Raw genomic sequence first — 57,166 nt, 5'->3', positions numbered from 1 at the left:
GCACCATCCGAGCGGGATTATCCGGACTACGCAGAGCGCCTGGCTGCGAGCGTTTCAGAGGTGGTGAAGGCGGTGGACCAGGGCCATATTCCGGCGGAGCAGTACGACGCCGTCCTGATCGACGAGGCACACGACTTCGAGCCGCAATGGCTCGCGCTCGCGGCCAAGATGGTGAACCCGCGCACCAGGGCGCTGATGGTCGTCTACGACGATATTCAGGCCATCTATAAGGGGCGTGAGCGCCCGGTCTGGAGCCAGCTCGGCATTGAAGCCAAGGGCCGAACGACCGTGCTGAAGGTCAATTATCGCAACACCGCCCAAATCGTTGCCTTCGCAAGACGCTTCGCCGCGGACGTCATCGGCGCTCCCGGCATCACGGCCGACGACGAGCACGCCATTCTGCTGCCCGAAGATGCGGGCCGGCAGGGATTGGAGCCGGAGGTGCGGCGATGCGTGAGCATCGACGCAGAGGCTCACTGCGTCGCCGAGTGGTTTCTCGACCGGAAGAAAGCCGGCTACGAGTGGGCGCAGATGGCGTGTCTCTACCCGGAGCACTGGATCGGCGGCCGGGTCGCGCAGATCCTCGCCGGGCATGGCGTGCCGGTCGACATCGCCAAGGACAATCGCAACCGGGTTTCGGTCAAGCGGGTGGCCGTGCGGTTCTTGAGCATGCACAGCGCGAAAGGGCTGGAGTTTCCCTGCGTCGCCATCGCCGGCTTGGGCCTGCTCGGCCGCCACGGCGAGACCGTCGAGGAATGTGTCCGGCTGACCTATGTCGGGGTGACCCGGGCAACTCACGAGGCGCTCCTGACGTATTCGAGCGAGTCGGCATTGGTGCAGCGCTTGATCGCGTAGTCTAGAGCGGAATCGCTTCAGCTCGAATCGATCGCCGCGGGCTCGGTGCAACCTCTCCCGCTTGAGGTCGCGCCGAAGGCGCGGGTGAGGGCTTTCTCCTCTAGGGGGCTATCCCATTGCGGAACACCCTCTCCCCAGCCCTCTCCCGCAAGCGGGAGAGGGAGTGCACTTAATCAAACCTGATCTCATCACGCTCTAGGTCGCGCGCCGCCGCGTCACCGATGATGACGGTGATCGAGTGAACGTGCCTTGCATCCATTCCGGCGCAACTTGCATTCACTCCGGCGCAAAATGAGTCCTCTCGCGACGTTGCTTTTGCGCCGCGCGATGGTTGCAAGACGAGCGTAGCTCGGGCTCCCCTCACCGCCTGTTCGCGCGGCGATCGCGAGAGGAGCCCTGGCCATATGTCCTGGCCGTAAGTTCAGTGATGCGCCGAAACGCTTCTGACGGTCTCGGTGAGCATGTCACCCGATGAGGAATGGCTGACGTCACCCAGGCTGATGATGCCGACCATTCGCTTGCTCTTGTTGATCACCGGCAGCCTGCGGACCTGCAGCTTCTCCATATGATGCATCGCCTTGGCAAGGTCGTCGTCCTCGCGGCAGCAATGGATGCCCTCGGTCATCACGTCACGTGCCTTCGCGCGGCCGGCATCGAAGCTGTGGCTTGCGAGTCCTTTGCAGACGATGTCGCGGTCGGTCACCATTCCGACCAGCTTGTCATCCTCGCCGATCGGAATGCAGCCGATGTCATGCGCCCGCATCAATTTGGCAATTTCGGTGATTGGCGTGTCGGGGCTGACCCAGTCGACACCCTTGTGCATCACGTCCTTGACTTTCATGGCGAGCCTCCGTTCGTGGGCGTGGTAGAGGATCCTCAGTCATGCGCGCTGAAGCGCCCGTGCGGTGCGTTGGCCGTCAGGCGCGCGAACTGCGCGTGCCCCATATGAAGCAGCGTCTCGTGATCGCCGGCTTCCATATAGACGTCCGGCTGTGCCTCGATGCTGTCGTCGACGATGATATCCAATCCGTAGCATTTGCCGACGGCAGGAACTGCGCCGTGTGCACAGTCGCGGAACAGCCGGTTGATCTCGGTTTCATCGGCCATGTGGACATTGTCGCCGAGGCTTGTCCTCAGGTCCGACAGGCAGAGGTGATGCGATGCGGGCAAGACGGCCAGCATGTATCCGCCGTCGCGCCGCAACACGATGCCCTTGGCGAGGCGGTCGCCCGAGATATGGCATGCCTGCGCCGTTCGGGCGGACGTCATGCTGAGCTCGTGCGGGATCACCTCGTACTGGATGTTCTCAGCGGCGAGGTATTTCTGGAGGGTGGGAGCAATGGCCATGGCATCACCTCCGATGCTGAATGGAAACCATCCACCGTGAGGTCGACCCTGCAGTCTCTCGCCATACGATGGGCGGCTGCCTGACTAGAAGCCTAACATAGGTCTTCCATCCGCAAGCTGCAATTCAATTCCCCTCGGAGCCGGAACGGGCGTGGGCAGGAGCAGGCTTTTCGCGTGGCTCGGCGCAGGCGCTTTCCCTACGCCGTCGTGCCGTCGATCGAGCGGCGGATCACCCGCTGCACTTCCGTATTCGACAGGAACAGATCGTGATTGATGATGCCCCAGCCTTCCTGGGAGGCATCGACCACGCGCACACCGAGCGCGGCGATGGTGGCCTTCTCGGCCGCGCCGACCCGGGTCATGCCGCCGGCGAGCTGCCCCGACAGCGCCAGTGCACGATCGTTGGTCGAGGCGATCACCGTGATCTTGCCGGCGAGCGGGCCGATGCGCTGGACCGCCGATGAGAACACGTCCATGTCGATGTCGGGCGCGGCAAACACCACTGCGCCGATCTTGCTCGTCACCGTGTCGCCGTATCGCCCATGGAGCTGGCGCAGGCTTTCGAGCGTCAGCATGGTTCCCATGCTGTGGGCGACGATGTGCACGCGCCCCGCCCCCGGTGCCGAGACCAGCGCGGAGAGCACGCGCTCGAAGTTATCGCGCGACCACATCGCGCTGTCGCGGTCATAGGCGTAGTCGAACAGTCCTGCCTTGGAAGGCCAGGAGAACGCCATGGTTCGGCCGCGGAACTTGATCCCATCGGAGAGGTGGGCTGCATCCAGCACCGCCGTCTCGAATGTCTGCTTGAAGCCGTGCACATAGATCAGCACGTCCCCGCCGCCGGCCTGCGCAGCGAGATCGCCGGCGTCCGCCGGCACCGGTTCGATCCGGTCGAGACGCCAATCCTCGAGTCCAACCGAGGCGAGGGAAAGTCGGCTCTCGTCCGGCGCCGCCAGCTTCGCCCGCGCGACCGTCATGTTCGTCGCGCGCTCCGGCCCGAACCAGGGTTTCGCGCGGCCGCCGTTCACGGGCTTGCGCGTCGTGACGACAAGCAATGTCGGGTCGACGGAGAGCGAGGAGGCGTCGTAGCGCGCGCCGGTCGCACCGAGGCCAGCGCATCCGCCGAGCGCCAGCGCGCTCCCCGTCGACAGGAGACCGCCGAGGAGAGCGCGGCGCGACATGGAATGATTTGTTTGGAGAAGACGTCGGCCTATCACTGGGAACCCATGGGAACTTTGCCCCCGACAGCCGCCCCATCTGCTCCCTGAAGGACAATGGGGGCGAGAAGACGGCAGAGCCGCTCGCGCACCTCCCAGCGCTCAAGCGAATGCCAGGTCAGTCAGTGATCTCGATCGCCTGGATCTCGCACCAATCGCGCAATGCCCGCTCTGTCGCCTTGTTCCGGTAGTCACGCCAGACATCGATCGCTACCCGTCGGGAGAGCAGGGCCTTGAACTTCTGATAGCCGCCGCGCTTGCTGAAAACGGTACGAACGTCGTCCAGATCGTTCGGCAAGAACTCGCGGGCAAAAGCAATCCCTGCGCCCTTCCTTCAAAGGGTGTGAAGCGGAGCAGAGCTCGGACAGACCATCCCGCGAGGACGCGAGAGCATGCGGGCTGCAATGCACTTCCGTTGGTGCCATTTGAACTCATAGCGCTTCGAGTGCCTCGCGCGACGGCGCCATCGGCAGCCAGTCCGGGATGCGGCGCTTGGCGAGCCAGTATGGCCGCCACAGCGACACCCAGCTGTTGCGATCGAGCGGCGCGGTTTCCCAGGCATGTTGCGTCATGTCGATCTGCGACAGATCGTGCTTGTGCAGCCATTGGCGTGCCGCCCACCACAGCTCGCGCGAGACATCGACATTGCCGGGCCCTTTGAGCTCGACGAGGCTCGGCAGCGGATCGCGAAAGCGGCAGGCGATCCGCAGCGTCGCGACCCGTTCGCCGTCCTTTCGAACGCTCCAGAGGCGTGATCGATTATGTGCCAGATTGTAGCCATAGGATCTGAGGCAATTCCGCATCGCCTTCGCTTCTGCGGTGATGGCGGAAGTCGAATCCAGCGGCACGAATTCGTAACCTGCCATCCGGCCAGGCCGCAGCCACATGTCGGTGATCGGCAAGCGGCCGAGATCCGCATGCAACGCCACCATTGTTCGCCAATCCTCCGCGGCCGAACGCGCGGCATCGATCCGCAGGTCCGGCGCCCACGGCCGCTCGATCACATCGTGCCCAAACGTCACCGGTTGAGACGAAAACCACGCCCAGAGACAGATGAGTCGCAGCCGGGCAGTCTGCACCCGTCGCGGCGAACGCACATATTCGCGGGCGATCCAGGCGGCCATCGGCTCATGCGCGAGCTCGGCGGTCTCGGCAACGAGCTGAAGCCAGATCGGCGCCAGCTTGGGAGAACGCGGAAGATGGTTCGCAATCTGCCGGCGAAACAGCTCGCCATCGGGCAATCGCGGGATTGGACGCACGAATGCCTCCGGCGGCAGCTTGCGCAGCCACAGGGGCAGACCGGCAAGTGCGGCGACTTGCGCGAGGGGAGCGCCGTCGACCACGCATGCTGTCGCGCGTGCTGGATCGAGCCGTGTCCGCGGAACAGCCAGCGCGAAGAGGAGCGCGGGAAAGCTCGCGGCGAGGTCGGCCAAGCGCGGGTGCCGCGCGGCCAGGGCACGTACGGCGTCCTCGAAACGCTGATGATATCGCCGAAGCCGCCGTTCGAGCAGGTCGGAACGTCCGGCCACCTGACAAGGGGCCGGCAGGACATTGAGTGTCATGACACAAGTTCGCAATCGCGCGCCGACAGGCCGCGGCAAATTCGATCTGATATGGGGTCTTGTGATCTCACCCGGGAATCGATCCCGGGGGACGCGCTAAGTATCGCGCGGCGAACCCGGGAAGCGTACAGTCGTAGACACGGTCGCCTCCTGACATTGGAATTGCGCGCATCCCATAGCTTGGCAGCGGCGAAGTTGCAACCCGAGACTGCATCCTGCCTGCACGTTCCGGCGATCGCCGGGCGGCAATACGCATGCAGGACCGGCATCCGCGGCGGTGGTCGTTCGCTCCAGAATCTGCATCATGCGCGCCGGGACGGTCCCGCGACGTGGCCGGTTTCGTCCTCCGAAGCTGCCGGGACTTCGGGGGCTTTTGGCTTTCAGCTTTTCGGAGTGACGAGATGAGTGGTTTGGTGATCTCTGGCGGCAGGGTGGTGGATCCCGCGAGCGGGATGGACGCCGTCGGTGATGTGGCGGTGGTGGATGGCAAAATCGCCGCCGTCGGCACCGGCCTCGGCGGCGCAGAGCGGGTTGTCGATGCCACAGGCCTCGTCGTGGCGCCTGGCTTCATCGACCTGCACGCCCATGGCCAGTCGCTTCCGGCCGACCGCATGCAGGCCTTCGACGGTGTCACGACGACGCTCGATCTCGAGGCCGGCGTGCTGCCGGTCGGGTCCTGGTATGAGCGCCAGGCGCGGAAGGGCCGCGTGCTGAACTATGGCGCAGCCACCAACTGGGCGTTCGCGCGCATCGGCGCGATGACGGGCTCCAATGCGGAGAGCTCGCTGGAGGCGTTCGGCAACGCCATGCGCGACCGCCGCTGGATGGACAATGTCGCAACCGATGCGGAGGTCTCAGGTATCCTCGAGCGTCTGGCCCGCGGCCTCAACGAAGGCGGCATCGGCATCGGCATTTTGAACGCCTATGCGCCCGGAGCCGGCGTGCAGGAGCTGACCGCTGTCTGCCAGCTCGCGGCCGCCAAGGACGTGCCCACCTTCACCCATGTCGCCTTCATGTCGCGCATCGACCCCGAGAGCGCGGTGGAAGCCTATATCCGCCTGATCGGCTATGCCGGCGCCACCGGCGCGCACATGCACATCTGCCATTTCAACTCGTCGAGCAAGACCGACGTCGAGCGCTGCCGCGTGCTGATCGAGAAGGCGCAGGCGCAGGGACTGCCCATCACGGTCGAAGCTTATCCCTACGGCACCGGCTCGACCGTGCTGGCGGCGGCCTTCTTCAGCGACCCGGCGTTCGTGGAGCGCAACGGCACCGGTTACGATTCGGTGCAGCGCGTCACCGACGGCTACCGTTTCCGCGACCGCGAGGAGCTCTTGAAGGCGCAGGCCCAAGAGCCGTCCTCACTGGTGCTCTGGCACATTCTCGACACCGAGAACAATGCGCATCACCGCGACCTGCTCGACATGTCCGTGCTCTATCCCGGCGGCGCGATTGCCTCCGACGCGATGCCCTGGACGCTGTCGGACGGCTCAACCTACACCGGCGACGCCTGGCCGCTGCCGGATGATGCCACCTCGCATCCGCGCTCGGCCGGCTGTTTCACGAAATTCATCCGCGAATGGGTGCGCGAGCGCAAGGCGGTGTCGCTGCTGGAAGGCGTGCGCAAATGCGCGCTGATCCCGGCGGAGATCCTCTCGCAGAGCACGCCGGCGATGCGCGCCAAGGGCCGGCTCGCCAAGGACGCCGATGCCGACATCGTCGTGTTCGATTACGAAAAACTCTCGGACCGTGCCACCTTCACGGCGATGAATCGTCCCTCCGAGGGTGTTCGGCATCTGGTCGTCAGCGGTCAGCTGCTGATCAGCGACGGCATTCTGGACGTGAACGCGCGGCCGGGAAAGCCCGTGCGGCGCCCCGTCGTGGAGAGCTGAGCCATGCCGGTCCCGGTTCTCCTGGTGACGGGTTTTCTCGGGGCCGGCAAGACCACGGTCGTCAACCATCTGCTGGCGCATGCGGACGGCAGACGCATCGCGGCCGTCGTCAACGATTTCGGCGCGATCAACATCGATGCGGAGCTGATCGCGGGCGCGAGCGACGGTGTGGTCAGCCTTGCCAATGGCTGCATCTGCTGCTCGCTCGAGGGTGATCTGCTCCGCACGCTTTCGACGCTGCTGCGGCGTGATCCCAAGCCGGACTATATCGTCATCGAGACCAGCGGGGTCGCCGATCCCGCCGACATCGTGCGCAACCTGATGGACCCGGTGATCCTGCGCGAGACGCAACTGGAGACGGTGCTTTGCGTGCTCGATGCGGGGACGCCGCCATCAGCTCTCGACGACGCGCTGCTGCGCTCGCAGCTGCGCGTCGCCGATATCGTGGCGCTGAGCAAGCTCGACCTTGCGGACGTGGACGCGGCGACACGGATGCGCGAAGCCATCCGCGCGCAGCGCGTGCCCGCGGTGGTGGTCGACGCACACCACGGCGAGATTCCGCCCGCGCTGCTGTTTCCCGCCCGCGCCGACCGCGCCCCGGCCCCGCGCGAGGTGGGACCGAAACGGCCGGCGGAGGAGCGCTTCGAGACGCTGAGCTGGACCTCGGATAAGCCCGTCTCGCTGCCGCGCCTGCAGCAGGCCATCAACCGCCTTGCACCGAAGCTGGCGCGCGCCAAAGGGCTGTTCGAGACGGTCGAGCAGCCCGGCCGCATGATGGTGTTTCAGTTCGCCGCCGGCCGCGCCACGCTGGCGCCTGGCGAGACGCCGCCGCCGGGCGTGCCGCGGACGCGGATCGTCTTCATTGCCGAGCTTGGCGTGCTCTCGAAGGCCGAGCTCGACGGGATCATGGATGGGTGTGTTGCGGCCGGCTGAGGCAAGGCGGTAGGGTCAGCCGTTTCCGCCGTCAGCCACCGTCTCTTCTCCTGCAGCGTCGATCCGAGACCAAACAATGTCCCCAATCACCCCACCCGATGCCGCCGTGCGCCGCGCCGCCAAGCCGGCCATCGTCTATCCGGCCGGGACGATGCCCGCACCCGATATGGCCACGCTCGAAGCTGCCCGCCGTGCGATGATCAAGACCCACGAGCTCATCGTGCCGCCCCGCGATGCCCGTGCCTTTCGCGTGGCGCGCGGCCAGTTCTTCCGCATCGTCGACATTGAAGGCCCTCAGGTCGGCGACCTCAATCTCTGGAACGCGGACGATCTCTCCGAGCGCTTCTTCAGCGGCAAGACCCGGGCGCTCCACGGCACGCATGTCGGCACCGGCGACCGGCTCTGGAGCAACATGCCTTATCTTCGGCCGATGGCGACCATCAGTCACGATACGCTCGGCTGGTACGGGTTCGATGCGGACGGCGCCGGCATTCACGACGTGATCGGCACGCGCTGCGATCCCTATACAAATCTCCTGCTGAACGGCACGGCTTACGATTTTTGCTGCCACTCCAACCTGTCCCGCGCGCTCGCAACCGAATTGAAGGCGGATCCAGCCGCAGTGGAGCATCATGTCCACGACGTGCTCAACGTCTTCATGTGCACCGGCTTCACTGGGGATACGCACCAGTATTTCATGAAGGCAAGTCCGGTCCGCCCCGGCGACTTCATCGAGCTCTTCGCGGAGATCGACCTGCTCGGCGCGTTGTCGGCCTGTCCGGGTGGAGACTGCAGCGCAACCCATTCCAGCGATGCCGCGGCATGCCATCCGCTCAAGGTCGAAATCTTCGAGCCGGATCGGACGGCCCTGAAGGGCTGGACCTGGCCCTCGCCGAGCGCTTATCACCGTCACCACGGGGCGCATGCGGGAAGCTGAATCTCAGTCCTCCACCGGCAATCCGTCGCCGTGCGCTTCAGGCGAATTGTGCGATGCCGTGACCGACGGACCAATTCTCCTTGGGCGCGTCGAGCACGTTGACGAACACGTCCTCGGGCCGGATGCCCGGGCTCTCGCCGAGCAGTTCCGCGATCCGGCGATACAGCGCCTTCTTCTGCTCAGGGGTGCGCGAGGCGAATACCGTGATCTGGATCAGAACGGCGTCCTCGCTGCGCGTGACGCCGTAGGCATTGCCGCACCTGAAGTTCGCAGGCTCATGCTCGCTGATGGTCATGAACTCGTCGCCTTCGGGCACGTTCAGCGCCTCGCGCATGGCGCGGAAGAGACTGTCGAGGATGGCCTGCCGGTAGGCGTCCGGCTTTCCGGCGCGCATCGAGATGTGGAGGAGAGGCATCGTTCGTCCCTCTGCATGCGGTCCCGACCGGCACGGCGATGTAGGCGCCGCCGGCTCAGCCGATCAAGGAAAACGGGCTATCAATCCCGATCAATTTTTGACACGATGTCCAGAAAACATGTTCTTGACGGCGTGTCAAATATTTTCCGGAGCCAAGCTTGAGACCGCGTGAATTCGACCATGACGAGGTCCTGCGCATCGCGTTCGACCGATTCTGGCGCAATGGCGTGCGCGGCACCTCGCTGTCCGACATTGCGCGCGATGCGGCGGTCCAGCGCGGGAGTCTCTACAACGCCTTCGGCAGCAAGGAGGCGCTATTCCTGCAGGCCTATGAACGCTACGCCGGGGATTATCTCGCAGCACTGCAAAAGGCGCTCGGGGTTGGATCCTTGCGCAAGCGCCTAACCGCGTTCTTCGATCTGACCATCACGAGTTTCCGCTCGGGCACGCCGCCGCGCGGCTGTCCGACGACGCGCGGGCTCATGGAGCTCGGCGCCGCCGAAGGCGAGGGGCTCGACGACAACGCGCGCCAGGCTTTTGCGAACCTGATTTCGCGCATCACCGCACTGCTTCAGGACACGCTGGCGGCCGCCGCGGCCCGGGGCGAGTTCAACGGCAATCCTGCGGCTGCGGCGCTGCACATCGTCACCGTGACGCGCGGCCTCGCCGTGCTCGAGCGTGCCTTCGGGGACGAGCCACAATTGCGCAAGATCGCCGCGCACACGATCGATCTCCTGCTCGGCAGGAAGGGCGGATAGGCGTCAGCACAGCGCGAGCGCGTTGACCGCCCGTGTCGCCGCGTCCTCCTTGCCGGAGCCGACGAACTGGCCAACGATGGACCCGAGCTCGCCCGGCTGCCTGCGCCGTGCGACCGCCAGCAGGCGCATCAATTCCGCCTCGTCCCTGGAAAGCCGCCTGCAGGACGGCGGCATGAAGCACAGCTCGCAGGGCCGGCCGCTGCGCAGGATCCGGACGAGGGCCGCGGCCCGCGCGACCAGCAGCGGACTGTCCGCAATGCCGGGCGCTTCCTCGGCAAAGCGATAGGCCGCTTCCCAACAATCGGAGGCTCCGGTCGCATAGGCCGCTCCGATGAAGCGGAACAGTGCCAGCGCGAGGCGGGAAAAATCATCGTAGCTGTCGATGCTCGGCCGGGTCGCAACCGCGGCTTGAAGCGGACAGAGCAACGGCTCGCTCGCGTCCGGCTTCGGCGCAGAATCGCAAATGGCCTGCATCGTGGACGATCTCCTCAATGCAACGTCGCGCTGCCGACGAACCAGCTCTTCATCGCCATCATCCGGTCATGCGCGACAGACGGCGCGTGCCGGTCGGGCAGGATGAGGCCGGCGATGCGGAAGATCGTTGCAAGACCCCGAACCGGCGCGAGCGCCCAATCGGCGCCGATCGGCGGCAGCCAGCGCTCGAACTGCTCGCGCGCCACATCGACGCGGTCCTGCTGGGCCGCGGCAATCGCGCGCAAGATTCCGCCCTCGCTGTCGGATATGCGCGGACAGGTGGGGCAGTGCACCTCGATCGCGGTATGCGCTGTGCAGGCAAAGATCTCGATCATGGATTCCAGCGACAGCACGGCATCGCCGACGCGAAAATGGTCGTACACCTGCTGGATGTCGGCCGCGGTCGGGACGGCGCTTCCGCTGCGCGCCTTCGCCCGAAATCCCCAGATGAGGAGCCGCTCCGCTGCGCTCAGCGCAGGAAGGTCGAGGGGCCTGGTGTCTGTCGATCGATGCATTGTGCCTCTGGCCTCTGGCTGCGCTCACGCCAGCCCCGGCGTGGATGATCAGCGCGATCGTTCTGCCAGAGAGCTCTCCAAGTCAACGCGCGAAGGGGCGATGTCGAGGTGTTCCAGATTGGAAGAATTCGTATCTCGGATGCAGTCGATCGCTCGCCTCGCAGCCATGAGCAGCAGGGCCGCGCCCGCCCTCCCCCCGGACGATTCCGGGGATGCGGGAACCCGAATGCTTAAAGCTTCGCTAAGGGGACCCGGGATAGAATGGTAATATCAGCCCTTCCAAATCCTGTGAGCACCGATGATTTTCTCCCGCATCAGTTTCAAGCTGGTCCTGATTGTCGGCATCAGCCTCGTCGGCATGATCGCGCTGGCGCCGGTCGCGCTGTCGACCCTCCGCACACAGATGGTCGCCGACCGCCAGGCCAAGACGCAGCACATGGTCGATATCGGCTACGGCATCCTGGCGCATTACCAGAAGCTCGAGAGCGAAGGAAAGCTCTCGCGCGAGCAGGCCCAGGCCGGCGCGATGGCCGAGATCAAGAGCCTGCGCTACGACAAGGTCGAGTATTTCTGGATCAATGACATGACCCCCAAGATGGTCATGCATCCGATCAAGCCCGAGCTCGACGGCAAGGATCTCTCCGGGATGAAGGATCCCGCCGGCAATGCGCTGTTCATGGGCTTCGTCGACGTCGTCACCAAGCACGGCGCGGGCTTCTACGGCTATCTCTGGCCGAAGCCCGGCTTCGACCAGCCGGTCGGGAAAATCTCCTATGTGAAGGGCTTTGCGCCCTGGGGCTGGATCATCGGCACCGGCATCTATCTCGACGACGTCGACGCCGCCTTCCGCCAGAACGCGATGACCTTCGCCTATATTTGTCTCGCGGTGCTGGTCGCGGTGCTCGGGGCCTCGTTCCTGATCGGCCGCAGCGTCACCCGGCCGCTGGCCCGGATCACCGCGCTGACCGAGCGCCTTGCCGCCGGCGACAGCGCCTTCGACGTGCCTTACGCCGGCCGCCGCGACGAGGTCGGCGGCCTCGCCAAGGCGCTCGCCGTATTCAAGGACAATGCATCGGCGATGAGCCGGATGCATGCAGAGCAGCAGGAGCTGAAGCAGAGGGCCGACGACGAGAAGCGCAAGACCATGGCCGATCTCGCCGGCAAGTTCGAGGCGAGCGTGCAGGCCGTCGTCCGCGACGTCTTCGACGAGGCGCGCGCGATGCAGCAGGCCGCGCAGGGCATGTCGGAAACCGCGAACAAGGCGAGCGATCGTGCGAGCTTCGTCGCCACCGCGTGCCAGCAGGCCTCGAGCAACGTGCAGACGGTGGCCTCCGCCGCCGGCCAGCTGTCGGCTTCGATCGCCGAGATCAGCCAGCGCGTGGCACAGGCCGCGACAGTGGCCGACAAGGCCGCCGCGGACGGCCAGCGCACCAACGACACCGTGCAGGGCCTCGCCGCCGCCGCGCACAAGATCGGCGAGGTCATCGACCTCATCAACCAGATCGCCTCGCAGACCAATCTGCTCGCGCTCAACGCCACCATCGAGGCGGCGCGCGCGGGCGAGGCCGGCAAGGGCTTTGCGGTGGTCGCGAGCGAGGTGAAGTCGCTGGCGAGCCAGACCGCGAAGGCGACCGACGAGATCGGCGCGCAGATCACCGCGATCCAGGCGGAGACCAATCAGGTCGTCGGCAACATCGAGAGCATCCGCGCCACCATCATGGAGGTCAACGAGATCTCCTCGTCGATCGCCGCCGCGGTCGAGGAGCAGGGCGCCGCGACCAAGGCGATCGCCCACAGCGTGCAGGAGGCGGCCTCCGGCACCGACCAGGTCTCGCACAACATCTCCGGCGTCACCGATGCGACCGCCGAGACCGGCCAGGCCGCCGGCCGCGTGCTGCAATCGAGCGGCCGTCTCACGCACAAGCTGCAATCGCTCGAAGACGAAGTCAGCGCCTTCGTTGCGGGCGTGCGCGCGGCCTAGTATAGCGGGAGGATGGGCCAAAACTCCGATCGGCGCGCGCGCATCCTCCTGATCAATCCGAACAGCAATGAGGCGACCACCGCGAGGATGGTGGCGATTGCCCGGTCCGCTGCCGCCGATGGTTTCGACATCGTCGGCGCCACGGCAATGCGAGCGCCCACGATGATCGTCTCGGCAGATGCATTGGAGGCGGCTGCATCGGAGGTCGAGGAGATCGCGCGTCTGCGAGGCGGCGCGTGCGACGGCGTCATCGTGTCGGCATTCGGCGATCCCGGTCTCGCCGGGATCAAGGCGGCGATGAAGCTGCCTGCCGTCGGCATCGGCGAATCCGCGATGTTGGAAGCCGCCGGGAATGGTCGCCGGTTCGGCGTGGCGACCACGACGCCATTGCTGAAAGCGAAGATCGATGCATTGTCTGTTATGCTGGGCTTGCGCGCGAGCTACACCGGCACGCGCTTTGCCGACGGCGATCCGCAACAGCTGATGCGCGATCCGGCGCAGCTGCGCGCAGCGCTCGCCGGCGCAGTCGAGGCCTGCATCGCGCAGGACGGGGCGGAAGCGGTCATCATCGGCGGTGGGCCGCTGGGCGAAGCGGCGCGCGAGCTTCAGCCGATGTTCGCCGTGCCGGTCATCGCGCCGATCCCGTCGGCCGTGCGGCGGATCATGCGTCTCGTTGCGGCGTAACCTCTGATTTTTCCGCGCCGCGGCATCGGCCGTGCTGCGGAAAACTGTTTTCCTTGACATGAACTCTGCCGTGCTCGACGTGTAACGACGTCGACCGACGGCACGCGCGTGCCGTCCCGAAAAAGAAAAGCAGCACGGGAAGAGCGTCATGAACACGGGCCTCGACGAGAAGGACTACCTCGCCACCTTGCGCGGCCTGTGGCACAAGGCCTGGCCGAAGGGTCGGCCGCGCTCGCCGAACTATCTGCATGGCGAAGTTCCCCTGACGGAATATCTGCGCGCCTGGGCGAAGCGGAGTCCGGAGCGGCCCGCGGTGATCTTCTACGGCCATGTGACCACTTATGCCGATCTCGATCGGCATAGCGATCGCTTTGCGGCGCTGCTGCACGCGAAGGGCGTGCGCAAGGGCGATCGCGTCGCGGTGTTCCTGCCGAACTGCCCGCAATTCCACATCGTGTTCTTCGGCATCCTGAAGCTCGGCGCCGTCCACGTGCCAGTCAGCCCGCTGTCGCGCGCATTCGAATTGTCCTACGAGCTCAACGACACCCAGGCCGAATTGATCGTGGCGCTCGACCAGCTCATGCCCATCGTTGATCAGGTCCGCGGCGAGGTGCGGCTACGCGAGATCATCGTCACCAGCTTTGCCGATGTCGTGCCGGCGACGCCTGCTTTTCCGGCACCGGACTCGATCCGTGCGCCGCGCGTTGCGGTCCCCGGCGCAACTGATCTGCTGCCGGCGCTTGCGGCACTGCCCGCACCGACCCCGCTGTCGCCGCCTCACCTCGATGATGTCGCCGCGCTCAACTACACTGGCGGCACCACCGGCATGCCCAAGGGCTGCGTGCATACCCATCGCGACATGGTCTACACGGCCGCCGCCAATTACGGCATCTCGATGCAATCAGATGAGAGCAGCGTCTCCCTGTCATTCTTTCCGGAGTTCTGGATCGCCGGCGAAAACGCCGGCCTGATCTTCCCGCTGTTCGCCGGAGGGACGCTGGTGTTACTGGCCCGCTGGGACGCCGTCGGTGCAATGGCCGCGATCGACAAATACAAGGTCACGATCACGGTGATGCCGGTCGATTGCGCCGTCGAGATGATGGACCATCCGCGCTGGAGCGAGTTCGACCTGTCGTCGCTGAAAGAGGTGCGCGTGGTCTCCTTCGTCAAGAAGCTCAACGCCGGCTATCGCAGGCGCTGGAAGGACCTCACCGGCACGATCCTGATGGAGGCGGCCTGGGGCATGACCGAGACGCACACCTCGAACACGTTTACGGCCGGTTTCCAGGACGACGATTTCGACCTCGACAGCCAGCCGATCTTCGTCGGCCTGCCGGTGCCCGGTGCCGAGTTCAAGATCACCGATTTCGAGACCGGCGCCCTGCTGCCGCTCGGAGCCGAAGGCGAGATCCGCGTGCGTACGCCGTCGCTGCTCAAGAGCTATTGGAACAAGCCGGAGGCGACGGCGGAATCGCTGGTCGACGGCTGGTTGCGCACCGGAGATATCGGCACCATCGACAAGGACGGCTTCCTGCACTTCCTCGGCCGGCGCAAGGAGATGCTGAAGGTCAAGGGCATGAGCGTGTTTCCGCCGGAGATCGAGGCGCTGCTGGGGCAGCACCCGAAGGTGCTCGGCTCGGGCGTGGTCGGCCGTGACGATCCGGACAAGGGCCAGGTGCCGGTCGCCTACATCCAGCTCAAGCCGGAAGCGATCGGCACGGTCTCGGAACAGGAGCTGCGCGCCTGGTGCGCCGAGCGCATGGCCATCTACAAGGTTCCGGAAGTGCGCATTATCGAAGCCCTGCCGCTGACGGCGACGGGAAAGGTGAAGAAGCAGGACCTCGATCCAAACCGGCCTGCTGCCGTCTAGTTGAGAGATATGATGTCGTTCAAAAAACTCCTGATCGCCAATCGCGGCGAGATCGCCATCCGCATCGCACGCGCGGCGGCAGATGCCGGCATCGCGACGGTCGCGCTCCATCCCGCGGACGATGCGTTGTCGCTGCACGTGCGCGTTGCGGACGAGGCGATCGAGATCCCCGGCCGCGGCGCGCGGGCCTATCTCGACATCGAGGCCGTGGTGAAAGCGGCGAAGAGCACGGCGTGCGATGCCGTGCATCCCGGCTATGGCTTCCTCAGCGAGAACGCGGCCTTCGCGAAGGCCTGTGCCGATGCCGGAATGACCTTCGTCGGGCCCAAACCGGCAGCGCTCGAGCTGTTCGGCGACAAGGTTGCCGCGCGTCAGCTGGCGAAACGCTGCGGCGTGCCGATCATTGCCGGCACAAGCGGGCCGTCCTCGCTGGAGGAGATCACTGCGTTCTTTGCTTCGCTCGGCAGCAATGCTGCGATCGTGATCAAGGCGATGGGCGGCGGCGGCGGCCGCGGCATGCGGGTGGTGGAGAATGCGTCCGAACTTGCGGAAGCCTATGCGCGCTGCCAGTCCGAGGCCAAGGCGGCGTTCGGCTTCGACGGCGTCTATGCCGAGCGGCTGATCCGGCAAGCGCGCCACATCGAGGTCCAGATCATCGGCGACCGCTATGGTGCGATCTCCCATCTCTGGGAACGCGAATGCACCATCCAGCGCCGGCACCAGAAGCTGATCGAGGTTGCGCCGAGCCCGTCCTTGAGTGATGCCTTGCGCGGCCGCATCATCGAGGCGGCCAGGCAGCTGGCGGGTGCGGCGTCCTACGACAATCTCGGCACGTTCGAGTTCCTGGTCGACGGCACCGCCGAGGACAGCTTCGCCTTCATCGAGGCCAACCCGCGGCTCCAGGTCGAGCATACCGCGACCGAGGAGGTGCTCGGCGTCGACCTCGTCCGCGCCCAGCTCGCTGTCGCCGCGGGCAGCACGCTGGCCTCCCTCGGCCTTGCGCAGGGCTCGATCCCGAAGCCGCGCGGCTATGCCATGCAGCTTCGCGTCAACATGGAGACGCTGGACATGTCGGGCGCCACGCATCCGACCGGCGGCGTGCTCGCCGTTTTCGAGCCGCCGTCGGGCCCCGGCGTCCGCGTCGACAGCTTTGGCTATGCGGGCTACAAGACCAGCGCCGCCTTCGACTCGCTGCTGGCCAAGGTGATCGTGCACTCGCCGAGCGAGGCCTGGCATGACGTGGTCGCGAAAGCCTCGCGCAGCTTGCGCGAGTTCCGGATCGACGGCGTCGTCACCAACATTGCCTTCCTCCAGGCGGTGCTCGCACATCCCGATTTCAGGACCAACCGGATCGCGACCGATTTCATCGACCGCAACATCGGAAAGCTCGTGGAAGCATCGGATGGCGCCGCCAAGCCGCTCTATTTCGCGGCAGCCGAGCGCAGCGGTGGCCACAGCGCGGAGACGCTCGTCGCGCAGATCGTGCCTGAAGGCACGGTGATGGTCGCAGCACCGCTGCAAGGAACCATCGTCACCATCCAGGTGAAGGAAGGCGAGATCGTCCGCCCCGGCCAGCAGCTGGCCGTGATCGAGTCCATGAAGATGGAACATCTGGTCATGGCCGAGCAGGGCGGCCGGGTGACAAAGCTCGTCGCCGGTGACGGCGTCACGCTGCTGCATGGCGAGCCGATCCTCTATCTCGAGCCGCTCGACGTCGCCGCAGACAGCACGACAGCGGAAGCCGACATCGATCTCGACCATATCCGCCCCGATCTCGCCGAGCTGATCGCCCGCCAGGCCAACACGCGCGACGAGAACCGCCCCGCTGCGGTCGAGCGCCGCCGCAACACCAACCAGCGCACCGCACGCGAGAACGTCGCCCAGCTGGTCGACGACGGCTCGTTCATGGAGTACGGCAGCCTCGCGATTGCGGCGCAGCGCCGCCGGCGCAAGCTCGACGATCTCATCAAGAACACGCCGGCCGATGGCCTCGTCATGGGCGTCGCCACGGTCAACGCCGGGAAGTTCGGGCCGGAAGGGGCGCGCTGCATCGTCGTCGCCTATGACTACACCGTGCTCGCGGGCACGCAGGGCCACATGAACCACAAGAAGATCGACCGCATGCTGAGCCTCGCGGAAGACTGGCGCGTGCCGCTGGTGTTCTATGCCGAAGGCGGCGGCGGCCGGCCCGGCGACACCGACCGGCTCGGCATGACCGGCCTCGACGGCCCGTCCTTCGTGCAGTTCGCGCGGCTCTCGGGCCTCGTGCCTGTCGTCGGCGTCGTTTCCGGCTATTGCTTCGCCGGCAACGCCGCGATGCTCGGCTGCTGCGATGTCATCATCGCCACCAAGAACGCTTCGATCGGGATGGGCGGTCCTGCCATGATCGAGGGCGGCGGCCTCGGTGTCTATCACCCGGCCGAGGTCGGCCCTGTCTCATTCCAGTCGCCGAACGGGGTCGTCGACATCCTGGTCGAGGACGAAGAAGAGGCGACATCTGTCGCGCAGAAATACCTGTCTTATTTCCAGGGCGCGGTGACGCAGTGGGAGGCGGCCGACCAGCGCCTGCTCCGCCGCGCCATTCCCGAGAACCGCCTGCGCGTCTACGACATCCGCAGCGTGATCGATCTCGTCGCCGACAAGGATTCAGTGCTGGAGCTGCGCCGCGAGTACGGCGTCGGCATGATCACCGCGCTGATCCGCATCGAGGGCAAGCCGTTTGGCCTGATCGCCAACAACCCGCGCCATCTCGGCGGCGCCATCGATGCCGACGCCGGCGACAAGGCCGCGCGTTTCCTCCAGCTCTGCGACGCCTTCGATCTGCCTGTTGTCTCGCTCTGCGACACGCCGGGCTTCATGGTCGGCCCCGAGGCGGAGAAGACCGCCATCGTGCGCCACGTCTCGCGCATGTTCGTGACCGGCGCCAGCCTCACCGTGCCGCTATTCGGCATCGTGCTGCGCAAGGGCTATGGCCTGGGCGCACAGTCGATGATCGGCGGCGGCTTCCACGCCTCGTTCTTCACCGCGGCCTGGCCGACCGGCGAGTTCGGCGGCATGGGCCTGGAGGGCTACGTCCGCCTCGGCTTCCGCAAGGAGATGGAGGCGATCGCCGACGCTGGGGAGCGCGAGACCTATTACCGCAACAAGGTCGCCGAGCTCTATGCCAACGGCAAGGCCGTCTCGATCGCCTCGGTGTTCGAGATCGACAACGTCATCGATCCCGCCGAGACGCGGCGCTGGATCATGGCGGGCTTGCGCACCGTGCCGAAGCCCGAGCCGAGGAGGGCGAAGAAGCGGCCGTGCATCGACACGTGGTGAGGGCGGTGCAGCAATAGCTACATTCCCGGTTCCCGATTGACATCCCCGCCTGCGGTGCCAGACTTTGCACAATAATACAGGGTGGAGACGTCCGCGATGGCCAGCCTTTCGGCCTCGAACCATGTCGCCCGAGTCTTGTCCGTCGCCAATCATGTGGCCGACGTCGATGCCTCCTCGCGGATTGCCAATTCCTGGCGGCGCTGCCTCGTCAATCACAAGCTCGATCCCGCCCGCCAGGGCCCGCCGCAGACGCTCACCGAAGCCGAGATCCGCAATGTCGCCGAGCCGATGGAGGAGACGATCCGGCTCGTCACGCCCGAGCTCGACGATCTCGCCCGTGTGCTGCGCGACGCCGGCTATTGCGTCAATCTCGCCGATGCTGGCGCGACCATGCTGTTCAGCCGCCTGCCGGGCGAAGCCGATGCAAGGATGTTTCTGGACTGGAAGATCTACACCGGCTCGAACTTCGCCGAGGCTTGCGAGGGCACCAATGGGCTCGGCACCGCGCTGGCCGAGCAGAAGCCGATCCTGGTGCACCGCGACGAGCATTTTCGCGCCCAGTGGCACATGTTTTCCTGCGCCGTGGCGCCGCTGTTCGATCAGGCCGGCCGGCTCGCCGGTGCCGTCAACATCACCTCCTGCCGCGAAGACCTGGAGCGCGCCGCGCATCAACTTGCGCTGGCGGTGACGATGGAGGCGACGCGGCGGATGGAGGGTGCGATCTTCCGCGGGTATTTCCGCAATGCCTGGATCGCCACCGTGCCCGGTGACGGCGGCAGCGGCCTCGTCGCTTACGACGACGACCGCCGCATCGTCGGCGCCTGCCGCTCGGCGCGTTCGCTGCTCGGCCTCACCGACGGCATGATCGCTTCCGGCATTGACCTGTCGCGCTACGTCAGGTTCGATCACCACGCCCGTGGCGCCGGCGAGATGGTCGAGCTGCACGATGGCGATGGCCGTTCGCTGGGGCAGGGGCATGTTGCCCCGCCCGTGCGTGCGAGATCGCAGGCGCCGCGCCGCGATGCGCAAGTCGATCGCTTCGATGCGTTGCATCGGCTCGCCGGCCGCGACCCCGGCCTGATCCGAAGCGTCAAGCGGCTCCGAAGCATCGGCGACCACAACCTGCCGGTGCTGCTGCATGGCGAGACCGGCGTCGGCAAGGACGTGTTCGCGCGGGCCATTCACGGTGCGAGCAACCGCGCGCGCAACACTTATGTCGCGCTCAATTGCGCCGCAATGCCGGAGAGCCTGATCGACGCCGAGCTGTTCGGCTACGAGGCCGGCGCCTTCACCGGCGCGCGGCGCGAGGGCTCGAAGGGCCTGATCGTCCAGGCCGACGGCGGCACGCTGTTCCTCGACGAGATCGGCGACATGCCGATCGGCCTGCAGACGCGCCTGCTGCGCGTTCTGGAGAACCGCGAGGTCTGGCCGCTCGGCGCGCTCAAGCCTGTCGCCGTGGACATCCGCCTGATCAGCGCCACCCATCGCGATCTCGGCCGTATGGCGGAAGCGGGCGCCTTCCGCGCCGATCTCTATTTCCGCCTGCGCGGCATGGAGGTGCACCTGCCGGCCTTGCGCGAGCGCGCCGACCGCGACGACATCATCCGCCAGATCGCACGCGAGGAGGCACCGAGTTGCCGGCTCTCTGAGGAGGCTTGGTTGCAGCTCGCGGCCTATCCGTTCCCCGGCAACATGCGCCAGCTTCGCCACGTGCTGCGGCTCGCCGGCTGCACGGCGGAAGACGGCGTCATCACCGCTGCCGATCTCGATCTGCCGCCGTTTGGTGGACGGACGGAGCCTGATCTCGAAGCAGCCGAGCGTGCGACGATCGTCGAGGCCTTGCACAAGCACGGTGGCCGCGTGACGGAAGCCGCACGCGCACTGAAGCTCAGCCGCGCCACGCTGTATCGCAAGATCAAGCAGCTGAAGATCGAGACGGCGCAGTAGCGTCTGGCGAGACGGGTGAGAGGGCTCTCCGCGAATCCGGAATTGTAGGGTGGGCAAAGGCGCACTTGCGCCGTGCCCACGTCGTCTCACCAATAGGCAGGACGTGGGGCACGCTTCGCTTTGCCCGCCCTACGATATTGTATTCGCGGCGAGAACCTTACGAAAAATCCGTCCAGCTCAGATGCCGTGCGTCGAGATCGCCGATCGCGACCGTCTCGCGAAGTTCTCGCGGCGTGTGGAAGTTGCTGCGCAGGTATACCAGCGGCGTGGCCGCAGCCGAATGCGACGCCCCGCGGACTTCGCCGACGAAGATCGAATGCGTCGTGGTCTCGAACTCCTGGGCCAGCACGCAGTCGAACGCGGCCACCGCATCCGCCAGCACCGGCGCGCCGGTCACGCCACGGGTCCATTGCCCGAAGGCGAAGCGATCGTCGCCGTTGACGCCCTTCTGGCCGCTGAAGGTGAGGGCGAGCAGCGCGTGATCCTCATGCAGGAAGTTGATGGCAAACGCGCCTTCCTCGCGGATTCGCGCGTGGGCGCTGGCGTTGCGGTTGACACAGACGATCAGCGAGGGCGGCTTGTCCGACAACGAGCAGGCCGAGGTCACCGTCAGCCCCGTGCGCTTGCCGTGCTCGGCGCCCACCGTGACCAACGCCACCGCGCCGGCGCATTGACGCATCGCCTGCTTGAAATCCTTCGAGTCGACCGTCACGCGGAAATCTCCGACAATAGAAGCGGGTGCGGCACGATCGCGCCGCACCCGCTGAGCGTCAAGCTGCCTTCTTCGCGGAGCCGAGATGCGCAAGGCGCGGCATCACCTCGTTCTTCAGCAGCGAGAGCGAGTGGTGCCAGGCTTCCGCCTTGTGCTTGTAGTCGAAGCCGAAAACGAGCAGCACGCCGAAGCCGCCGACCTCCTCGTAGATCTTCTCGATCTTCTCGGCGACCGTCGCGGGCGAGCCGACGATCCAGTTCCGCTTGGCGCAATATTCCACCGTGACGTCGCTGTCGGGCACGTCAGGGGCATGCTTCAGATAATCCTTGAAGCCGAAATGGCCGAGCAGCGGCAGGAAGTACTCGCTCATCATCCGGCCCATCATGTCGCCGGTCGAGAGCCGCCACGCCTCCTCGTCGGTGTCGGCGACGAACACCTCGCGCACCAGCCGCCAGTCCTGCCGGTTCGGCTTGCGCCCGGTCTTGGCCGCGCCGATCTCGACGGAGTCCCAATGGCTGGAGACATAGGCCGGGTTGAGGTTGAGGCTCATCGGGATGAAGCCGCGCTCGCCTGCGAGCTTCAGCGTGTCCGAGTTCTTCGACAGCCCGGCAACGCCGATCGGCGGATGCGGCGCCTGCAGCGGCTTGATGTGGGGCTTGAGGAAGTCGAACATCGTGTCCGGCTTGGTCACCGTCCAGAACTTGCCCTTGTAGGTGAACGGCGCGGGATCGGACCACAGCTTCAGGATGATCTCGAGCGCCTCGCGGGTCATGTCGCGGTTCTGTCCGCTCATGCCGTCGACGTTGAACATCGCCCAGTCGCTCGGCAGCCCGCTCGCCGCCACGCCGAAATTGAGCCGGCCCTCGGAGAGATGGTCCAGCATGGCCACGCGGTTGGCGAGTTCGGCCGGGTGGTGATAGGGCAACAGGAAACCGCCCGGCCCGATGCGCAAGCGCTTGGTCTGCATCAAGGCCTGCGCGATCAAGAGGTCCGGCGTAGGATTGGGTTCCCAGGGTGCCGTGTGGTGCTCGCCGACCCAGGCTTCCTGGTAGCCGAGCTCGTCGAGCCAGCGCATGACCTGCAGGTCCCAGTCGTTCCCTTCCTTCAGGCCGCACTCCGGCGGATGCGAAGGCATCGTGAAATAGCCGATCTCCATGGGTTTCCTCATCTGATGTTGACGCGTCTTGTCGCGCGTTGACGGAGTTGAGTGACGAACCTTGTCGAGTGATGAACCTTGAGCAAGCGGTGTGCCAGCACGGCTGAGCCGCGAATTGAAGAGAAAGGGCTGGTTTGCCCGCGCAATAGCCGGTATCTCGACGGGGGCCTGCTGGACATCGTCTCATCTGTCGCGAGACGGCGTCTTGGCCATGAGACGAGGACGAGACCTGACATGACCGAACCCGCTTTTGTCGCGGTCGACTGGGGCACCAGCAGCTTCCGGCTCTGGCTGGTCGATCGCGCCGGCCGGGTGCTGGCCGAGCGCCGCAGCGGCGAAGGCATGTTGGCGGCGGCGAAGACCGGCTTTCCCGCCGTGCTGCAAGCGCATCTGGCCGCGGTCGACGCGCCGGATCATCTGCCGGTTCTGGTCTGCGGCATGGCGGGCGCCAAGACGGGCTGGGTCGAGGCCGGCTATGTCGATACGCCGGCACGGCTCTCGGCCGTCCTGAAACAGGCGGTGCGCGTGCCGGGCGAGGCGCGCGACATCCGCATCCTGCCGGGCATCGCCCAGCGCGATGCAGCCGCGCCCGACGTCATGCGCGCCGAGGAGACGCAATTGCTCGGCGCGCTCGGCCTTGATGCCGCCGGCGAGGCGCTGGTCTGCATGCCCGGCACGCATTCGAAATGGGTTCGCGTGAAGGACGGCACGGTCGAACGCTTCTCCACCTTCATGACCGGCGAGCTGTTCGGCGCTGTCTCGCGCGAGACCATCCTGTCGCTCGCGATCGCCGGCGCCGATGACGCCGAAGACATTGCGAGCTTCAAGGCCGCCGTGAAGGCCGCGTTCGACGCTCCGGCCTTCGCCGCCAACCTGCTGTTCACGGCACGGTCGCGCCAGCTTCTGTTCGGCGGCACGCCGGCCGCGGCGCGCGAGACGGTGTCGGGCACGTTGATCGGCGTGGAGCTGGCGGCGGGGCTCTCCGGCTCCGTGCTGCAAGCGGGCGTCCAGCTGATTGCTGCGGGCCGGCTTGCAATGCTGTATCGGCTCGCTTTCGAGGCGTTGTCGGTGACCGCCAAGCCGGTCGATGCGGATGAAGCCGTTCGCCGCGGCCTGTCGATGGCGGCTGCCGCGATCTGGGCGAAGTAGAAGGACTGCGAGAGATGAGCGTTCCCTTTCCGCCGATGCAGCGGCCGCTGGTCGCGATCCTGCGCGGCATCAAGCCCGAGGAGACCGAGGCGATCGTCGGCGTGCTGATCGAGGCCGGCATGACCGCGATCGAGATCCCCCTGAACTCGCCCGATCCGTTCCGCTCGATCGGGATGGCGGTGAGGCAGGCGCCGTCAGGCGTATTGATCGGCGCCGGCACGGTGCTGACCACGGCAGACGTCGATCGGCTCAACGGCGTCGGCGGCAGGCTCATGGTCTCGCCCAACGTCGACACCGAGGTGCTGGCGCGCGCGCAGCAGCACGGCATGGTGACGATGCCCGGCGTCTTCTCTCCGACCGAGGCGCTGCTGGCGGCGCGATCCGGCGCGTCCAGCCTGAAGTTCTTTCCGGCGAGCGTGCTCGGCGCCTCCGGCATCGCCGCGATCAAAGCCGTGCTGCCGGCAGGCGTGATGATCGCCGCGGTCGGCGGCGTCTCAGAGCAGAACTTTGCCGAATACATCAAGGGCGGCGTCACCGCCTTCGGGCTCGGCTCCAGCCTCTACAAGTCCGGCATGACGGCCGCCGACGTCGCCACGCGCGCCAAGGTGACGATCGCGGCCTACGATCGGGCGATTGCGAAAGACTGACGCGCTCATAAACAAGCCGTGAACTCCTCATCGCCTATTGTGTCTCATATTGCCGCGATGCTGACGTCTATGCATCGTGTAGTGTGTGACCGGCGCAGCAGGAGACCGACATGGCGATCAACAACGTGGCCGATCTGTTCGTGGCAACGCTCGAACAGGCCGGCGTCAAGCGCATCTACGGCATCGTCGGCGACAGTCTGAACGCGCTCACGGAGGCGCTGCGCCGCCGCGGCACGATCGAATGGATCCATGTCCGCCACGAGGAGGTCGCGGCCTTCGCTGCGGCCGGCGAAGCCGAGATGACCGGCAGCCTTGCCGTGTGCGCGGGCTCCTGCGGCCCCGGCAATCTGCACCTGATCAACGGCCTGTTCGATGCGCATCGCAGCCGCGTTCCCGTGCTGGCGATCGCGGCGCAGATCCCGACCGCCGAGATCGGCGGCGGCTATTTCCAGGAGACGCATCCGCAAAACCTGTTCCGCGAATGCAGCCATTATTGCGAGCTGGTGTCGGACCCGAGCCAGCTGCCTTACGTGCTGGAGAACGCGATCCGCGCGGCGGTGGGCCTGCGCGGCGTTGCCGTCGTCGCCATGCCCGGCGATGTCGCGTTCCGCAATCCTCCAAAGCGCGCGCTGTCGACGACGCGCGGTCTTGCGCTGGCTCCGCCGAAGGTCGTGCCGCAGGCGGACGAGCTGCAGGCGCTGGCCGATCTCCTCAACGGCGCCGAGCGCATCACACTGTTCTGCGGCCGCGGCTGCGCCGGCGCGCATGCGCCTTTGATGCAGCTCGCCGAGACCTTGAAGAGCCCGATCGTGCACGCGCTCGGCGGCAAGGAGCACGTCGAATACGACAACGCCTATGACGTCGGCATGACCGGCTTCATCGGCTTCTCCTCGGGCTACGCCGCGATGCATGCCTGCGACGCGCTGGTGATGCTCGGCACCGACTTTCCCTACAAGCAGTTCTTCCCTGATGATGCCAAGGTCGCGCAGATCGACATCCGTCCGGAGAATCTCGGACGGCGCTGCAGGATCGATCTCGGTCTCGTCGGCGACGTCAAGCTGACCATCGAGGCGCTGCTGCCGCTGCTGAAGGCAAAGACGCAGCGCAAGCATCTCGACGACGCCGTCGCGCACTACAAGAAGGCGCGCGAGGGCCTGGACTCGCTCGCCAAGGGCACGCCGGGCAGCAAGCCGATCCACCCGCAATATTTGGCAAAAGTCATCAGCGACCATGCCTCCGACGATGCCGTCTTCACCGCCGATGTCGGCACCCCGACGGTGTGGGCGGCGCGCTATCTCGAGATGAACGGCCGCCGCCGGCTGATCGGCTCCTTCGTGCACGGCTCGATGGCCAACGCCATGCCGCAGGCGATCGGCGCGCAGGCGGCCCAGCCCCGGCGCCAGGTGATCTCGCTCTCCGGCGACGGCGGCTTCACCATGCTGATGGGCGATCTGATCACGCTGACGCAGGAGAAGCTGCCGGTGAAGGTGGTCGTCTTCAACAATGGCGTGCTCGGCTTCGTCGCGCTGGAGATGAAGGCGGCGGGCTTCGTCGACACCAATGTCGACCTGAAGAACCCCGACTTCGCCGCGATGGCGCGCGCGATGGGCATCTTTGCAAGGCGCGTCGAGGATCCCGGCGAGCTTCCGGGCGCGATGAAGGAGATGCTGGCGCACGATGGGCCGGCGCTGCTCGACGTCGTCACCGCCAAGCAGGAGCTGTCGATGCCGCCGACCATCACGGCCGAGCAGGTCAAGGGCTTCAGCCTCTGGGTGCTGCGCGCGGTGATGAGCGGGCGCGGCGACGAGGTGCTGGACCTCGCCAAGACGAATCTCTTGCCGCGGTAGGCGCGGAGCGCAGGCGCATCCGGGCTTCCCTCCGAACGCGACGCGACGCCATCAGAGCCAACAACTCACCACCGGCCGGAGGGCATTCGGTCGGGGTCGATGATCCTTGCCATCTGCACGATCTGATTGTATTGTGGATCATTGCTCGTAGAAAATGTCGTTTGGGCCGTCCAGTTGCGGGGAGGGCGCATTAATGAACGTCGAACTGCAGATCAACAACAGCACAGCTCCAGAGGCGCGGTTCGTGACATGGGTACCGTCGCCGTGCCGGATTCGCGTGACTGACCCCTCTGGCGCCAGCGCGTCGACCGTGAGCGTCAGGATCGCCGCTGTATCGGCGGCAAATGGCGGTGCAGTCGGATTTCGCAGCGGTATGACCGGAGCGTTGGCGAGCAGCCTGACCCTGACGGTCCCGACGAACGGCACGACGGTCCCGTTTTTCGTTGCCGGGAGATTTGGCCAGCCGAGCACGAAGCCCGGAGACGTGAAGATCGAGGCACGCGTGGGAAGCACGCTCGTCGGATCTTCCCAGCTGATGGTGCGCATCCGCAAGAATGCCAATAAGCTGACGAACGGCGAGCGCGATCGGTTCATTGCGGCGTTTGCAAAGCTCAACAATCAGGGCCTCGGTCGCTTCGCGGATTTCAATAACATGCACAAGGCGTCCGGCTATCGGCAGGCGCATGCCGCGCCCGGATTCCTGCCATGGCATCGCGCCTATCTGCTCGACCTCGAGCGCGAGCTTCAGGCGATCGACCCAAGTGTGGCGCTACCTTATTGGCGCTTCGACCAGCCCGCTCCGAACCTGTTCACACGCGATTTCCTGGGCGAGTCCGACGCAAATGGCACCGTGAAATTCCGCAATGGCAATCCGCTGGAGTTCTGGGTGACGGATGGCACTCCCGGAATCCACCGCACGCCGGACTTTCCCACGTCGCAGGCTCCGCCAAATCCAATGAAAGAAGCGCAAACGCTGGCGCTGGGCAGTCAGTTTCGCACGTTCAGGGGCATGGAAGGAGATCCGCACGGCCTTGCACACACCAGCTTTGGCGGTTCCATTCAAGATCCCACGACCGCGGCGAAGGACCCGCTGTTTTTCCTGCTTCACTGCAACGTCGATCGGCTGTGGGCAAAGTGGCAGCGCCAGAACGGGCGCTTCGATCCAGCGACGGCGGCGTCGTTCGACGAGAGACCAACCAGTCGGCCAGGCCACAAGCTGAATGATACGATGTGGCCGTGGAATGGCATCACCAGCCCCGCGGACCCTACGCGTCCGCCGGATGCGCCGGGCGGGACGTTGGCCGCATCCCCCTGCGTCGCGGCGCCGGGGCTGCAGCCGCGTGTCAAGGACTGCATCGACTATCCCGGCGCTATCAATGCCGCAGCCAACATGGGATTCGGCTATGATGATGTCCAGATCTAGCGCGCCTTGCGCGGGGAGATGAGATGATGGCAGCGAAGCGGAAGGTCGCAAAGAAGAAGGCAACGAAAAAGAAGGCAGCGAAAAAGAAGGCAGCAAGGAAGAAGGTCTCGACGAGGAAGCGAAGCACCTCCGGCCCGGCCCCTGTCCAGGTTGCAGAGAGCACTGACGATGTTCAGCGTCTATTGAAGGTCTTGTGCGATACCGGCAAGCTCATCGAGGTACGGATGGCTGCGCTGCAATCGCTCGGTGCGGCGGCTTTTAGCGTCCCCAATTTCGAATCCGTCAGTGCGGACTACATTGCGGCCTTACGCGAGGTCTCGACCGATTCTCATGAGCAGCTACGGCGGCGTTCGCTCGGCATTCTCATGCGCAACAAGGATGGATTTGCGCAAAAGAAGCTCCTGGACGGCCTGAAGAATCCCGCCAAGGCGCTGCTTCCGCCGGAGAAAGCGCTTCAGCTTCTCGGCAACGACGCTCATGCCGGAGCGTATTCGGTGGCGCGCGCGATCGTGAAGAAGCCGCCGAACCAGGACGCGAAGCGTGAGGCATTGCGTCTGCTGGCGGCAGACGTCAAGTCGGCGCCGATGTTCGAGAAGGTGCTCCGCGACAAGAAGGAGTTGCGTGAAAATCGGCAGATCGCAGCCTCTGCATTGCACTCGCTGAATCCCCAAAAGCTGCAGCAGCAGGCACTCAAGATCCTGAAGGACAAATCGGACTATTCGGATATCAAGGCCACCAGCTTGACCGCGCTGGAGCAATTCGGCGATGACGCCAAGTTGGCCAAGGACAAGGCCCTGATGCTGAGCGTCACTCGCTTCAACTCGTCCAAGACGCCCGCGAAATACAGGCAGTCCGCGCGCCGTTTCCTCAGCAAATACGATCGGTAGAATGCCCGCTTCCGGCGACGCAACGAGCGTGATGTCCGAGGACCGATTTGCCGATCTGGTCGGCATGCTCTCTGCCGATCCGGTCGGTGGTGCGGAACTCACGGACCTCCTGCGCGAAGAGCATCCTGTCTACGCCGGGCGAGGGACAGCGACGGTCGTCCAGATGCGAGGTTGGATTCTGCTTGCCCTGGCGCGGATCGGACTGTCGGATCAGGCACTGATCTTCGTGCTCGAAGAGCTGGATACGGGCATCGATGCCTACCTGATCGCCGCCGCGGCGCGCGCATTGCGTTGCTATCCGAAGCCGAACGAGGCCTTTGCGCCCTTTGTCGCGCGGGCGCTCGACCGGATTCGATTCCACGACGAGCCGGTTTCGTTCGAGAGGTACGGCGAGTATGCGACCTCATCCACCGGGACCAGCGCGGTATCGGAATTGCTGGCCGCCCTGGCCTGGCTCGGTCCGAACGCGCTAGCGGTTCAACCCCAGCTCGAGAGCTGGCGCGCGGAGCACGGTCTGTCACGGAAGTTGCGGCTCGATCTCGACCGGACCCTGCAGGCCATCCGAGAGCCCGACCGCGCCATTCCTTCATGCTGCGGTGGCTTGCCAGCGGCCGGAAGCGTCTCGATCAGGGGAGCGACGGAAAGCCGGGAGCCCAGCTCGATCAATTTCGTCCTGATGCAAGATCAAGACGGGAAGTCGCTGAGGTTCCTTGAGTTCTTCGGAGGCAAGCCTGCGATCGTGGTCTTTTTCTATACCCGCTGCGACAATCCGATGAAGTGCTCGCTCACCGTCACGAAGCTGGCGCGCATCCAGGCATTGCTTGGCGCGCGGGGTCTCGCAGGACGGATCCGGACGGCTGCGATCACGTATGATCCGGAGTTCGATCGGGCCGAACGCTTGCGGGTGTATGGCCAGGACCGTGCCGTGCGCACGGATGAGGATCATCGGATGCTACGGGCCGTCGAGGGGAATGACGCGTTGCGCTCGTATTTCGAGCTTGGTGTCAATTTTGGTGAAGCGCTCGTGAACCGTCACCGTATCGAGCTCTTCATTCTTGATCCCACAGGACGGATCGCGGTGTGCTTCGAACGTCTTCAATGGGATGAGGAGCAGATCGTGGCTCGCGCCGTCGAGACGCTGAATGGTTTCGAACCGCGCTAGCCACGCTTCGGCGAAGGCGCAGGCAGCCGCTGCTCTCGGCGCTGGAAGCGTCGCCAGTGCAGCACGATGCCGATCAGCAGCGCCGGCACGAAGCCGAGCGCGATCAGGAAATGCGGCAGCTGCTTCGGCGAGATGAGGGCGATGGCGATGTCCGAGATCAGCCACAGCGCTGCGAACATCACCGCAAAATCCGTTCGCGGGCAGCGCAGGTAATAGAACACGGCGGTGACGACGATGGCGGGGCCGATCGCGACGCCGATCATGATCGCCGTGAGCTCCTTCGGCGTCAGCGCGTCGAGCACCATCGACGCCAGCAGCCAGAGTGCGGCGAACATGGCGACGATGTCGAGCGGATGCCGCAATCCATTTCCTCTCGCGAAGGCGCGCTATCGTTGTGGCCGGAACTGCGGCCGTCAAGTCAAAATGAGCTTATTCCTCGTCGCTTCCAGGCGTCGGACGCAGCATGAAGTGGCCGAAAGCGGTGGCGATCGGCTTGGTCGCATCGTCCTGCCAGGCCCGCGCCTCGAAGGCGACGATGCGTCGGCCCTGCTTCACGATCGAGACGTCGGCAAACGTGTCGAGCGCGCGTCCGGAGCGCAGATAATTGACGGTGAGGCCGATTGGCTTGGGCGGCGCCGCAGTGCCGAGCTCGCGCGCCACTCCGATGATCGCCGTGGTCTCGAGGAAGGCGCCGGTCATGCCGCCGTGGATCGCGGGCAGGATCGGATTGCCGATGATCTGCGGCGAGAACGGCATCGTCAGCGTGCCGTCATCGTTGACGCGGATGCCGAGCGCGCGCGCGAACGGGCTGCGCGCGAACGGCCCGTCCGGATCCTCCGGCGCCTCCAGCGTCGGGATGCTGCGCGCATCCATCCGGCGGTCGGCGAGCATGTTGGTGCGGTTGGCGCCGATCATGAAGCAGGCGGTCGCGGTTGCGACCGGATCGACTTCGGACTCCTGATAGGCGGTGGAGCGCACGAAGGCGATCGAGCGCGTGGTGCGGTAGCAGACCGAATGCGCCTTGATGTCGAGGCCGGGCGTCGCCGGCTTCTGGTAGTCGATACGTAGATCGAGGGTTGCGATGGCGCGCGTGCCGTCGAGCGCAAGTTGCACCGCCATGCCGCAGCTCTCGTCCAGCATCGCGGTGACCACGCCGCCATGCAGCACGCCGGTCTCGGTGTCGCCGACGAAGACCGGACGATAGGGCAGGCTGGACCACGCCTCGGCTGGCGCGAAGCGGTCGAGCTGGAGCCCGCTGATATGGCCGTAATCGGAGCGGCGGCCCTTGACGGCGTCGGCGAGTTCCTCGAAGGCAAGCGTGGTCGATCTGGTGCTCATGGCAACGTTCTAGACCAGTGTCGGGCCGCGCAAAACCCCGAATGGACCGCGTACGGGGCGGTTTGGTCTCGACAGGGCGCGCCGAAGCGCCGATGGTGGGCGCTTCGTCGTCGATGAACTGCAAGGAGCGCCCATGGCCGACCCCGAAACGCCCTCGACCGCCCAGGGGCCCGTCACCATTTCCACCTCCAGTGCCGAGCGCGCGCCGATCATCTATTTCGACGGCGCATCCTGCTTTGGCCACCACAATGGCGCGATCCAGATCGAGCTTGCCGCAAACCTGTTGATGCCGGTCGGCGCCGCCGTCAGGGTCGACGTGGTCCAGACCGCGCACTTGCGTTGCAGCGTCGCCGCAGCGCTGGCGCTGCGCGAAGCGCTCGACAAGGCGCTGGCGATGTATCAGCAGGGTCAGAAGCAGCCGGTGGCGGAGGAGATACCGGCGGTGAAGAACTGAGATCGGACTTCAGCTGGCGCGATCCGCGTTCAAGCAGCACTTTTTGAACTTCTTTCCGCTGCCGCAGGGGCAGGGATCGTTGCGGCCGACGCCAAGAAACGGATTGCGTTCGGGATGATAGAAGGTCACTGGCGCCGGTTGCTTCTTCGGACGGGACTCCGGTTTGAAGGACGCCCATGTGGACAGTTCCAGAATCGTGTCGTCGAATAAGGTCAACTCTTTCTCGGCGCGGTACGGCGGCGCATCGGGATTGTCGAGCGTGTACTGCAAATCTTCTTCGAAATCCGCATATGAAAGCCAGGATCTGGCGATGAATTCTTGCGCAAAGGCCCTTTCAACCAGCGGCTTCAAGCTGGAGAGCCCGAGCCAGGCGATCGATTGCTGCCAGCCGGACCAGACGTAACAACAATCTTGCGGCCGAAGCCGGTCGTAGCATTCGCGCAGGAACTGTTCGGACCAGGCGCGCGATACGTCTCCACGCAAGGTCAAGAGTACGATCGCCTCGATCATGCGCGAGCGAACGAATTCGTCGGCATCTTCATCGTGGATGATGTTGCACAGCGGCTGCAAATTGCCGTCGAAGACGGAGGCCATCACGCGGTGGGTCGTCTCGGTGACTGCACCGCCCAGGACCGCATCCACAATGTCGGGGGGCTTGCGCAGGAAATTCGCAAGCACCGGGTAGGCGGCATTCACCCGCCATTCGCCAAGGAGGTGGAAGGCGAAGAACAGCGCTGCATCGTAATTCGTTCGACCAGGCGATCCGACCTCTTCGAAGGCCCGCAGGAAGACGGGAATGACCGAGTCTTTCTGGGCCCTCGCCGCCTGGATCGCTTCTGTGGGAAGACCCTTTTCCTTGTTGAGGCTCTCCAGAATCTCTAAAGCGTCCAACGCGAATTCCTCCGACGGCTCAGTGTGACGTTACCTCATCCCTTCGTCACGTGCACCTTCGCGGTCTTGCCGCCGTTCCACTTGCCGTCGAGGGCGCGCTCGATCTGGGCGGCGAGCTGCAAGAGCAGGCCGTCATTGGCCTGCTTGGCGATCGCCTGGATGCCGAGCGGCAGGCCGTGGTCTTGCGCCGCCATCGGCATCGAGATCGCGGGGATGCCGCAGAGATTGGCGAGCGGCGTGAAGGCGAAGAAGCGCCACAGATTGTCGAACCAGTCGCGCACATCGGGATTGTCGGAGATGGTGAGATATTCTTTTGTGCCGACCTTCGGCGTCGGCAGCGCGGTGATCGGCGTCAGGATCACGTCCCATTGCTCGAAGAAGCTGCCGAAACCGCGCGAGGTCGTGTTGAACACGCCTTGCATCTTGGCCCGCTCGGCGAAGCTGGTGTGGCGCCCGGCTTCCCAGATGCGGATGTTCATGGGCTCGATCAGATCCTCCGGCGGGCTCGTGAGGCCGCGCGCGGCGAGCATGTTGGAGATCACCACCGCAAAGTTCGAGATGTAGCAGGTGGTCTGCGCTTCGAAGGCGGCGGGGAGGTCGATCTCCGGCAGCGCGTAGTCGACGTGATGGCCGAGGCCTTCGAGGAAGCGTCCGGCTTTCTCGAGTTCAGTGGCGATCTCGGGCGCCGCGCTGTAGTTGCCCCATGTGTGCGATAGCGCGATGCGAAGCTTGCCGGGATCGCGCTTGATCATATCGGTGTAAGGCTGCGCCGTGGTCCAGAACGGCATGAACTCGCCGGGCGCAGGCCCGCGCGCATGATCGACGAAGGCGGCGGTGTCGCGCACGCTGCGTGACTGGCAGCCCTGGATCGAGACGAGGCCGGTGAGGTCGGACATGTGCGGCGCCAGCGAGAACACGCCGCGCGAGACCTTCAGCCCGATATTGCCGTTGACGCCGGCGGGAATGCGGATCGAGCCGCCGCCGTCGGTCGCATGCGCGATCGGCACCACGCCCGCCGCGACCATCGCGGCGCTGCCCGCCGACGAGCCGCAGGTGGTGTAGTCGGTATTCCAGGGATTGCGCGTGACGTAGACGGCCGGGTTGTCGGCCGACGAGCACACGCCGAATTCCGGCGTCGTGGTGCGTCCGATCAAATTGAGCCCCGCCTGCCGGAATTTACCGGTGAGGAACGTGTCGGCGCTGGCGCGATTGCCGCGCATCAGCAGCGAGCCCATCTCCTGCAGCCGGCCCTTCATGGTCGGTCCTAAGTCCTTCATCAGGAAGGGCAGGCCGGCGAAGGGACCTGCGAGATTGGCGCCGTCCTTGGCGGGATCGGCGATCACGTCCTCGAACAGTTCGACCACGCCCGACAGCGCCGGATTGACCTTGGCAACGCCCGCGGCGGCCATGCGCGCCAGCTCCTTTGCCGTCAGCTCGCCCTTGCGGACGCGCCCCGCCAGCGCGACGCCGTCGTGCTGCGCCCATTCATTCCAGCTCATCGGCAAAGTCATGAAGTCAAATCCCCTTGAGGTCGCGGCGTCACCTTTTTCGCAACGGCCCGCGTGAATCAACCGAGCCGCTGCGAGGGGCAGGGTTGCGTGGGGCGGACAGGTCGGGCTGCTGGTTATCAATCCGACAGTCGCGCGATCGCTGCAACCGGGCCGCCGCCGGCCGGCCCCTGATGCTCGGCGCCGCCGGAGACGTAGACTGCACCGGTCCCGGCAAGGCCCGCGATCAGGCCGCCGACCGCTGCGCGCGCGTGGCGTGTCGAGCTGATGTCGGTGTCCTCGAGCATGGTGTGGCGGAGGCCGCGCACGGTGCCGTCGGGAGAGGCCTCCGCCTTGGCGAAGATGTTGACGAGCGTGCGGCCCGCTTGCGGATTTGCACCAAGCCCGACGCTCTCCAATGCCGCGGTCACCGCCGTCGCATCGATGGCATCCTCCATCACGGCATGCCCGATCTCGAACTCGCTCGCTGAAGATACCGAATTGCCGAGCACGATGACGACGTTGTGCATCAGCTCGATCCCCGACGAGGTCGAGGCCACCTTGGAGAACAGATCATAGCGCCGCAGCACGTCCTCGTCGCCGACGTCGGCACCGATCTCGCCGAGCGCGACCGCAACGCCGAGCGCAGACGCACCGCGCGAATAGGCCATCGAGCTGTAAGCATTTGTCGTCGCCGTCGTGTTGCCGCGCGCATTGGCCGCCGCAACACGCTCGCTGGTCAGCAGCGGGCACTTGATCTGCACGAAATGAACATCCGCGGAATCCCCGATGTCGGCATCGGCCATCGCAGCCTGCACGGCCCTGGCTGTCTCGACGATCTGCGCAGAACGCCCGAGCTCTTCCGGCAGAAAATCCCGCGTCTGCGCCATGCCGATGCTGAGGCGCTTGCCGGAGACGCCCGCCGGGCGCTCGTCCCTGTGGCGCGTGAACACCGTGACGTGCGGGCTCAGCACGCCCTCGGTACCGCCGGACATCACGAAGGCGATCCGCTGCTCGACTGCCTCCGGCGACAGGCCGAGCTTTGGCGCCAGCGCTGTGCACAGCGCGGCCACCGCGTATTCCCGGGTAAAATCGTTGACACCGCCATTGCCCTCGGTCTTGCCGAGAACGGCTAGAATGGACGCCGGATCGATCGCGCCTGAAACGATCAGGTCCATCAGGCCGGAGACGTCGCCGGGGCCGGCGGTGGCGATCCTGAAGACGTCGACCGATGTCGTACGCATGATTGGTCCTTGGTTCGGTGGCCCGGCGGGCCCACCAGCCGTGGAACGGGTGCGTGTGTCAAGGTGCAAGTGCGTAGGGCGGATTAGCGAAGCGTAATCCGCCTCCTCTGTCCCCGCGGGACCAAAGCGGCGGATGACGCCTTCGGCCATTCCGCCCTACAAGATCTTGCGTTGCCCGACAGGCAAAACACCCGATCGGCGGGTCAATCCGCAGTCGTGAAAATATTCGTCTTTACAGAATTTCTGATTTATCGCATTCTCCCGCCACCTCATCCCGGTCAGAGGGGCGTATCGCGATCGTCACGAACGTGGGGTGAGCCGTGGTGGACGCCAGTTACACCGGCGCGAAGGGTTTTGCAGGGCGGGCAACCGTGAGCGAAATACCTCGCGCACACGACCGGTGTGATCAGCGTACGGCAAAACCGTGTCGTCCTGACGCCCGGGGTCTGTGCGTCAAGTCTTGCGGTGATGTGGCGGCCCAACCGGGTGCGCGCGTCAGTTATCGGCAAGGCGACGGGGGCAATAGTGCATCGCTCCCCGGGGAGAGCTCGGCATAAGCCGTAAAACCACTGCGCAGGGAAGGCCGGATGTTTGGCTTCACCTGTATGCCGCTGTGCAGCCTCTTGTAGCGCAACCTTCGCACAGTGGACCGTGGGTGCCCGGCCGGCACCCGGTCTTCCCTGCGCCCTCTGACAATGGGGGTGGAGTGACCAGGCAAAGCTCGGGCGATATGAGCCGCGAGGATGCGAAGGCATGTCCACACACTCGGTGTCATCGCCCGGATTGACCGGGCGATCCAGTGCGCCGTGATGGCTTTGATTCAACCGAGGGGCCGCAGCGTACTGGATTCCCCGCCTTCGCGGGGAATGACAGCGCCACTTGGCGAGCGAGCTATCGCCTCATACTCCGTCATTGCGAGCGCAGCGAAGCAATCCAGAGTCGTTCCGCCGAGGGATTCTGGATTGCTTCGCTGCGCTCGCAATGACGAGGAGGAGAGAGACAATCCTGAACCCCCGCTCTCGTGCCCGGCTCTGCACCGCATCGCTGGCGCGCTGCGGCGCGTCCGGGACACGGGAGCGCGGCCGCAAATCGACGAATGTGGCGAGATCGCATCGGTCGAGCAAAAAAATCCTCTGTCGACGATTGCGCGGCGCACCTTGATGAATCAACCTTTGTTGGTCCATAAGCGGCGTCCCGCGGCCGGTGGTTCGCCCCCGCGCTTGCGTGCTTGGGAATAGAGGGAATCTCGCGTGGCCAACATCAACCATAAGATTGCGCAGGAGCTTGGGGTTCGTGCCGAGCAGGTCGAGGCGGCGGTGACGCTGCTCGACGGCGGCGCCACGGTTCCCTTCATCGCCCGCTACCGCAAGGAAGCGACCGGTGCGCTCGACGATGCGCAATTGCGCACCCTGGAGGAGCGCCTGGTCTACCTGCGCGAGCTCGAGGACCGCCGCAAGGCCATCCTCGAATCGGTCCGCGAGCAGGGCAAGCTCGATGCGGCGCTCGAGGCCTCGATTCTGGCCGCCGACAGCAAGGCCCGCCTTGAGGACATCTATCTGCCGTTCAAGCCGAAGCGCCGCACCAAGGCGGAGATCGCCAAGGAAGCCGGCCTCGAGCCGCTCGCCAATCAACTGCTGGCGGAGCCCGGCAATGATCCCAAGGTCGTGGCGGAAAGCTTCATCAACGCCGAGAAGGGCGTCGCGGATGCCGCTGCCGCGCTCGACGGCGCCCGCGCCATCCTGGTCGAACGCTTCGACGAGGACGCCGACCTGATCGGGGCGCTGCGCGAGGAGATGTGGACCAATGCGCGAATGGCCTCGAAGGTGCGCGACGGCAAGAAGACCGAGGGCGAGAAATTCGCCGACTATTTCGATTTCTCCGAGCCGCTGACAAAACTGCCCTCGCACCGCATCCTCGCGATGTTCCGCGGCGAGAAGGAAGAGATTCTCGACCTGCAGATTCAGCCCGAGGCGGAAGCGCCGCCGCCGGGCGTGCCGAGCGCCTATGAATTGAAGATCATGAAGCGGTTCGGCATCGCCGACCTCAAGCGCGCCGGCGACCGCTGGCTGATCGACACCGTGCGCTGGGCCTGGCGCACCAAGATCCAGGTGCATCTCAATATCGACCTGCGCATGCGGCTGTGGAATTCGGCCGAGACCGAGGCCGTGCGCGTGTTCGCCTCGAACCTGCGCGACCTGCTGCTGGCCGCGCCCGCCGGCACCCGCGTCACCATGGGGCTCGATCCCGGCTATCGCACCGGCGTGAAGGTCGCCGTCGTCGATGCCACCGGCAAGGTGGTCGACACCACCGCGATCTATCCGCACGAGCCGCAGCGGCAGTGGAACGAGTCGCTGGCGACCCTCGGCCGGCTTGCGATCAAGCACAAGGTCGAGCTGATCGCGATCGGCAACGGCACCGCCTCGCGCGAGACCGACAAGCTCGCGACCGAGCTGGTCAAAGGTTTGCCCGAGCTGAAGATGAACAAGATCGTGGTGTCCGAAGCCGGCGCATCGGTCTATTCGGCCTCGGCCTTCGCCTCGGAGGAGCTGCCCGGCCTCGACGTCACCCTGCGCGGCGCTGTCTCGATCGCGCGGCGCCTGCAGGACCCGCTCGCCGAGCTCGTCAAGATCGAGCCCAAGGCGATCGGCGTCGGCCAGTATCAGCACGACCTTGGCCAGGCCAAGCTGGCCAAATCGCTCGATGCCGTGGTCGAGGATTGCGTGAACGCGGTCGGCGTCGACGTCAACACCGCCTCCGCGCCGCTGCTGGCGCGCGTCTCGGGCGTCGGCTCCGGCCTTGCCGCGAGCATCGTGGCGCATCGCGACGCCAACGGCCCGTTCAAGTCGCGCAAGGCGCTCAAGGACGTGCCGCGGCTCGGGCCGAAGGCGTTCGAGCAGTGCGCGGGCTTCCTGCGGATCCTGGGCGGCGAGGATCCGCTCGACGCCTCCGGCGTGCATCCGGAAGCCTATCCCGTGGTGCGCCGGATTCTCGAAGCGACCAGGAGCGACATCAAGGCGCTGATCGGCAACAGCGATGTTGTGCGTACCTTGAAGCCGAAGGATTTTGTCGACGAGACCTTCGGCCTGCCGACCGTCACCGACATCCTGCGTGAGCTGGAAAAGCCCGGCCGCGACCCGCGCCCTGCGTTCAAGGCGGCGGTGTTCAAGGAAGGCGTCGAGGAGATCAAGGATCTCAAGAAGGGCATGATCCTCGAGGGCACCGTGACCAACGTCGCCGCCTTCGGCGCCTTCGTCGACATCGGCGTGCACCAGGACGGCCTCGTGCACATCTCGGCGATGTCCAAGACCTACATCAAGGATCCGCGCGAGGTGGTGAAGCCCGGCGACATCGTCAAGGTGAAGGTGCTGGACTTCGAGGTCGCCCGCAAGCGCATCTCGCTGACGCTGCGCCTCGACGACGAGGTCGGCGCAAAGAAGGACGCCCCCGGCATGCAGCGCGACAACAATCAGCGCAACCCGTCACGCATGACATCGTCCGCGCCGCGCAAGCAGGAGTCCTCGGGCGGCGGCGCACTCGCCGAAGCGCTGCGCCGCGCGGCTGAGAAGAACAACGGCAAGCGGGCGTGAGTTCCGGAGCTCTCTCCGCAGAAGAGCGCGGAGAGGCAGGATCGCGTCCTATCCACGTCATTGCGAGCGCAGCGAAGCAATCCAGAATCCCTCCGCGGAAAGAGTCTGGATTTGCTTCGCTGCGCTCGCAATGACGCGGAGAGAGTGGTGCGTTGCCCCTCAAAGCTCGATCACGCCGCGCCGCGCCGCATGCGCCACTGCATCGGTGCGGCCGGTGGCGTCGAGCTTGTCGAGCAGCGAGCCGACGTGGAATTTCACGGTGTGCACGGAGATGCCGAGCTGCCGCGCGATCATCTTGTTGGAGGCGCCCTCGGCCATCAGCGCCAGCACGTCGAGCTCGCGCTGCGTCAGCGCGATGTCCGCAGGGCTGATGCGCGGATCGCGGGCGACGATCGTCGCGGCCGCATGCTCGCCGGGGGCGGCGAGGCGAATCCCGCCGACATTGCCGAGCAGGGCCGACAGGCGATCGGCGAGGGCGGGATCGTCGATCTCGAGGGCGAGCACGATCTCGGCCGTGCTGTCCGCGCTCACGCCTCCGGCCTTTCGCCGACCGTGACCTCGAAGCTGACCGGCTCGCCGCCACGGTGTACGGCGATGTCGACCACCGCTCCGACGCTCGCAGGTCCCAGCGTCCGCGACAATGCGCGCACGCCCGACAGTTTCTGGCCGTTGACCGCCACGATCACGTCGCCCTGGCGAATGCCGGCCGCGGCCGAAGGCCCGGTCTTGTCGACATTCATCACCATGGCGCCGATACCGTCGTCGAGCCGCACCGGCTGCAGCCCGAGGCCGAGATAGCCGCGCGCGATGCGGCCGCGCGCCTCGAGCTGCGGCGCGACACGCTCGATCGTCGCGGTCGGGATCACCAGCACACGCCGCGGTCCGAGCACGGCCATGCCGAAGGCTTCGCCCGACGCATCGAGCGCGAGCCCGCCCTGCTGGCTGCCGCGGAGGCGGACGTCGAGCTCGATCCGCGCGTCGATGTCGCCGCCGCGCAAGGAGCGCCAGCTCTTGCCGGACGCCGACACCATCCCGAGCGCCGCGCTCGGTGTCTCCCGATTGGTCGCGACCACGACCGACAAGGCGCCCAGCGGCGGGACGGTTGCGGCGAGCTTGACCGGCGCGATGGCGGCCTCCATGCGCAAGAGCGCGATATCGGTCGTATGGTCGCGGCCGACGATCGCAGCGGCCGCTGTGCCGCCGTCCGCAAGGCCGATCTCGACCGCGCCCTCGTCGGCCAGCGCCTCATCGGCGGTGACGATCAGGCCGGGCTTCCAGGCAAAGCCGGTCGCGCGCGAGCGATGCGAATAGACGGAGACGACGGACGGCGCGGTGCGCGCCACAATGTCTGCAAGCGCGGACGATAGCGAAGACAGCGGAGTTGAATCGGTCATGGCAGGCTCCTGTAGCTGCCCTCAATTTGGGACCTCGCAGGCGCTTGCGAAACTGGCCGGTTGGCCAGGACGTGGCGGATGGCCGGGCCTCCGTAGGAACACGGCCGACGAACATGTGATTGGGAGCCCCTCACGCGAACGTGTAGCAATCGGCCCGACATTGCGCCCCACGGCCTCAACCATTTCAGCGAGCCCCGACCGATGACCATCGACCTCACCCGCCGCACCCTGCTGCAGCTCGCCGGCGCCACCTCGCTCGCGATGGCCGCCGCGGCCGCGGCCCGTGCCGAGGGCACAGCGCAGGGCGGCGGCCCGACCTTTGCCAGCCGCACGCCGATGCGGGTCGGCATGGTCACGCTTCGGGTGAGGAATCTCGACAAGGTTGCGGACTATTACCGCGACGTGATCGGCCTCACCGTGATGGAGCGCTCGGCCGCCTCAGCCAGGCTCGGTACATCAGGCCTCACGCTGCTGGTGCTGGAGGCTCGGCCCGATGCCGCGATCGAGCCGCGCAACGCCGCCGGCCTCTACCACACCGCGTTCCTGATGCCGACGCGCAAGGACCTGGCGCGCTGGCTTGTGCACGCCGCCTCGCACCGCGTCCCGTTGTCGGGCTTCGCCGATCACCTCGTCTCCGAATCCGTCTATCTCGACGACCCCGAAGGCAACGGCATCGAGGTCTATGCCGACCGCGACCCCTCGCAATGGCAATGGAGCGAGGGCAGCGTCAAGATGGCGACCGATGAGCTCAACATTCCCGACCTGTTGTCGCTGACCAACCCGCGCGTGCCTGATTACGCCAAGGCACCGGAGGGCATGCGCATCGGCCACATGCATCTGCGGGTCGGCGATCTCGCCCAGGCCGAGAGCTTCTATCACGGCACGATCGGCCTCGACCCGACTCGGCGCCGCAACGGCGCAGCGTTCCTGGCGTCGGGCCGCTACCACCATCACCTCGGCATGAACGTCTGGCAGAGCCAGGGCGCCGGCCAGCGCGACGATCAGATGACCGGTCTTGCCTGGTTCTCGCTGGTGATGGCGAAGCCGGAGCTGCTCGCCGCGCAGGAAGAACGCCTGCGCAAGGGCGGAGCGAAAGTCACCGCGCTCGCGGATGGGGTCGAGGCGGTCGATCCCTGGGGCACGCGGGTACGCCTGCTCAAGGTTTGATCGCCGGGGCGGGCATTGCTAATACCCGTGGGGTGCCAGCAGCTTTCCGGAAGCCTCCGACATGTCCGAATTCCACGGCGTCTTTCCCTATCTCGTCTCACCCGTCGATGCCGATGGCACGGTGCGAACCAACGTACTGGCAAAACTCTGCGACGACCTGATCGGCGCCGGCGTGCACGGGCTGACGCCGCTGGGCTCGACCGGCGAATTCGCCTATCTCGATGCCGCGCAGCGCACCGCGATCGTGGAGACCACGATCGAGGCAGCGAAAGGTCGCGTGCCGGTTGTCGCCGGTGTCGCCTCCACCTCGACCGCGGATGCGGTGGCGCAGGCGAGAACGTATCAGAAGCTCGGCGCCGACGGCATCCTGGCGATCCTGGAGGCGTATTTCCCGCTGGCTGATGCGCAGGTCGAATCCTATTTCCGCGCCATCGCCGATGCCGTCGACATTCCCGTCGTCATCTACACCAATCCGCAATTCCAGCGCTCCGATCTCACCCTCGACCTCATCGCGCGCCTCGCCGAGCATCCGCGCATCGGCTACATCAAGGATGCCTCGACCAACACCGGCCGGCTGCTCTCGATCATGAACCGCTGCGGCGATTCCTTGCGCGTGTTCTCGGCGTCCGCCCATATTCCGGCCGCGGTGATGCTGATCGGCGGCCGCGGCTGGATGGCGGGACCTGCCTGCATCATCCCGCGCCAGAGCGTGATGCTCTACGAGCTCAGCAAGGCCGCCCGCTGGGACGAGGCCATGGCGCTGCAGCGCCGGCTGTGGCGGATCAACGAGGCCTTCGCCCGCTTCAACCTCGCGGCCTGCATCAAGGCCGGCCTTGCGATCCAGGGCTATGACGTCGGCGACCCCGTCCCGCCGCAGGCCCCGCTGACCGCCGAGGCGCGCAAAATCGTGGAAACGGCGCTGCGCGAGCTGGAATAGCTCGCCACGCGGCAATATGCCCCGTGCGGGAGCCAAAAAAGCGACCCACCTGCGCAGTTAAGAAACTTCCGCCCGTTTGCGACGTTGCTGCGTAAGCGAGATCCTGCCGCTCCATGCACGTGCATCTCAGGGCCCGCATTCAGCACAAGACACGGTGATCACCAATGAATCGTCGCTATGCGATTGCCGCGGCAGCCTTCGCCGCCCTGCTGCTCGCCGTCACGGCCGCGAAGATCCTGCATGTCCCCGTCTCGTATGTCCCATGGGCGGCGCCCTCCGCACGTGCCGTCGAGCAACGCGGCCCGCTGTCGGACGGCGAGAAGGCGACCATCGACATCTTCGAGCGCGTGTCGCCGTCGGTCGTTCAGGTTGCGGTCAGGTCGGCGGCAAGTCCTCTCATGGGCGAGGAGAGCCAGGGCGGTGGTGGCGCTTCCGGCACGGGATTCGTCTGGGACCGCGACGGTCATCTGGTGACGAACAATCACGTCATCGCCAGTGGCGGCGAGATCGCCGTGCGCTTTGCCTCGGGAGAAGTGGCCCAGGTCGACCTGGTCGGCACGGCGCCCAATTACGATCTCGCGGTGCTGCGCATCCGCAGCGTGCGCCAGCTTCCAGCGCCGATCGCGCTCGGCAGTTCGAACGACCTGAAGGTCGGGCAATCCGCCTTCGCGATCGGCAATCCCTTCGGGCTGGATCAGTCGATGACCTCCGGCATCATCAGCGCGCTGAAGCGCCGGCTCCCGACCCATGGCGGCCGGGAGATCGCCAACGTCATCCAGACCGATGCCGCGATCAACCCCGGCAATTCGGGCGGGCCGCTATTGGATTCCGCCGGCCGGCTGATCGGCGTCACGACCGCGATCATCTCGCCGTCCGGATCGAACGCCGGCATCGGCTTCGCGGTGCCGGTCGACGTCGTGAACCGGATCGTGCCCGAGCTGATCCGCAATGGCCGGGTGCCGACCCCTGGCATTGGCATCGTCGCCGCCGGCGAGGATGTCGCGACGCGGCTTGGCGTCGAGGGGGTGATCGTGGTGCGCACCGCCCCCGGCAGTCCTGCCGAGCGAGCCGGCATTCGCGGCGTCAACTTTTCGACGGGCGCGGTCGGAGACATCATCACCGCGGCCGAAGGCAAGCCGGTGCGGCGCCTTGCCGACCTGACCGATGCGCTCGAGCAGGCCGGGGCCGGAAAGACCGTCCGGCTCACGGTCAAGCGCGGCTCCGACAGCCGCGATGTCAATGTCGGCATCGTCGATATCGACCGGTCCTAGCCGCCCAATCCGCCCCCGCAAGGGGCCTTGATGCGCATTGCAGATGTGCCGGGGCTCGGTTGTCTGGCGCGCAAAATCGGTTAAAACCGCCGCGGTCGTTTTCCCGATCTCGAGGATACAGCGGAATGAACATTCTTCCCGGCAATTTGCGTTTCGGAGCGGGGCAGCCCGTCAAGCGTTTGGAAGACCAGAGGCTGCTCACCGGGAAGGGACAGTTCATCGACGACAAGCCGGCCGACGGCGCGCTGTGGTTGCACGTGCTGCGCTCGCCGCATGCCCACGCGAAGATCGTCTCGATCGACACTAGCGCCGCGGCTTCGATGCCGGGCGTCACTGCGATCTACACTGGCGCGGATCTGATCAAGGACGATATCGGCACCATCCCGACCTTGAGCATCTTCAAGCGCCCGGACGGCACGCCGATGACGGTGCCGCCGCGCCGGCTGCTCGCCCACGAGGTCGTGCGCTATGCCGGCGAGGCCGTGGCCGCGGTGGTGGCGTCATCGCGCGCGGAGGCGCAGAATGCGGCCGAGGCGATCGTGGTCGAATACGACGTGCAGCCCGCTGTGGTCGATCCCGTCGAGGCCGTAAAGCCCGGCGCGCCCGTGGTGTGGCCGGAGGCGCCCGACAACATTGTCGGCGCGATGTCATACGGCGATGCCGTCAAGGTCGACGAGGCCTTCGCCAAGGCCGCGCATACGGTCGAGCTCGATATCGTCAGCCAGCGCCTCGTGCCGTCCGCGATGGAGCCGCGCTCGACCATCGCGGAGATCGACAAGAAGACCGGCCGCCTCCTGCTGCACGTGCAGTCGCAGACCCCTGCTTCGACCCGCGACGTGCTGGCGGAAGCCGTGCTCAAGCGCCCGAAGGACAGCGTGCGCGTGCTGGTCGGCGACATCGGCGGCGGCTTCGGCCAGAAGACCAACCTCTATCCCGAAGACGGCATCGTCGCCTACGCCGCGACCAAGCTGAACAAGAAGATCCGCTGGCGCGGCGACCGCACCGACGAATTCGTCGGCGGCACCCACGGCCGCGATCTCACGTCCACGGCGTCGTTCGCGCTGGACGAGAAGGGCAAGGTGCTGGCCTATCGGGTCAAGTCGATCGGCTGCACCGGGGCCTATTCCTCGGGCGCGGCCAATATCATCCCGCTGGTGCTCGGGCCGTTCGTGCAGACCGGTGTCTACGACCTGCCGCTGGTGCATTTCGAAGTGAAGACCGTGATGACCCACACCGCGCCGGTCGGGGCCTATCGCGGCGCCGGCCGTCCCGAGGCGGTCTTCATCGTCGAGCGCCTGTTCGACGCCGCCGCACGCAAGATTGGCATGGATCCGCGCGCGATCCGGAAAGCCAACTACATCAAGCCGGCGCAGCTGCCCTACACCAATGCGGCCGGCCAGGTCTACGATTCCGGCGCCTTCGCGCACATGCTCGACCGCGCCGTGAAGCTTGCCGACTGGGACGGCTTTGCCGCGCGCAAGAAGGCGGCGAAGAAGAAGGGCCTGCTCTACGGCCGCGGGCTCACCTCCTACATCGAGTGGACCGGCGGCCGCGCGCACACCGAAAAGGTCACGCTGCAAGCGACCTCGCAAGGCCGCGTCGTGCTGCATTCCGGCACCATGGCGATGGGGCAGGGGCTGCAGACGACCTACACCCAGATGATCTCCGACACGCTCGGTATTCCCATGGACAAGGTCGACGTCGTCCAGGGCGACACTGATCTTGCCATGGGTTTCGGCAGCGTCGGCTCGCGCTCTCTGTTCGTCGGCGGCACGGCCGTTGCGGTCTCTTCCAACGATCTGATCCAGAAGGCGCGCGAGAAGGCGGCGAACGTGCTGGAGACCTCGGTCGAGGACATCGAATATCAGGGAGGCATGCTCACGGTCGTCGGCACCGACCGCCGCATCAGCCTGTTCGATCTCGCCGAGAAGGAGAGCGGCGCCAAGCTCAGCGTCGATTCCGAAGGCGAGGTCGACGGGCCGAGCTGGCCCAACGGCACGCATATTTGCGAGGTCGAGATCGACCCCGAAACCGGCGTCTCCAAGGTCGTGCGCTACACCACGGTCGACGACGTCGGCGTCGCCGTGAACCCGATGCTGGTCACCGGCCAGATCCACGGCGGCGTGGCGCAAGGCATCGGCCAGGCGCTGTATGAGGGCGTCTCCTACGATGCCGACGGCCAGCTGCTGACCGCGAGCTACCAGGATTACTGCATCCCGCGTGCCGACGACGTGCCGCCGATCGTGGTGACGCTGGACGATTCCGCGCCCTGCCGCACCAATCCACTCGGCGCCAAGGGCTGCGGCGAATCCGGCGCCATCGGTGGTCCGCCCTGCGTCACCAACGGCGTGATGGACGCACTCGCCGAGCTCGGCATCACCCAGCTGAATACGCCGCTGACGCCGCAGAAGATCTGGCAGGCGATCAGGGACGCGAAGGCGGCGGGGTAGCACTCCCACGTGCACCGTCATTGCGAGCGAAGCGAAGCAATCCAGAATCTTTCCGCGGGGGGACTCTGGATTGCTTCGTCGCAAGAACTCCTCGCGATGACGGCTGATAGGCCGAGCCCTCAAATCCCCAGCATCATCTTCGCGATGATGTCGCGCTGGATCTCCGAGGTGCCGCCGAAGATCGTGTAGGCGCGGCCGTTGAGATATTCCGGCACCACCGTCAGCATTTCCTCAGGGATAACAGGCTCGTGGTTGAGCTTGTAGAGCGGGCGCATCGGCTCGACGGCGAGCGCGTCATGGCCGATCACGTCCGCCCCTAACCGCGTCACAGCCTGGCGGATCTCGCTGTTGCGCAGCTTCAGGATCGACGAAACCGCGCCGGGATTTTGCCCGGTCTGCAGCGCCGAGAGCACGCGCAGCTCCGTCATCTCCAGCGCGTCGATGTCGACCTCGACCTCGGAGATGCGCGTTGCGATATCGGGGCTGTCGATCGCGCGGCCCGTGAGGTCGGACTCGGCGAGGTCCGCGATGGCCTTGAGTCCCTCGCGCAGCTTGGCCGAGGCGATGCCCGCGCCGCGCTCGAACTCGAGCAGATATTTGCCGTAGGTCCAGCCCTTGCCTTCCTCGCCGACCCGGTTGGCCACCGGTACGCGCACGTCGTCGAAGAACACCTGGTTGACCTCGTGGTCGCCGCCGATGGTCAGGATCGGGCGCGTGGTGATGCCCGGCGTCTTCATATCGATCAGGATGAAGCTGATGCCGTCCTGCTGCCGCGGCCCGTCGCTGGTGCGCACCAGCGCGAACATGCGGTTGGCGTGATGGGCGTGCGTGGTCCAGATCTTGGTGCCGTTGATGATGTAATCGTCGCCGTCGCGCACCGCCCGTGTCTTGAGAGACGACAGATCGGAGCCGGAGCCCGGCTCGGAATAGCCCTGGCACCAATAATCCTCGCCGGAGAGGATCCGCGGCAGGTAGAAATTCTTCTGCTCGGGCGAGCCGAACCCGATGATGACGGGTCCGACCATCTTGACGCCCATGACATTCACATTGGGCACGCCGGCCCGCGCGCATTCGGTCTCGAAGATCCAGCGCTGCGCCGGCGTCCAGTCCGGCCCGCCATATTCGACCGGCCAGCCCGGCGCGCCCCAGCCCTGCTTGTGGAGCGCGCGCTGCCAGGCCATGCCGATATCAGGGTCGGAGAACACCGATGGCGTCAGCGCGGTCGCGCGCTTCATCTCCTCGGTGAGGTTCCTGGCGATGAATCCGCGCACCTCGTCCTGGAAGGCGCGCTCCTCGGCATTGAACGACAGGTCCATGATGCGCTCCTTGTTAGGCCGAGATGGCTCTGCGGCCGAGCTCGGCGTGGCGGGCATAGTGATGCGCGCTGCCGCCGAACAGCGTGTCGAAGGCGACCAGCCGCTTGAAATAGGCGCCGACCTCGAGCTCCTCGGTGACGCCCATGCCGCCATGCAGCTGGATCGACTGCTCGCCGACGAAGCGCGCGCATTTGCCGATCTTCGCCTTCGCGCCCGACGCCGCCCGGGCCCGTTCGATCGGCGCGCTATCGGCCTTCAACGCCGCCCGCAGCGCCATCGAACGCGCCTCGTCGACCTGCATCGCCATGTCGGCCAGGCGGTGGCGGATCACCTGGTTGGCGGAGAGCGGCCGGCCGAATTGTTTGCGGATCTTGGTGTAGTCGAGCGTCGTCTCCAGCAGCGTCTGCATGATGCCGACAGCTTCCGCCCCTAACGCGGCCATGGCGCGATCGACCGCCCATTCGATCGCCGGCAGGGCGTCGCTGCCGTCGCCGAGCAGGGCGTCTTCCGGCAGATGCGCGTCGAACAGCTCGATGTTGCAGGCACGTCCGCCGCCGAGACGCGCATAGTCGCTGATGACGAGACCTGACGTGGTCGCCTGCACCAGGAACAGGCCGATCCGTCCCGAGGGGCCCCGATGGTCGTGGATATGGGCGGAGACGATGATCTCGTCGGCGGCATGTCCGTCGAGCACGGCGATCTTGCTGCCGGACAGGCGCCAGCCTTGTGCCGTCTTGTTGGCGCTGGTCGTGACCTTGGCAAGATCGAAACGTGATGCGCGCTCCGAATGCGCGAAGGCAAGCTTCAGCGATCCGTCCGCCACCTTGGGCAGGCTCGCCTGCTTCTGCTCGCTGGTGCCGCATCTGGCGATCAGCGCGGCTCCGAGCACGATTGTAGCGACATAAGGCTCCGACACGAGGCCGCGGCCGAAGGCCTCCATCAGGATGCCGATGTCGACCGCGCCGCCGCCGAGCCCGCCGAACTCCTCGGGAAGCGGCAGTGCCAGCCAGCCGAGCTCGGCGAATTGCTTCCAGACGGCCGGGCTGAAGCCGAGCGGATCGTTGGCCATCCTGCGGCGGTGCTCGGCATCGTAGCTCTCGGCCACGAACCGTTCCGCGCTCTCGCGCAGCAACTTTTGCTCGTCACTGAGATTGAGATCCATCGCGTCTACTCCGCCGCGGCCGGCGGCTTGCGCACGGACGGATGCAGGCCGGATGGATCGACGATCATGCCGAACTCCTGGAGATTGTGGGCGTGGCAGAGTTGATGCAGCGCGAAGGCCTGGTCGATCGCGGCGGGCTGGCCCATGACGTCGACCGAGCGGTTGACCGCCTCCTTGGTCAGCTTCAGCGCGAAGGACGGTTTTGTCGCGATCCGTCGTGCCAGCTCCAGGACGCGCGACGACAGCTCGGCGCGCGGCACGATTTGGTTGACCATGCCGAGCTGGTGCGCCTCCTGCGCGCTCCAGCTGTCGGCGGTGAACAGGAACTCCTTGGCCTTGCGCGCACCCAGCTCCCAGGGATGCACGAACCATTCGACGCCGCAGACGCCCATGGTGACGACAGGATCGCAGAACTGCGCATCGTCGCTGGCGACGATGAGGTCGCAGGCCCAGGCCAGCATCAAGCCGCCGGCGATGCACTTGCCGTGCACCTCGGCAATGGTGGGTTTTGCCAGATTGCGCCAGCGCCGCGTGATCTGGAGATATATTTCCTGCTCCCGCGCGAACCGGCCATGGGCGTTCGGCTCGGCAAAGCCGCCCCAATTTCCAATCGGCGGGAAATCGACCCCTGCGGTATTCCTGTCTCCGGCGCGCAGGTCGTGTCCGGAGGAGAAGTGCGGCCCGTTGCCGGCGAGAATGATCACCTTGACCGCATCGTCCTGCACCGCCGCGTCGAACGCGGCGTTGAGGTCGTAGGTCATTTGCAGGTTCTGCGCGTTGCGCGCCTCGGGCCGGTTCATCACGACACGGACGATTCCCGGCTCCGGCCGTTCCACGAGGATGGTCTCGAACGAGGACATCGCGTTCCCCCTGGTGTTTCCGCTTTTGTTTTGCCGGAGTTGACTATGTCGGCCGGTGCGAGGCAAGAGGCTTGCGTCAGCCGGCTGCTTTTCTCGCGCGCGCAATCTGGTAGTTTGCGTCGGATTCCACCGGGAGAAATTTGATGCGCAAGATCCTGACTGTGCTGGCCGCCCTGGCCTCGCTGAGCCTGACCAATTGCGGCTACAACGCGATCCAGAGCGAGGACGAGCAGATCAAGGCCAATTGGTCCGAGGTCGTGAACCAGTATCAGCGCCGCGCCGATCTCGTGCCCAATCTCGTCAACTCGGTGAAGGGCTTTGCCCAGCAGGAGAAGGACGTGCTGCTCGGCGTCACCAATGCGCGTGCCAAGGTCGGCAGCATCCAGGCGACGCCGGAGGTGCTGAACGATCCCGCCGCGTTCCAGAAATTCCAGGCCGCGCAGGGCGAGCTCTCCAGCGCGCTGTCGCGCCTGCTGGTCGTCACCGAGAACTATCCGCAGCTGAAGTCGGACGCCCTGTTCAAGGACCTGATGTCGCAGCTCGAGGGCACCGAGAACCGCATCACGGTGGCGCGCAACCGCTACATCAAGGCGGTGCAGGACTATAACGTCACCATCCGCTCCTTCCCGAGCAACCTCACCGCGATGATGTTCGGCTACAAGGAGAAGCCGAATTTCTCGGTCGAGAACGAGAAGGCGATCTCGACCGCGCCGAAGGTGGATTTCAATCCGGCACCGGCGCCGTCGAAGTAGCTGCGTTCTGCTTCCGATGCGCGTCGTCAAGGCTTTCCTGCTCGCACTCATGCTGACGTGGTCGTATGCCACGTCAGCCGACGTCGCCGTCCCCCAGCTCACCGGCCGCGTCGTCGATCAGACCGGCACGCTCTCCAGCAGCGACATTGCCTCGCTGTCGCAGAAGCTGCAGGATTTCGAGACGCGCAAGGGCAGCCAGATCGCCGTCCTGATCGTCCCGACCACGCAGCCGGAGACGATCGAGCAATTCTCGATCCGGGTCGCGGAGGCCTGGAAGATCGGCCGCAAGAAGGTCGACGACGGCGCGATCCTCGTCGTCGCCAAGAACGACCGGCATTTGCGCATCGAGGTCGGCTACGGTCTCGAAGGCGCGCTGACCGACGTCACCTCGCGGCGCATCATCGACGAGGATATCACCCCGAAGTTCAGGAGCGGCGACTTCGCCGCGGGCATCGGCGCAGGCGTCGACCGCATGATGCGGGTGATCGACGGCGAGCCGCTGCCGTCACCCTCGCGCAGCGTCAACTTCGCCCACAATCTGGACGATCTCGCACCGATCTTCGCCGTCTCGCTGTTCGCCTCGATCGGCGTCGGCGGGTTCTTCCGCGCGGTCCTGGGGCGGCTGCTCGGATCATTGGTGACCGGCGGCATCATCGCAGCGGTGACCTGGCTCATTCTCGGCTCCGCCGCGCTCGCGGCGGCTGTCGGCGTGCTCGGCTTCGTCGTCGGCTTCATCGCCGATCTGTTTTCGGCGATCACACCAAGCACGGGCCGCTCGCGCGGCGGCTCGTGGTCGAGCGGCTCCTCGGGCGGCTGGAGCAGCGGATCGTCGAGTAGCGGCGGCTTCAGCGGCGGCGGCGGTAGTTTCGGTGGCGGCGGCGCCTCGGGGAGCTGGTAGCCTCATGAGCATCAAGCGCATTGCCCGACATCTCGTGCAGCATCATTGGCGGGCGAAGCAGATCTTTCCGCAAGCGGTGCTCGACCGCATCGAGCAGGCGATCAAGCGCGGCGAAGCCACCCATTCCGGCCAGGTCCGCTTCGTCGTCGAAGGGGCGCTCGACGGCCGTCCGCTGTTCCGCAACCAGCCGGCCCGCGCGCGCGCGCTCGACGTGTTCTCGCACTTACGCATCTGGGACACCGCCCATAACAACGGCGTCCTGATCTATCTCCTGCTTGCCGACCGCGACGTCGAGATCATCGCCGATCGCGGCATCGACGCGAAGGTCGGCGCCGAGGGGTGGGAGACGATCTGCCGCGCGATGGAGGCCGAATTCAGATCGGGCCGGTTCGAACGCGGCGTGATCAGCGGCATCGAGGCCGTCTCGCGCGAGCTGGCAAAGCACTTTCCGAAGCAAGGGCCGCATGCGAACGAGCTGCCGGACGCTCCGGTCGTGATGTGACATGCCATTCCGCCGCTGTTCATCTTGCCCGATTACGAATTGTTGCACGTCGCCACGCCGGTTCCACTTTCCCGGCCCAATTCGGCCCCGGATGAGTTCCTAAAATTTCGGTAAGCGGGTCCCGAGGTAAGGATTTCGCAAGCAATGAAAGTTACCAAAAGGTCAACCGAGACTGGAGTATTTGAGCCGTGAGCGAACCAATGCCCGAGCAGGCTGCCCAGGATGCCGCTGCCATCGACGCCGCAGCACCGCAGGCCGTCGAGGCTGCCGCCGGTATCGAGGCCCCCTCGATCGCCCCCGACCACGAAGCGCCGCCCAAGCCCGATCCGGTTAAGGCGGACGCCCCGAAGGTGGAGCCGCCGCGGATCGAAGTGCCGAAGTTTGACGCCAAGGCTGACACCAAGGCTGAGGCCAAGAACGAGGCGAAGCCCGAGCCGAAGCCCGGCAAGCTGATTGTCATGGCGCCCTCGGACCGCTCGTGGGACCGCGAGGAGTTCGCCCCCCACGTGAAGGCGGACGAGCCGCGCGAGGCCGGCAGCAAGCGTCGCCTGTCGGCCATGGCCGCGGTGGTGGCGATCGCCGCCAGCGTCGGCGCGATCAGTGGCGCGCTTGCGACCGCCGGCATGATGCGTTTCGCAGCCCCAGCCCCAGCGCCGGTCCAGGTCGCCGATACCAGCGCGCTGGATGCCTCCGTCGCACGGATCGATGCCGATCTCGTCGCCCTGAAGGCCAATGTCGAGCAGAGCTCGAAGTCCGGCCTGAGCCAGTTCAACCGGGCCAACGACCGGCTGGACAAGCTTGAGAAGGCGCAGGCCGAGCCGCTGGCCCGGATCGCAAAGCTGTCCGAGACCGTCGACAAGCTCCGCGCCACGCCGCCCGCGCAGGCCGCAGCCGCGGCGCCCAGGGAGACCACCGGCTCGATCGCGCCGACCCAGCCCCAGACCCAGGTCGCGACCGCGGCGGCCGCACCGGCCCCCGCAGCTCCCAAGACCGAAGTCGGACGTCTGCCGACGATCGAAGGCTGGCGGCTGCGCAACGCCAGCAACGGTGGCGCGCTGATCGAGGGCCGCGATGGCCTCTACGAGGTCTATCCCGGCGATCCCATTCCCGGCGTCGGCCGCGTCGATGCGATCCGCCGCCAGGACGGCCGCTGGGTGGTCGTCACCTCAAGGGGGCTGATCGTCGGGCGTTGAGCGTCCGCTATCTGACTTTCGAAGAGGCGCTTCACCGCGATGTGAGGCGCCTTTTTGCTTGAATAGGCATGCTTGCGCGGTGTTACCTCAGGCATGGGCCGCGTCTTGCGAATTCTCGTTGCTGCCGCTGCATTGCTGAGTGGTGTCGTTTCGCTCCTCGCAGCGGAGACCACTGCGCTGACGCGCGGCACCGCGATCACCGACCCCGCTCTCCTGCGCAAGCTCGACCAGAGCAACACGCTGACGATCTCGCGTCTCTTGTCGCCGGAGCGGACTTCGGACGTCCCGCTCACGACCGAGCCGATGTTCGCCTCGCTGCCGCAGCTGAAGGCGATTCTCCCCGCGATCGATGCGGAATTCGAACGCTATATCGCCTGGTACAAGGCGACTTACCCGGGCGAGACCATCGGCGTGGGCGAGGGTTTTGACGCGCAATTGTTCGACTTGGCCAATCTGAAATCGCGCGAGGCGCGGTTCGTGCTGGCCGGCATCGTCAATCGCATGGACCGCGCCTATGTCTCGGAAGAATCATGCGGCGAGATCCGGCTGATCTTTCGTCTGGCGCGGTTCGATGGCGGGCCGGATGGCGGCAAGACCGCAATGCGGCTGCCGATGACATTCAACCTCGTGATGAAGGCGCGCGATGCGCGCCAGACGGATGGGAACGGCAAGCCGATCAGCTGCGCCGAGATCGCCCGGCGCTGGCTCGACAATGGCGACTGGCAGGGCTTGATCGGCAGTCGCGCCCCGCTTGACGACGCCATGCTCGACCGCATCGAGACCAACATCCAGGTCTCGGTCGCGCGGAAATCGGCGCTGCACGATTTCCGCTCCGATTATCTGCTCAAGGTGTTCAGGTACGACGCTGCCAGCAGGACGTTCGAGGAATCGACGCTGGAGAACCAGATCGATCGCGATCGCATGCTCGCCGACGATGCGCTGCGGCGCGACTTCAAGACCTGGCTGCTCGCGCCCGAGAACTTGCGCGCGTTCGATCGCGGCACGGTGCTGATCCCGGAGAGATTCCTGGCCAGGGCCGCAATTGTACCGACCCCCGCGGGCCTCGACGCCTCAGCCTTGCAGCCGGAGTTCGGCTTGATGCAGGGGGAGGGTAGGGGCGATCCTGTCTTCACCGACAATGACGTGGTCGGCGCGCTGAAGCAGGCGGCGGCCCGCGGCCTCGACATGCAGAACGTCCGTTCGGTCGCAGGCTTCCAGCGCCGTCTCAACGACGTCACCTGCGCCGGCTGCCACCAGACCCGCGGCATCGGCGGTTTCCATTTTCCGGGCGTCGATTGGCTCGCCGAGAAGCCGTCCAATTCCACCATCGTGCCGGCCTCGCCGCATTTCTTCGGCGACCAGCTCCGCCGCCGCGATATCCTGACCGCGTTCGCGGCCGGAAAAAGCCCTGATTTCTCACGCGGATTTGCCGATAGGCCGCAGACCCGCGGCAGCACCGAACTGGCCGGCAGCGAATATCAGGACGGCTGGGGGGCGCATTGTTCCCTGCAAAATGCGGGATCGGGAACGCCGGACAGGAGTTTTACGTCATGGAGCTGTGCTAACGGTCTTGCCTGCCAGGCCGCCGCGGCCTCGCGCCGCATCGGCATGTGCTTCATCAAGACGCGTTAAACCGATTTGGATGACCCATGACGGATACCAGCAACGCCAACAAGGAGCGCAATCGCGAGATTGCGCTCAATGAGGAAGCCAAGCAGGTCACCGGCAGCGCCCGCATCAGCATCTGGGCGGTCGCGGTGGCCGCCATCATCGGCGGCATTCTGTTCACGCTCGGTTGGCTGTCGCTGAGGTGATCGAAGCCGTCACTTCGCGTAATTCGTCATCCGTTTTCCCGGCAGCAACTCATAGGCCGGCTTCCAGCCCGGCAGCGCGGCCATGCGGCCGAGCCAGGCATGGATGGCTGGATGGCTCGATGCGAAATCGAAGCCATGCTCGTCGCTCGGATAGTGCAAATAGGCCATCATCGAGATGTCGGCGACCGTCGGCCTTGCGCCGATCGCGAAATCATTGTGCTGGAGATGACCGTCGAGAATGCCGAGAAAGTCTTCGAGCCGCCGGCGAAAATGCTTCAGCACCTGTGGATCGTTCTTTTCCGTGAACGACCGCATGAAGCGGTAGGTCGCCATGTAGCCGGTGAGCTTGTGGTTGTCCCAGAACAGCCAGCGCAAGAGCTCGAACTTGTCTTCCTCCGTTTCCGCGCCGAAACGCCCGTATTGCTCGGCCAGCTTCAGCAGCAGCGGCGCGGTCTGCGTCATCTTCACGCAGTCGATCTCGAGCACGGGAATCTCGCCCATCTCGTTGACGGCCTTGCGCCACTCCGCCGTGCGCGTGACGCCGCCGGCAAAATCGGTCCAGACCGGCTCGAACGTCTCACCGCAGAGCGTCAGCATCAGCGCCAGCTTGTAGCTGTTGCCGGATTCGGGGAAGTAGTGCAGGCGGTAGAGCGGCATGGGACCTCGCGGCATTGGTGCGTTGCCGATTGTTATAGCGGGATGGTCCCTCCTCGTCATTGCGAGCGCAGCGAAGCAATCCAGCAGTGCATCCGCGGTGGCAGTCTGGATTGCTTCGTCGCTTCGCTCCTCGCAATGACGGAGTGTGTGGTGGCGTATCGCCTTACCCCACCGCGCCCGACCCGCGCAGCTGCTTGATAGCGGCTTCATCATATCCCGCTTCGCGCAAAATCTCGTCACTGTGCTCGCCGACGGCCGGCGGCTTGCGCGGCTGCACCTTCTTGGCACCATCGATCCAGATCGGGCTGTTGATGGTGAGCATGGTGTCGTTCTCGAACGGCACCAGCACCTCGTTGTCGAGCATCTGCTTGTCGTTGGGGATGTCGTCCAGGATGGCGACGACGCCGAACACGAGGCCATTGCCGTCGAGGATTTTGCGCCATTCGGCGAGATCCCTGGTGGCGAAGGTCTCGTCCAGGATCTTGATCAGCTCGACCGAGCGGGCGTGGCGGTCCGCCCTGGTGACGAAGCGGGGATCATTGATCAGGTCTTCGCGCTCCAGGCACTTGGCCAGCGTCGGAAACTGCTTCTCCTCGTTGAGCAGCGACAGGATCAGCCAGCGGCCGTCCTTGCACTGGTAATGGTTGGCGACCGCGTTCAGCGCACGCTCGCGCGGCCGCCGCTCGCCGAACTTGGCGCCGCAGAGTTTGGCCTGCGCCAGTACGCTCGCGGCCCACACCCCGTTCGCCATCAAATTGGAGGCGACATGCGAGCCCTTGCCGGTCTTCTCGCGCTGATACAGCGCGGTGACGATCGCGCCGTAGAACGCCATGGCGCAAGGATGATCGCCCATGCCCGCGACCGAGCGCGCCGGCGTGGTGTCGGTGTCGGCACGAACGAGGTCCATCAGGCCGGAGCGCGCCCAATAGGCGTTGCTGTCGAAGCCGGGCTTGTTGGCTTCCTCGCCTTTCTCGCCATAGCCGGTGAAGGAGGCGTAGATCAGCCGGTCGTTGAGATGGGCGAGATGGTCATAGGTGATGCCGAGCTTGGTGCGCACCGGCGGCGGCATGTTGGTGATGAAGACGTCGGCCTCCGCCACGAGCTTGTAGAGCACGGCCTGTGCCTCAGGCTTCGACAAATCGAGTGCGATGCTCTTCTTGTTGCGCGCCTCCAGCAGCCAGGCGAAATTGTGCTCGCCGGAGGGATAGCCCGGCAGGTTCGGCAGGTTGCGATAGGGGTCGCCAGTGCCGGGCGGCTCGATCTTGATGACGTCCGCACCGAAATCAGACAGTACGGTCGCGGCCGCGGGCGCTGCAATGAAGCTCGCGCAGTCCAGAACCTTCAGGCCTGCAAAAATGCCCTTCTCCATCGCGGCGTCGCTCCCTCGCTTCAGTCGTTTCCCGCGCGCTGGAATTGGCGCGGGCAGGTCGTGGAGCATTAGACCGATGTTTTGCCGGGATGCAACGGCGCCTGGCGCAGGGCCTCACTCCTCCCCCGCAAGCAATGCGGCGTTGCCGCCGGCGGCCGCGGTGTTGATCGTCACGGTCTGCTCGGTGGCAAAGCGCGCGAGGTAGTGCGGGCCGCCGGCCTTGGGGCCGGTTCCGGACAGGCCGCTGCCGCCGAACGGCTGCACGCCGACCACGGCGCCGATCATGTTCCGATTCACGTAGATGTTGCCGACCTGGACCCGGTCGATGATCGCCTCGATGGTGTCGTCGATACGCGAATGGATGCCGAGCGTGAGCCCGTAGCCGGTGCGCGCGATCGATTGCAACACACGTTCGAGGTTCTCCGCGCGATAGCGCACGACATGCAGGATCGGGCCGAACACCTCCTCGGTGAGCTGACCGGCCTCCTTGAGCTCGAAGATATGCGGCGCGACGAAGCTGCCATCCGGCGCGGCGCCTGCAAAGTGCAGCCGCGCCTCGCGCTTCATCCGTGCAATATGCGCATCGAGGCGCTGCTTGGCCTCCATGTCGATCACTGGACCGACATGGGTCGCAACATCTGCGGGATCTCCGATCCTGAGTTCGCGCGCGGCGCCCGCGATCATCTCGATCATGCGGTCGGCGATATCCTCCTGCACGAACAAAAGCCGCAGCGC

The 57,166-nt window shown here is 65.8% G+C and carries 51 protein-coding genes (2 of these 51 cut by a window edge); 28 read left to right on the top strand and 23 right to left on the bottom strand.

Translation table 11 applies throughout. The features are described from left to right. Positions 1-855 carry the 3' end of a UvrD-helicase domain-containing protein gene (locus tag BDOA9_RS01265; RefSeq protein ID WP_025032136.1) on the top strand. Its footprint begins 963 nt before the window's first position, so only the last 855 of its 1,818 coding nucleotides appear in the window; the start codon falls outside the window, past its left edge; its stop codon occupies positions 853-855. 421 nt (positions 856-1,276) lie between these two features. On the opposite strand, the gene BDOA9_RS01260 is transcribed toward BDOA9_RS01265, so the two are convergent. The 5 genes from BDOA9_RS01260 to BDOA9_RS01240 form a co-directional block, all read right to left on the bottom strand. After that, a complete protein-coding gene (locus tag BDOA9_RS01260; RefSeq protein WP_025032135.1) occupies positions 1,277-1,696 on the bottom strand; it encodes a CBS domain-containing protein in 420 nt (139 codons plus the stop codon). Between the two features lie 35 nt (positions 1,697-1,731). Further along, positions 1,732-2,202 (bottom strand): aminoacyl-tRNA deacylase, encoded by a 471-nt coding sequence (locus BDOA9_RS01255; protein ID WP_025032134.1) that lies wholly within the window; start codon positions 2,200-2,202, stop codon positions 1,732-1,734. Between the two features lie 197 nt (positions 2,203-2,399). After that, the gene (locus BDOA9_RS01250) at positions 2,400-3,383 is read right to left on the bottom strand and encodes an alpha/beta hydrolase (protein WP_042335386.1); all 984 of its coding nucleotides are present in this window, start codon (positions 3,381-3,383) and stop codon (positions 2,400-2,402) included. 154 nt (positions 3,384-3,537) lie between these two features. Then, positions 3,538-3,717: a hypothetical protein gene (locus tag BDOA9_RS01245; protein WP_025032132.1), complete on the bottom strand. Its 180-nt coding sequence runs from the start codon at positions 3,715-3,717 to the stop codon at positions 3,538-3,540. Between the two features lie 133 nt (positions 3,718-3,850). Continuing rightward, on the bottom strand, positions 3,851-5,020 hold the full coding sequence (locus BDOA9_RS01240) for a PcfJ domain-containing protein (protein ID WP_244521439.1): 1,170 nt from the start codon (positions 5,018-5,020) through the stop codon (positions 3,851-3,853). 362 nt (positions 5,021-5,382) lie between these two features. Between BDOA9_RS01240 and BDOA9_RS01235 the strand changes: the two genes are divergently transcribed. The 3 genes from BDOA9_RS01235 (at position 5,383) to BDOA9_RS01225 (ending at position 8,743) form a co-directional block, all read left to right on the top strand. Further along, entirely contained in the window at positions 5,383-6,873 is a 1,491-nt protein-coding gene (locus tag BDOA9_RS01235) for an amidohydrolase family protein (protein ID WP_025032130.1), read from the top strand. 3 nt (positions 6,874-6,876) lie between these two features. After that, positions 6,877-7,806: a CobW family GTP-binding protein gene (locus BDOA9_RS01230; RefSeq protein ID WP_025032129.1), complete on the top strand. Its 930-nt coding sequence runs from the start codon at positions 6,877-6,879 to the stop codon at positions 7,804-7,806. Positions 7,807-7,882: 76 nt separating this feature from the next. Then, complete coding sequence (locus BDOA9_RS01225) at positions 7,883-8,743, top strand: urea carboxylase-associated family protein (protein WP_025032128.1); 861 nt, start codon at positions 7,883-7,885, stop codon at positions 8,741-8,743. A 37-nt stretch (positions 8,744-8,780) separates the two neighbouring features. On the opposite strand, the gene BDOA9_RS01220 is transcribed toward BDOA9_RS01225, so the two are convergent. Next, complete coding sequence (locus BDOA9_RS01220; RefSeq protein ID WP_025032127.1) at positions 8,781-9,158, bottom strand: tautomerase family protein; 378 nt, start codon at positions 9,156-9,158, stop codon at positions 8,781-8,783. A gap of 158 nt (positions 9,159-9,316) precedes the next feature. Here BDOA9_RS01220 and BDOA9_RS01215 point away from each other — a divergent pair, with 158 nt between their 5' ends. Beyond that, the gene (locus BDOA9_RS01215) at positions 9,317-9,916 is read left to right on the top strand and encodes a TetR/AcrR family transcriptional regulator (RefSeq protein WP_025032126.1); all 600 of its coding nucleotides are present in this window, start codon (positions 9,317-9,319) and stop codon (positions 9,914-9,916) included. 3 nt (positions 9,917-9,919) lie between these two features. On the opposite strand, the gene BDOA9_RS01210 is transcribed toward BDOA9_RS01215, so the two are convergent. Together BDOA9_RS01210 and BDOA9_RS01205 are read right to left on the bottom strand one after the other, a co-directional pair. Next, entirely contained in the window at positions 9,920-10,390 is a 471-nt protein-coding gene (locus tag BDOA9_RS01210; protein WP_025032125.1) for a hypothetical protein, read from the bottom strand. Between the two features lie 14 nt (positions 10,391-10,404). Continuing rightward, a complete protein-coding gene (locus BDOA9_RS01205) occupies positions 10,405-10,905 on the bottom strand; it encodes a hypothetical protein (protein WP_025032124.1) in 501 nt (166 codons plus the stop codon). 298 nt (positions 10,906-11,203) lie between these two features. Between BDOA9_RS01205 and BDOA9_RS01200 the strand changes: the two genes are divergently transcribed. From BDOA9_RS01200 to BDOA9_RS01180, 5 genes are all read left to right on the top strand, one after another. Next, positions 11,204-12,886, top strand: a complete 1,683-nt coding sequence (locus BDOA9_RS01200) for a methyl-accepting chemotaxis protein (protein ID WP_025032123.1) — start codon at positions 11,204-11,206, stop codon at positions 12,884-12,886. A gap of 12 nt (positions 12,887-12,898) precedes the next feature. After that, on the top strand, positions 12,899-13,570 hold the full coding sequence (locus tag BDOA9_RS01195; protein WP_025032122.1) for an aspartate/glutamate racemase family protein: 672 nt from the start codon (positions 12,899-12,901) through the stop codon (positions 13,568-13,570). 148 nt (positions 13,571-13,718) lie between these two features. Then, positions 13,719-15,440 carry an AMP-binding protein gene (locus tag BDOA9_RS01190; protein WP_025032121.1) on the top strand — a complete coding sequence of 574 codons (1,722 nt, stop codon included), beginning with the start codon at positions 13,719-13,721 and terminating at the stop codon, positions 15,438-15,440. 12 nt (positions 15,441-15,452) lie between these two features. Continuing rightward, complete coding sequence (locus tag BDOA9_RS01185) at positions 15,453-18,758, top strand: acetyl-CoA carboxylase family protein (RefSeq protein WP_025032120.1); 3,306 nt, start codon at positions 15,453-15,455, stop codon at positions 18,756-18,758. A 96-nt stretch (positions 18,759-18,854) separates the two neighbouring features. After that, complete coding sequence (locus BDOA9_RS01180) at positions 18,855-20,705, top strand: sigma-54-dependent Fis family transcriptional regulator (protein WP_025032119.1); 1,851 nt, start codon at positions 18,855-18,857, stop codon at positions 20,703-20,705. Between the two features lie 157 nt (positions 20,706-20,862). On the opposite strand, the gene BDOA9_RS01175 is transcribed toward BDOA9_RS01180, so the two are convergent. Both BDOA9_RS01175 and BDOA9_RS01170 read right to left on the bottom strand, forming a co-directional pair. Beyond that, entirely contained in the window at positions 20,863-21,417 is a 555-nt protein-coding gene (locus BDOA9_RS01175) for a flavin reductase family protein (RefSeq protein WP_025032118.1), read from the bottom strand. A 58-nt stretch (positions 21,418-21,475) separates the two neighbouring features. After that, positions 21,476-22,573 carry an LLM class flavin-dependent oxidoreductase gene (locus tag BDOA9_RS01170; protein ID WP_025032117.1) on the bottom strand — a complete coding sequence of 366 codons (1,098 nt, stop codon included), beginning with the start codon at positions 22,571-22,573 and terminating at the stop codon, positions 21,476-21,478. Between the two features lie 234 nt (positions 22,574-22,807). Between BDOA9_RS01170 and BDOA9_RS01165 the strand changes: the two genes are divergently transcribed. The 6 genes from BDOA9_RS01165 (at position 22,808) to BDOA9_RS01140 (ending at position 29,688) form a co-directional block, all read left to right on the top strand. Then, positions 22,808-23,722, top strand: coding sequence for a 2-dehydro-3-deoxygalactonokinase (locus BDOA9_RS01165; RefSeq protein ID WP_025032116.1), 915 nt, complete (start codon positions 22,808-22,810; stop codon positions 23,720-23,722). A gap of 14 nt (positions 23,723-23,736) precedes the next feature. Then, complete coding sequence (locus tag BDOA9_RS01160) at positions 23,737-24,369, top strand: 2-dehydro-3-deoxy-6-phosphogalactonate aldolase (protein WP_025032115.1); 633 nt, start codon at positions 23,737-23,739, stop codon at positions 24,367-24,369. A 110-nt stretch (positions 24,370-24,479) separates the two neighbouring features. Next, on the top strand, positions 24,480-26,216 hold the full coding sequence (poxB, locus tag BDOA9_RS01155; RefSeq protein WP_025032114.1) for a ubiquinone-dependent pyruvate dehydrogenase: 1,737 nt from the start codon (positions 24,480-24,482) through the stop codon (positions 26,214-26,216). Between the two features lie 193 nt (positions 26,217-26,409). Continuing rightward, positions 26,410-27,639 (top strand): tyrosinase family protein, encoded by a 1,230-nt coding sequence (locus BDOA9_RS01150; RefSeq protein ID WP_025032113.1) that lies wholly within the window; start codon positions 26,410-26,412, stop codon positions 27,637-27,639. A 224-nt stretch (positions 27,640-27,863) separates the two neighbouring features. After that, complete coding sequence (locus BDOA9_RS38685; RefSeq protein ID WP_192859534.1) at positions 27,864-28,526, top strand: hypothetical protein; 663 nt, start codon at positions 27,864-27,866, stop codon at positions 28,524-28,526. 1 nt (position 28,527) lies between these two features. Further along, complete coding sequence (locus BDOA9_RS01140; RefSeq protein WP_025032111.1) at positions 28,528-29,688, top strand: SCO family protein; 1,161 nt, start codon at positions 28,528-28,530, stop codon at positions 29,686-29,688. On the opposite strand, the gene BDOA9_RS01135 is transcribed toward BDOA9_RS01140, so the two are convergent. Both BDOA9_RS01135 and BDOA9_RS01130 read right to left on the bottom strand, forming a co-directional pair. Further along, complete coding sequence (locus tag BDOA9_RS01135) at positions 29,685-30,050, bottom strand: hypothetical protein (protein ID WP_025032110.1); 366 nt, start codon at positions 30,048-30,050, stop codon at positions 29,685-29,687. The genes BDOA9_RS01140 and BDOA9_RS01135 overlap by 4 nt on opposite strands. A gap of 67 nt (positions 30,051-30,117) precedes the next feature. Continuing rightward, positions 30,118-31,026, bottom strand: coding sequence for a PaaI family thioesterase (locus BDOA9_RS01130; RefSeq protein ID WP_025032109.1), 909 nt, complete (start codon positions 31,024-31,026; stop codon positions 30,118-30,120). A gap of 133 nt (positions 31,027-31,159) precedes the next feature. Between BDOA9_RS01130 and BDOA9_RS01125 the strand changes: the two genes are divergently transcribed. Beyond that, positions 31,160-31,480, top strand: coding sequence for a hypothetical protein (locus tag BDOA9_RS01125; protein WP_025032108.1), 321 nt, complete (start codon positions 31,160-31,162; stop codon positions 31,478-31,480). A 9-nt stretch (positions 31,481-31,489) separates the two neighbouring features. Here the strand turns inward: BDOA9_RS01125 and BDOA9_RS39345 are convergent, their stop codons facing one another. The 3 genes from BDOA9_RS39345 to BDOA9_RS01110 form a co-directional block, all read right to left on the bottom strand. After that, on the bottom strand, positions 31,490-32,371 hold the full coding sequence (locus BDOA9_RS39345) for a DUF1186 domain-containing protein (RefSeq protein WP_025032107.1): 882 nt from the start codon (positions 32,369-32,371) through the stop codon (positions 31,490-31,492). Positions 32,372-32,406: 35 nt separating this feature from the next. Then, a complete protein-coding gene (locus tag BDOA9_RS01115) occupies positions 32,407-33,882 on the bottom strand; it encodes an amidase (protein ID WP_025032106.1) in 1,476 nt (491 codons plus the stop codon). Positions 33,883-33,998: 116 nt separating this feature from the next. Next, positions 33,999-35,102, bottom strand: coding sequence for a ring-opening amidohydrolase (locus BDOA9_RS01110; protein ID WP_025032105.1), 1,104 nt, complete (start codon positions 35,100-35,102; stop codon positions 33,999-34,001). A 1,250-nt stretch (positions 35,103-36,352) separates the two neighbouring features. Here BDOA9_RS01110 and BDOA9_RS01105 point away from each other — a divergent pair. Beyond that, positions 36,353-38,689 carry a Tex family protein gene (locus BDOA9_RS01105; protein ID WP_025032104.1) on the top strand — a complete coding sequence of 779 codons (2,337 nt, stop codon included), beginning with the start codon at positions 36,353-36,355 and terminating at the stop codon, positions 38,687-38,689. Between the two features lie 159 nt (positions 38,690-38,848). On the opposite strand, the gene BDOA9_RS01100 is transcribed toward BDOA9_RS01105, so the two are convergent. Then, positions 38,849-39,220: a response regulator transcription factor gene (locus tag BDOA9_RS01100; protein WP_025032103.1), complete on the bottom strand. Its 372-nt coding sequence runs from the start codon at positions 39,218-39,220 to the stop codon at positions 38,849-38,851. Next, positions 39,217-40,083, bottom strand: a complete 867-nt coding sequence (locus BDOA9_RS01095) for a S1C family serine protease (protein ID WP_025032102.1) — start codon at positions 40,081-40,083, stop codon at positions 39,217-39,219. Before BDOA9_RS01095 ends, BDOA9_RS01100 begins: the two co-directional genes overlap by 4 nt. 201 nt (positions 40,084-40,284) lie before the next feature. Between BDOA9_RS01095 and BDOA9_RS01090 the strand changes: the two genes are divergently transcribed. From BDOA9_RS01090 to BDOA9_RS01075, 4 genes are all read left to right on the top strand, one after another. Next, positions 40,285-41,250, top strand: coding sequence for a VOC family protein (locus BDOA9_RS01090; RefSeq protein WP_025032101.1), 966 nt, complete (start codon positions 40,285-40,287; stop codon positions 41,248-41,250). Between the two features lie 61 nt (positions 41,251-41,311). Beyond that, entirely contained in the window at positions 41,312-42,187 is an 876-nt protein-coding gene (locus tag BDOA9_RS01085) for a dihydrodipicolinate synthase family protein (protein WP_025032100.1), read from the top strand. 164 nt (positions 42,188-42,351) lie between these two features. Beyond that, positions 42,352-43,458, top strand: coding sequence for a S1C family serine protease (locus BDOA9_RS01080; protein ID WP_025032099.1), 1,107 nt, complete (start codon positions 42,352-42,354; stop codon positions 43,456-43,458). A gap of 125 nt (positions 43,459-43,583) precedes the next feature. Continuing rightward, positions 43,584-45,908 carry a xanthine dehydrogenase family protein molybdopterin-binding subunit gene (locus BDOA9_RS01075; RefSeq protein WP_025032098.1) on the top strand — a complete coding sequence of 775 codons (2,325 nt, stop codon included), beginning with the start codon at positions 43,584-43,586 and terminating at the stop codon, positions 45,906-45,908. A gap of 119 nt (positions 45,909-46,027) precedes the next feature. Here BDOA9_RS01075 and BDOA9_RS01070 read toward each other — a convergent pair whose 3' ends face one another. Genes BDOA9_RS01070 through BDOA9_RS01060 form a run of 3 tightly spaced genes read right to left on the bottom strand, consistent with a single transcriptional unit; the run spans position 46,028 to position 49,246 of the window. After that, positions 46,028-47,224: an acyl-CoA dehydrogenase family protein gene (locus BDOA9_RS01070; RefSeq protein WP_025032097.1), complete on the bottom strand. Its 1,197-nt coding sequence runs from the start codon at positions 47,222-47,224 to the stop codon at positions 46,028-46,030. A 13-nt stretch (positions 47,225-47,237) separates the two neighbouring features. Then, on the bottom strand, positions 47,238-48,386 hold the full coding sequence (locus BDOA9_RS01065; protein ID WP_025032096.1) for an acyl-CoA dehydrogenase family protein: 1,149 nt from the start codon (positions 48,384-48,386) through the stop codon (positions 47,238-47,240). A gap of 5 nt (positions 48,387-48,391) precedes the next feature. Next, positions 48,392-49,246, bottom strand: coding sequence for an enoyl-CoA hydratase (locus BDOA9_RS01060; RefSeq protein WP_025032095.1), 855 nt, complete (start codon positions 49,244-49,246; stop codon positions 48,392-48,394). 143 nt (positions 49,247-49,389) lie between these two features. Between BDOA9_RS01060 and BDOA9_RS01055 the strand changes: the two genes are divergently transcribed. From BDOA9_RS01055 to BDOA9_RS38680, 6 genes are all read left to right on the top strand, one after another. Next, on the top strand, positions 49,390-49,998 hold the full coding sequence (locus BDOA9_RS01055) for a LemA family protein (protein WP_008563456.1): 609 nt from the start codon (positions 49,390-49,392) through the stop codon (positions 49,996-49,998). A gap of 16 nt (positions 49,999-50,014) precedes the next feature. Beyond that, positions 50,015-50,896 carry a TPM domain-containing protein gene (locus BDOA9_RS01050; protein WP_025032094.1) on the top strand — a complete coding sequence of 294 codons (882 nt, stop codon included), beginning with the start codon at positions 50,015-50,017 and terminating at the stop codon, positions 50,894-50,896. A gap of 4 nt (positions 50,897-50,900) precedes the next feature. Further along, positions 50,901-51,398 carry a TPM domain-containing protein gene (locus tag BDOA9_RS01045; protein ID WP_025032093.1) on the top strand — a complete coding sequence of 166 codons (498 nt, stop codon included), beginning with the start codon at positions 50,901-50,903 and terminating at the stop codon, positions 51,396-51,398. A 200-nt stretch (positions 51,399-51,598) separates the two neighbouring features. Beyond that, positions 51,599-52,591, top strand: coding sequence for a hypothetical protein (locus tag BDOA9_RS01040; protein ID WP_025032092.1), 993 nt, complete (start codon positions 51,599-51,601; stop codon positions 52,589-52,591). Between the two features lie 93 nt (positions 52,592-52,684). After that, complete coding sequence (locus BDOA9_RS01035) at positions 52,685-54,223, top strand: hypothetical protein (RefSeq protein WP_025032091.1); 1,539 nt, start codon at positions 52,685-52,687, stop codon at positions 54,221-54,223. Between the two features lie 17 nt (positions 54,224-54,240). Continuing rightward, positions 54,241-54,405, top strand: a complete 165-nt coding sequence (locus BDOA9_RS38680; protein ID WP_192859533.1) for a hypothetical protein — start codon at positions 54,241-54,243, stop codon at positions 54,403-54,405. A gap of 9 nt (positions 54,406-54,414) precedes the next feature. Here BDOA9_RS38680 and BDOA9_RS01030 read toward each other — a convergent pair whose 3' ends face one another. The 3 genes from BDOA9_RS01030 to putA all read right to left on the bottom strand — a co-directional run. Beyond that, positions 54,415-55,062, bottom strand: a complete 648-nt coding sequence (locus tag BDOA9_RS01030; RefSeq protein WP_025032090.1) for a glutathione S-transferase family protein — start codon at positions 55,060-55,062, stop codon at positions 54,415-54,417. A gap of 163 nt (positions 55,063-55,225) precedes the next feature. Next, positions 55,226-56,431, bottom strand: coding sequence for a CaiB/BaiF CoA transferase family protein (locus BDOA9_RS01025; RefSeq protein WP_025032089.1), 1,206 nt, complete (start codon positions 56,429-56,431; stop codon positions 55,226-55,228). A gap of 114 nt (positions 56,432-56,545) precedes the next feature. After that, positions 56,546-57,166: the final stretch of a bifunctional proline dehydrogenase/L-glutamate gamma-semialdehyde dehydrogenase PutA gene (gene putA / locus BDOA9_RS01020; RefSeq protein WP_025032088.1), read on the bottom strand. 2,379 nt of this gene lie beyond the right edge of the window; only the last 621 of its 3,000 coding nucleotides appear in the window; its start codon lies off the right edge, out of view — the gene reads right to left on this strand; its stop codon occupies positions 56,546-56,548.

The organism is Bradyrhizobium sp. DOA9, assembly GCF_000617845.2.
In the GTDB taxonomy this organism is placed as follows: Bacteria; Pseudomonadota; Alphaproteobacteria; order Rhizobiales; family Xanthobacteraceae; genus Bradyrhizobium.
Note: the sequence above shows the minus strand (reverse complement) of the source record. Positions and strands in the feature narration are given on the sequence as shown.

Coding starts and splice junctions, on each gene's coding strand:
- BDOA9_RS01060 (WP_025032095.1), bottom strand. CDS start 49,246: ATGTCCTCGTTCGAGACCATCCTCGTGGAACGGCCGGAGCCGGGAATC.
- BDOA9_RS01195 (WP_025032122.1), top strand. CDS start 12,899: ATGGGCCAAAACTCCGATCGGCGCGCGCGCATCCTCCTGATCAATCCG.
- BDOA9_RS01260 (WP_025032135.1), bottom strand. CDS start 1,696: ATGAAAGTCAAGGACGTGATGCACAAGGGTGTCGACTGGGTCAGCCCC.
- BDOA9_RS01045 (WP_025032093.1), top strand. CDS start 50,901: ATGAGCATCAAGCGCATTGCCCGACATCTCGTGCAGCATCATTGGCGG.
- BDOA9_RS01125 (WP_025032108.1), top strand. CDS start 31,160: ATGGCCGACCCCGAAACGCCCTCGACCGCCCAGGGGCCCGTCACCATT.
- BDOA9_RS01205 (WP_025032124.1), bottom strand. CDS start 10,905: ATGCATCGATCGACAGACACCAGGCCCCTCGACCTTCCTGCGCTGAGC.
- BDOA9_RS01165 (WP_025032116.1), top strand. CDS start 22,808: ATGACCGAACCCGCTTTTGTCGCGGTCGACTGGGGCACCAGCAGCTTC.
- BDOA9_RS01170 (WP_025032117.1), bottom strand. CDS start 22,573: ATGGAGATCGGCTATTTCACGATGCCTTCGCATCCGCCGGAGTGCGGC.
- BDOA9_RS01055 (WP_008563456.1), top strand. CDS start 49,390: ATGCGCAAGATCCTGACTGTGCTGGCCGCCCTGGCCTCGCTGAGCCTG.
- BDOA9_RS01140 (WP_025032111.1), top strand. CDS start 28,528: ATGCCCGCTTCCGGCGACGCAACGAGCGTGATGTCCGAGGACCGATTT.
- BDOA9_RS01255 (WP_025032134.1), bottom strand. CDS start 2,202: ATGGCCATTGCTCCCACCCTCCAGAAATACCTCGCCGCTGAGAACATC.
- BDOA9_RS01190 (WP_025032121.1), top strand. CDS start 13,719: ATGAACACGGGCCTCGACGAGAAGGACTACCTCGCCACCTTGCGCGGC.
- BDOA9_RS01185 (WP_025032120.1), top strand. CDS start 15,453: ATGTCGTTCAAAAAACTCCTGATCGCCAATCGCGGCGAGATCGCCATC.
- BDOA9_RS01095 (WP_025032102.1), bottom strand. CDS start 40,083: ATGACCGATTCAACTCCGCTGTCTTCGCTATCGTCCGCGCTTGCAGAC.
- BDOA9_RS01130 (WP_025032109.1), bottom strand. CDS start 31,026: ATGAGCACCAGATCGACCACGCTTGCCTTCGAGGAACTCGCCGACGCC.
- BDOA9_RS01160 (WP_025032115.1), top strand. CDS start 23,737: ATGAGCGTTCCCTTTCCGCCGATGCAGCGGCCGCTGGTCGCGATCCTG.
- BDOA9_RS01150 (WP_025032113.1), top strand. CDS start 26,410: ATGAACGTCGAACTGCAGATCAACAACAGCACAGCTCCAGAGGCGCGG.
- BDOA9_RS38680 (WP_192859533.1), top strand. CDS start 54,241: ATGACGGATACCAGCAACGCCAACAAGGAGCGCAATCGCGAGATTGCG.
- BDOA9_RS01070 (WP_025032097.1), bottom strand. CDS start 47,224: ATGGACCTGTCGTTCAATGCCGAGGAGCGCGCCTTCCAGGACGAGGTG.
- BDOA9_RS01230 (WP_025032129.1), top strand. CDS start 6,877: ATGCCGGTCCCGGTTCTCCTGGTGACGGGTTTTCTCGGGGCCGGCAAG.
- BDOA9_RS01220 (WP_025032127.1), bottom strand. CDS start 9,158: ATGCCTCTCCTCCACATCTCGATGCGCGCCGGAAAGCCGGACGCCTAC.
- BDOA9_RS01090 (WP_025032101.1), top strand. CDS start 40,285: ATGACCATCGACCTCACCCGCCGCACCCTGCTGCAGCTCGCCGGCGCC.
- BDOA9_RS01115 (WP_025032106.1), bottom strand. CDS start 33,882: ATGACTTTGCCGATGAGCTGGAATGAATGGGCGCAGCACGACGGCGTC.
- poxB (WP_025032114.1), top strand. CDS start 24,480: ATGGCGATCAACAACGTGGCCGATCTGTTCGTGGCAACGCTCGAACAG.
- BDOA9_RS01110 (WP_025032105.1), bottom strand. CDS start 35,102: ATGCGTACGACATCGGTCGACGTCTTCAGGATCGCCACCGCCGGCCCC.
- BDOA9_RS01030 (WP_025032090.1), bottom strand. CDS start 55,062: ATGCCGCTCTACCGCCTGCACTACTTCCCCGAATCCGGCAACAGCTAC.
- BDOA9_RS01050 (WP_025032094.1), top strand. CDS start 50,015: ATGCGCGTCGTCAAGGCTTTCCTGCTCGCACTCATGCTGACGTGGTCG.
- BDOA9_RS01200 (WP_025032123.1), top strand. CDS start 11,204: ATGATTTTCTCCCGCATCAGTTTCAAGCTGGTCCTGATTGTCGGCATC.
- BDOA9_RS01025 (WP_025032089.1), bottom strand. CDS start 56,431: ATGGAGAAGGGCATTTTTGCAGGCCTGAAGGTTCTGGACTGCGCGAGC.
- BDOA9_RS01225 (WP_025032128.1), top strand. CDS start 7,883: ATGTCCCCAATCACCCCACCCGATGCCGCCGTGCGCCGCGCCGCCAAG.
- BDOA9_RS01210 (WP_025032125.1), bottom strand. CDS start 10,390: ATGCAGGCCATTTGCGATTCTGCGCCGAAGCCGGACGCGAGCGAGCCG.
- BDOA9_RS01180 (WP_025032119.1), top strand. CDS start 18,855: ATGGCCAGCCTTTCGGCCTCGAACCATGTCGCCCGAGTCTTGTCCGTC.
- BDOA9_RS01065 (WP_025032096.1), bottom strand. CDS start 48,386: ATGGATCTCAATCTCAGTGACGAGCAAAAGTTGCTGCGCGAGAGCGCG.
- BDOA9_RS01250 (WP_042335386.1), bottom strand. CDS start 3,383: ATGTCGCGCCGCGCTCTCCTCGGCGGTCTCCTGTCGACGGGGAGCGCG.
- BDOA9_RS01085 (WP_025032100.1), top strand. CDS start 41,312: ATGTCCGAATTCCACGGCGTCTTTCCCTATCTCGTCTCACCCGTCGAT.
- BDOA9_RS01035 (WP_025032091.1), top strand. CDS start 52,685: ATGGGCCGCGTCTTGCGAATTCTCGTTGCTGCCGCTGCATTGCTGAGT.
- BDOA9_RS01080 (WP_025032099.1), top strand. CDS start 42,352: ATGAATCGTCGCTATGCGATTGCCGCGGCAGCCTTCGCCGCCCTGCTG.
- BDOA9_RS01075 (WP_025032098.1), top strand. CDS start 43,584: ATGAACATTCTTCCCGGCAATTTGCGTTTCGGAGCGGGGCAGCCCGTC.
- BDOA9_RS38685 (WP_192859534.1), top strand. CDS start 27,864: ATGGCTGCGCTGCAATCGCTCGGTGCGGCGGCTTTTAGCGTCCCCAAT.
- BDOA9_RS01040 (WP_025032092.1), top strand. CDS start 51,599: ATGCCCGAGCAGGCTGCCCAGGATGCCGCTGCCATCGACGCCGCAGCA.
- BDOA9_RS01235 (WP_025032130.1), top strand. CDS start 5,383: ATGAGTGGTTTGGTGATCTCTGGCGGCAGGGTGGTGGATCCCGCGAGC.